The organism is Stenotrophomonas sp. Steno-Z10-BAI (assembly GCF_056393115.1).
In genome coordinates this window covers 227,398-269,049 of the sequence record NZ_JBWJOZ010000006.1, presented here as the reverse complement: position 1 = coordinate 269,049, position 41,652 = coordinate 227,398, and the positions used below count along the sequence as shown (strand labels likewise).

Here is a 41,652-nt window from a genome sequence, read left to right as displayed (position 1 = left end):
TTGCACAGTCAGTACTCAGTGTATGCTCTCGGTGTTTGAGTTGCTTGTCTGCTTGTCTGAACCGCCCGAGCCGCGGTAGGCAGGCGCTGTCCGTCTGAGTGCCCGATTTTGGCTGAAGGCCGATATCGGCGGTCAGTGGCTCTGATTGCCAAGCGCCGCGGGATAATGGACAGCCCTCCCAGAAAGGGGGCGTTGAGCCGGGGCCACAGGATGCGGCCTCAGATGGCCGCGCGGCGTGGATCGCGCAGGGCAATATCAATCGAGTAGCACATTCTTCCAAGCGTTTTAAAACAGGTGCCCTGCTCATGTCTACGCACGCTGACTCCTGGGATTTGGCAACTGCATTACGAGATATGTCCGCCGATCTTGCGAAACACGTACACGCTTCAACTCTCCCGGCGTCCAAGGAGCTGGACAGCTGGCTGGACTACATCAACAAGGCGGCCCGCGTGTATTGGGCGCTTGAGAGCGCCTGCGAAGATCTGATTGAAGACGGCGCTACGGAGGCTAGAGTTCAGGCGCTCAAAGAGGCCTTGACCCGCGCTCAGGGGCAAAGTGAGTATTGGCCTAGAAAGGATCGATGGTAGATCGCGCTGGGCTGTGGATGTCTCTAGACAGCATCTGAGAGTTGATCAGGTAGCGGGTGCTCGGAGTTTTTCCAGCTGCCGCGGCAGCGGAAAGCGCACTGCATGGCTCCTCCGTCTGCCGCACTCCGTTTAGTAGCAGGCCCTCATACACAAATGGACCTGCACCGGCATAGTGTCAGCGTTGTAATTGGAACTAGGCCAATCGTTGCCGGCCAGTGGGTGGTCTACGAGTCGAGCAAGCACGGGGGGTGCCCGGTCACCAATTTTTCGAACCGCGCTAGCGAAGGTTCGAAGCATTGTCGTAACCCTGGGACCTGGTCAATTCGATCGCTTTCGGTGTACATGACCACATGCATAGCCTCCACCAGCCGGGCGATCCGAGCGAGCGGGTCGACAACCTTGCAGCTATTCTTCCCAAAATCTTCCAAATCCACCCTTGCTGCCAACAGACCCTTCTGGTGATTCAAGGTCAGCGCTAACACATCACTGGGAAGGTAGCAGGTGGTACAGACGATATCGTAGGCCGGCGACATTTTCACGGTGTCCTGTGCAGGATTCTCGTAGGTCACGCCGAAGTTCTTCAGGTGCGCATCACCGTTACCGACCAATACTGACAGTGCGACTTGGTCGAATAGCTGCGCCAACGCCGCCCGCCGATGCTCCACCGAGCAGTAGGCATTGAGTATCTGGGCAACCTGCTCATAGCTGAGGCTGTACTTCCAGCTTGCGTTGAGTCCCGCAAGGACCGCAATGTCCTCAAAGCCTATTGGTGCCCCTGCCTGCGTGCGATCAAATCGCCGCATGACAAATCGTTTATTGTCTGCTGAAAGGAAAAAATCCGGTACCGGAATACCAGCTTCCTTGGCGATGGACATGCATAGGTATTCGTTGATGGCCAAACCGGGGAAGTGGGCGCCTTCGGTCTTGACGATGAGTTCTCGTGTGGGCAGAAGTGCCTTTCCGAATACTGCCCCTGATTGCTCTGGGACCAGAAGCTTCGGCTGCATGCCAGAGACGCCTGACCGCATCAGGTAGGCGTCGGTCAGTTCTTGGAACAAATCGCCTGTTCCTTGGTCTGCCAGCAACTGAGAAAGTTCAATGCCCATCGCCGCACCGGGGGTGAACTCAGGGCTTGTGACAAAGACACGGCCAATGCCAGCTTCACCACCCGCCATCGCCAAAAGGAGCATGGGATCAAGCGTGGATGTCTTCCCAAACCGACGCTGAAGCATCTCCAGCATATGGCCCTCCGGAAGGTTCATTTGGAAGATGGACATGAGTTCGTTGTCTTCATACGGCTCCATGCGTACGGGCATACCCAACGAGACAGCGGAGGGGGGTAGGGCACTTGGCGCGTAGTTGAAGGCGTAGTAGCCCACGTAGTCCAACTGCCCCGATAGACCCTGGGGCGTGGACACCGTCATGCTTGTGCGCTTGACCATCATTTGCTCCCTATCGGCTGGCCCGGCTCGGTCTTGCCACTAGCGGTCACGCGCCGCCGACGGGGACCTTGCACGGCACTGTCTGCGGCCACCTTCTTCCCAGGCGCGTGATGTCCGTACATGGCATGAGGTGGCGCCAGCCCGAGCAGCGACCGCAGTTCTACCGTGGTGGGCTTGGAGGCAGGCACTACGCTTAGTTCGCCGCCCATGCTTTCCAACACCGCCACCACGGTACCGAGCGCGATCCCGGCTGCACCCTTCTCCAGCTCGATGATCGTTTTTCGGTTCACGCTGGCGGCGGCAGCTAAGGCCGATTGGCTTAGGCCACGCTGGACGCGCATGCTCCGGATCTGGTGAGCAAGGCGGAGGAGGATGACATCTTTCATGTCCGTTATTATACACATGATTGACCAGGTGTCCGTAAAAACGGTCAGGTCAAGGTCCGTAATACGTCACAACGAATACGAAATGTCCAATATAATGGACATTTCGTATCTTTGTGTGACAAGACGGGCTCAATGATGCCACGGCGGCAAGGTTCACCTCGCGCGATCTGAGCTCCCTGGAGCTCTAGCCCCAATTTGGCGCCGCGGGACGCCTCCTGCGTGTGCCTCTTCGGATCCAGTCAGCGATCCAGGGCGAGCTCCTCCAGTGTTCTGACATGAGTCTAGTTACATTCAACGCGCGGACGTGCGGAGTCTGTTCCGGTAGCGACTGGCAGTCGAGGCACCAGCCCAACCTGCCGGACTATCGCGCGGGTGGTTGAGCGTTCAACAGCTCTGAGCGGCTCATACGCTTTGTATAGGTGGCTCCTAATGATTGGAGCAATTTTGTTGCGTTTGAAGCCGCGGTGGGGCCGCCAAGGGATGATTCGTGACAAAAGGGTATAGCCAGTTGTGGTGTTTATTTATCTAAGCCAATGATTTCAAAGGGGTAAATGGTGTCTTTCCGGAGCATTGGTGGATAGACCCCTTTTGATTTCTGATTTTTACGGGTGTAAATAGAACCCCAGCAAGCCACTGTGCTTGCTGGGGTTTTTCTTTTCTGCACGGGACGTTCTGGTTCCTGCTGGTCTGGCGCCGGTCTTCGATCTCTGGTCGTGGCACGATGGGTCACAACTCAAGGGAGGAGTGACGGCATGCGACTGACGGACCAGGAACTCAAGCACGTGCTCAATGTCGACTGGGGAATGCGGTTCTGGCGCTGGTTCCGCTGGGTGCTGCTGGTCATCCTGGCAGTGGCCGCGACCGGTGGTTACACCGGCCTGATGAAGCAGGCACCCAATGCGTGGCTGATCGCCGGCGCTGTCTATCTGCTGGTCGCCTGGCCGGGGCTCTGCCGCGCGTATGTCTATCGCTCGCTGCGGCGCATGATCGAGGCCGATCCGGAGGCCCGCGAGCAGTTGCGCCAGGCAATGCATCGCCGGGGATGAGCGCATGCTTGCTGGGCGGCGGCGCTGTCCTGCCGCAGCCCGGTGAACGCGACTACGTGGCACGCCGCCCTCCCATCGCACGAACGCGGCGAGAGGCATCACGCGCGTTGTGCCCCGCAGCATGCGTTTTCGTGCACCGCGTCTTGCAAAAAAATCAGTTCCTCCTCTATGGTGCAATCGATTGCATTGCAGCGGATCGTCAGCGTTTGATACCGGTTGGGAGGCCGGAAGACGGATGTCCATCCATTCGATCAGACCGGCGCCGGTATCGGGGCCGGGGCTCACGCGGCGCGATGCACTGCGCCTGGCGGCCGCCGCGAGCCTTGGTTTGGGTGCTGCGGGCGTGCTGCCGGCGTTTGCCGCGGCCGCGCCGCTCAGGGGCAACCTGAAGCACTCCGTCGCCCGCTGGACCTTTCCGCAGCAGTCGGTCGCGCAACTGTGCAGGACGGTGAAGGACATCGGGTTCGCTGCCATCGATCTGGTCGGCCCGGAGGACTGGCCCACGCTGAAGGCCCATGGCGTGGACAGCTCGATGTGCAACGGTGCGGAGCTGGGCCTGACCAAGGGCTTTGCCGGCCGCGAGTTCCACGACCAACTGGTGGAGCGCTACACGCGGCACATCGATCTGGTCGCCGATGCCGGCTACCGCAACCTCATCTGCTTCTCCGGCAATCGCAACGGCATGGACCCCGAGGAAGGCATGGCCCATGCCGAAGCGGGGCTCAAGCGCATCCTCCGGCACGCCGAGAAACGCAACGTCGTGCTGGTGATGGAGCTGCTGAACTCCAGGGTCGATCATCCCGACTACCTGTGCGACACCTCCGCATGGGGCGTGGCGCTGTGCCAGCGGCTCGGCTCGGACCATTTCGGCCTGCTCTACGACATCTATCACATGCAGATCATGGAAGGCGACATCATCGCCACCATCGGCAGGGATCACGCCTGTTTCAAGCATTACCACACGGCGGGCGTGCCGGGCCGGCACGAGATCGGGGACCAGCAGGAACTCAATTACCCCGCCATCTGTCGCGCGATCCGCGACACCGGTTTCGACGGATATCTGGCGCAGGAATTCATGCCTGCGGCACCGGATCCCGTCGGCTCGCTGCGCGAGGCGATCCGCCTCTGCGACGTCTGAAACGATATCCACCAGGTGAGAGATCCATGGCAGACAATCATTACGACGCGATCGTCGTTGGCTCGGGAATCAGTGGCGGTTGGGCGGCCAAGGAACTGACCGAGAAGGGCCTCAAGGTCCTGATGCTGGAACGCGGGCGCAACATCGAACACGTGAAGGACTACGTCAATGCGATGAAGGAACCGTGGGACTTCCCGCACCGCAACCGACCAACCCAGGCGATGAAGGCCGCCTTCCCGGTGCTGATGCGCGACTACGCGCTGGCCGAGAATCTCCAGGGCATGTGGGCCGACGAACAGGAATCGCCCTACATCGAGACCAAGCGCTTCGACTGGTTCCGCGGCTACCACGTCGGCGGGCGTTCGCTGATGTGGGGCCGGCAGAGCTATCGCTTCTCCGACCTGGATTTTGAGGCGAACCTCAAGGACGGCATCGCCACCGACTGGCCGATCCGGTACGCCGACATCGCACCCTGGTACGACCATGTGGAGAAGTTCGCCGGCATCGCCGGCACCCGCGAAGGTCTGGATGTGCTGCCGGACGGCCAGTTCCTGCCGCCGATTCCGCTCAATATCGTCGAGAAGGACGTGGCCGCGCGGATCAGGAAGGCCTTCGGCGGAACCCGGCACATGATCCACTCGCGCACCGCCAACATCACCCAGCCATTGCCCGAGCAGGGTCGGGTCAACTGCCAGTACCGCAACAAGTGCATTCTTGGCTGTCCCTTCGGTGCGTACTTTTCGACACAGGCGGCGACGCTGCCGGCGGCCATGAAGACGGGCAACCTGACGTTGCGGCCGTTCTCGATCGTCAAGGAAGTGCTCTACGACAAGGACCGCAAGCGTGCGCGCGGGGTGGAGGTCATCGATGCCGAGACGGGGCAGACCTATGAGTACACGGCCAAGGTCATCTTCCTCAATGCGTCCTCCTTCAACTCCACCTGGCTGCTGATGAACTCCGCCACCGATGTGTGGGATGGCGGGCTGGGCGCATCGTCGGGCGAGCTGGGCCACAACGTGATGGACCATCATTTCGGTGCGGGCGCCTCGGGCCGGGTCGAGGGCTATGAGGACAAGTACTACTTCGGCCGTCGTCCCTGCGGCTTCTACATTCCCCGCTTCCGCAACGTGGCTGCGGACAAGCGCCGCTACCTGCGTGGCTTCGGCTACCAGGGCGGTGCCAGCCGCACGGGATGGTCGCGCGAGATCGCCGAGCTGAACATCGGTGCCGACCTGAAGGAGGCGCTGACCGTGCCCGGTGACTGGCGCATCGGCATGACCGGCTTCGGCGAAATGCTGCCGCACCACGACAACACGATCCGCCTGGACGGCGACCGCAAGGACAAGTGGGGACTGCCGGTGCTGGCGATGGATGTCTCCATGCGCGCCAACGAACTGGCCATGCGCAAGGACATGGCCGCCGATGCTGCCGAGATGCTCGAGGCCGCGGGGGTCAAAGAGGTGGAGATGCATGACAATGACTACGCGCCAGGCAAGGGCATCCACGAAATGGGGACCGCGCGCATGGGCCGTGACCGCAGGACGTCCGTGCTGAACCAGCACAACCAGGTCTGGGATGCGCCCAACGTCTATGTGACCGACGGTGCCTGCATGACGTCCAGCGCGTGCGTGAATCCTTCGCTGACCTACATGGCGCTGACGGCGCGGGCCGCCGACCATGCCGCACGCGAACTGAAAGCGGGGAATCTCTGATGGATCGTCGCGAACTGCTGAAGATGATCGTCGCCGCCACCGGTGCGGCCATGATCGGTCTGCCCGCGCTCGGTCAGGCACAGCCCCCGGCCGCGACGGCGAAAGCCCTGTTCTCCGATGCCGATGTCGGCACGCTGGACGAGATCGCCGAGACCATCCTGCCGCGGACGACAACGCCGGGGGCGAAAGACGCAGGCGCCGGTGCGTTCATGGCGACGTTCGTCAGCGACTGCTACACCGCCCGGCAGCAGGCGACGTTCCGCGCCGGCCTGGCCGATATCGACAAACGCGCGGGCGGCCGCTTCGTTTCACTTGCGCCGCAGGCCCGCACCGAACTGCTGCGCGCGCTGGATGCTGAGGCCAGGAAACACGCGGTCGAGGTCACCGCGACCGGTACCGCCGAGGAAGGAGAGCCGATGCCGCATTACTTCACGATGTTCAAGCAGCTGACCATCTTCGGTTTCTTCACCTCCAAGGTCGGCGCAACTGAAGTGCTGCGCTACGTCGCGGTGCCGGGGCGCTACGACGGCGACCTCGCCTATATCCCCGGTACGCCGGCGTGGGGGACCAGCTGATGGAGCGCAACAGAATGATCACGCCTGTGCTGATCGCCGCCGCCGTGCTGGTTGCCGCACCCGCGCTCGCGCAGGCCGGTGCCGATCCCGCGCACGATCCGGCGAAGACCGAGGTATGGACGCCCGTGCCTGCAACGGTGACCACCCCGCCGGGAAAGGCGCCGTCCGACGCCATCGTGCTGTTCGATGGCAAGGACGTCTCGGCCTGGGAGTCGGAGCAGGGCGGACGCGTGCCCTGGCGCGTCGCCGATGGCGCGCTCACGGTGGTTCCGGGCAGCAAGGGCATCCGTACCCGGCAGCGCTTCTGCGACGTCCAGCTGCATGTCGAGTGGCGCACGCCCGTCGAAACCACGGGTTTCGATGGCCAGAACCGGGGCAACAGCGGCATCTTCCTGCAGGAACTGTATGAGCTGCAGGTGCTCGACAGCTACAACAACCCGACCTATGCCAATGGCCAGGCCGGCGCCATCTACAAGCAGGCCATGCCCTTGGTGAACGCCTCGCGCGCGCCGGGCGAGTGGCAGGCCTACGACATCCTCTGGAAGGCACCGCGCTTCTCAGTGGGCGGTGGGCTTGTATCGCCTGCGCGCATCACCGTCCTGCACAACGGCGTGCTGGTGCAGGACGACACCGTGCTGGCGGGCAAGACCGAGTACATCGGCGCGCCCTCGTATTCGCCCCATGCGTGCGCGCCGCTCTCCCTGCAGGAACATGATTCGAAGGTCAGCTACCGCAATATCTGGGTGCGCGAGCTGTAGTGGCACACGGCCGGCGTGGTCGCCGGCCGCTTATTTCGCCAGGTAACTGGCGAGATTGTCGATTTCCTGCTGCGACAGCTGGGAGAAGGGCGGCATCAAGCCGCCGCCCTTGCTGATCTTTTCCTTGATCTGCGCCGGCTGCAACCGCTTGGCGACATCGGTGAGTGCGGGGAACGTCGGCGGAATGCCGGCCCGATTCGCGCCGTGGCAGGCCGTGCAGTGCACGGCATAGAGTTGTGCGCCAGCGGCCGGGTCATCGTTGGACCACGCTGTGGGGGCCAGCACCGTGCCGAACAGCGTCAGGGCCAGCGTCAGGATCTTGTTCAAGTGCGGCTCCTTGGCGGGCTAGCGCGGTGCGCTGGCGGGCAACGTAGCGGTGAGGTGCTGGCGCAGGTAGTCCGCGCCCGTCTTGATGACCTTGGCCGGATCACGAGGTTGGTCGTGCTCGACGATGTACCACTGCACGCCCGCTGCCGCGGCGGCAGGCAGGATCGCGTTCCAGTCCAGCACGCCCTGGCCAACAGCGGCGAAGCCGCCCTCGTCTTCGGCCTGGCCTCTGGGTGCGTTGTCCTTGGCGTGTACCGCGAACACGTGGCCACGGAATTTGCCCAGCATCACCACCGGGTCATGGCCCGCACGGGCTACCCAGGCCAGGTCCAGCTCGGTCTGCAGGTCGGGGCCGGCCGCAGCGAACAGCAGTTCCAGGCCGGTTCTGCCGTTGAAGTCGACCAGCTCGAAGTCATGGTTGTGGTAAGCCAATCGCATCCCCTGGATGTTTGCCTCAGCCGCGATCCGGCCCAGTTCCTGGCCCAGTGCGGTCCAGCCAGCGGCATCGGTCGGCCGATCCTTCTCGTCCAGGTACGGCACCACCAGAGTGGTGTTTCCGATCGAGCGGTTGAAGGCCACCACCCCGGCCAGGTCGCTGCGCAGATCGGCCAGTTGCACGTGGGAGGAAATGGCCTTGATCGAATAGCGGTCCAGCAGGTGCTTGAGTTCGGCGGCGCTGACATTCTGGGTACCGACTGTCTCCACCGCGCCGACGCCCGCGTCATGCACGATCTTCAACTGCTGGTCGAGCGTGCCGGCGTCGCGCAGCGTGTACATCTGCACTGCGATGGGCTGCTGTGGACCGGCCGGGGCGCCTGCGAAGGCGGGCAGGGCAACGAGCAGCAGTGCGAGGGTGGTGGTCCTGCGTGTAGCGATGTTCATCAACACATCCTCCCGGGATTCAACCGATGGTGGTCCAGGCACGGGACCTGGCCGATGCAATCACGCGGTCGACGATCAACGCCGAACGCAGGCCGTCCTCGAAGGTGGGCAGGCCCTGTGGCCGCTCGCCGTCGATGGCGTGGTAGGTGTCGGCGACGAACGCCTCGAAGCAGTGGCCGTAGCCCTGCGCATGGCCGGGCGGCAACACCGACAGCCGGCGTTGTTCGGCACTGCCGGCACCTGGCCCACGCACGAAGGTTTCCTCGCGCTGGTCGGGTCGGCCGATCCACAGCCGTTCGGCGTCCTCCTGGTTGAACGCCACGCTGGCCCGGGCGCCGTCGATCTCGAACCAGAGGCGATTGTGGCGTCCGGCCGAGACCTGGCTGACCGTCAATGACGCCAGCGTGCCTGCGCCGGTCTTGAACATCGCCGCGGCCACATCTTCGCTGGATACGGCCTGCATCGCGCCGCCCGCCGCCGGCGGGGTGAAGCTCTGGCCGGTGAGGGCGCCGCGCTCGGCGAGCACGGTGGCGAATGCCGCACTGACGTCGACGAAGCGCTCGCCACTGGCCCATTCCACCAGGTCGCACCAGTGCGAGCCGATGTCGGCGAACACGCGCGACGCGCCGCCCAGCGCCGGGTCCACGCGCCAGTTGTTGCTGGCCGGGTCCAGCAGCCAGTCCTGCAGGTAGCTGCCGTGGATCAGGTGCAGCGGGCCCAGCTCGCCCTGCGCGATGCGTGCGCGCGCCTCGCGCACCACCGGGTGGTAGCGGTAGACGAACGGCACCGTGGCGACCAGCCCGGTCGAGGCGGCCAATGCGGCCAGCGCCTGGGCATCCTCCAGTGTGGTGGCCAGCGGTTTCTCGCAGATCACGTGCTTGCCCGCTTTCAGCGCCGTCTGCGCCATGGCGCGGTGCAGATGGTTTGGCGTGCAGACGTGCACCACGTGGACCTGCGGATCGGTGACCACCTCTTCGATGTCACGATAGGCGCGCGGGACATTCCATGCCTGCGCCACGTCGCGTGCGCGCTGCGGTGACGAGGCGGCCACGCCCCGGATTTCCGCTCCCGCCAGCAGCGCCGCGCGACGATGCACCGCGCCGATCATGCCGGTGCCGATGATGGCGATTCCAAGCGTTGGCATCGGGTGCGGTCCTCAGGGTGTGGAAGGGGCGGCCGCGACCGCCGGCCGGTCGCGGAACAGCAGCAGGAAGGCGATCAGCACGACCAGCGCGACGCCCGCCGGGAAGAGCCAGATCTGCTGCCAGTCCGGGCCAGCTGCCGTGGTGTAGTGCTCCACCACCGCGCCGGACAGGAACGTGCCGATCAACATGCCCACGCCGTACGTGGCCAGGGTGATGAACCCCTGCGCGCTGCTGCGCGCGGCGGGGCCGGCATGCGCATCGGTGTAGATCTGGCCGGTGACGAAGAAGAAGTCGTAGCAGATGCCGTGCAGCACGATGCCGATCACCAGCAGGGAGAAGCCGCTGCCTGCATCGCCGAAGGCGAACATCGCATAGCGCACTACCCACGCCGCCATGCCCAGCGCCAGCATCGTCTTCACTCCCAGCCGCACGAACAGGAACGGCATGGCCAGCATCAGCAGCACTTCGGAGACCTGGCCCAGCGATTGCAGGCCGGCCGCGCCGCGCACGCCCAGATCGTTGAGGTACGGGTTGGTGAAGTTGTAGTAGAACGCCAGCGGGATGCAGATGGCGATGGAGGCCAGGAAGAACACCAGGTAGGAGCGCGACTTCAGAAGCCGCAGCGAATCCAGCCCCAGGATCTGTCCCAGCCCGGCGTCGCGCTGTTGCGCCAGCGGCGGTGTGTGCGGCAGCGTGAACGCATACAGGCCGAGCGCCAGCGACGCCATCGCCGCCATCCGGAACGTCAGCTCGAGCCGATGCGCCTGTTCCCAGCCCAGCCAGCCGATCAGCACGCCCGCCACGATCCAGCCGACGCTGCCGGCCACCCGCACGAGCGGAAACTGCTTTTCCGGCGACTGCATGTGCCGCATCGCCACACTGTTGGCCAGCGCCAGCGTTGGCATGAACAGCAGCATGTACCCCATGACATAGACGGAGAAGGTGCTGAAGTCCGTCGCCGTGGATGCCAGCCACATCAGCGCCGCGCCAGCGAGGTGGAGTACCGCGAGGATGCGCTGCGCCGCGAAGTAGCGATCCGCGATCAGGCAGACCAGGAAGGGCGCGACGATGGCGCCGATCGATTGGCTGAGGAACGCCGTCGCGACCTGGCTCGCGCTGGCCTGCAACGGCCCCTGCACTAGGTAGGTCCCCAGGGTGACGAACCATGCCCCCCAGATGAAGAACTGCAGAAACATCATCGCGCCCAAGCGCGACATGGTGTGCGTCATGGCTTGCCCTCCCAGGCAGTGATGGCTCAGATCCCCAGCATGCGACGCAGTGATCCAGGATCGGTGCCGCTGTCGGCAAAGTCGTCGAAGGCGCGCCCGGTCACGCGGATGATGTGGTTGCGGATGAAGGCGGCCCCTTCGCGCGCGCCGTCTTCCGGGTGCTTCAGGCAGCACTCCCACTCCAGCACAGCCCAGCCGGGAAAGTCGTACTGCGCGAATTTCGAGAAGATCGCCTTGAAGTCGATCTGGCCGTCCCCGAGCGAGCGGAACCGCCCAGGACGATCGATCCAGTCCTGGTAACCGCCATACACGCCACTGCGCGCGCTGGCGTGATACTCCGCGTCCTTGACGTGGAAGATGCCGATGCGATCGTGGTAGCGGTCGATGAAACCCAGGTAGTCCATCTGCTGCAGCAGCAGGTGACTGGGGTCGTACAGGATCTTCGCGCGGGGATGGTGGTCCACCACCTTGAGAAAGCGCTCGAACGTTGCGCCGTCATGCAGGTCCTCGCCCGGGTGGATCTCGAAACACAGATCCACGCCGCAGGTGTCGAACGCATCCAGGATCGGACGCCAGCGGCGGCCGAGTTCGGCGAACGCTTCATCCACCAACCCGGGTGGGCGTTGCGGCCAGGGATAGAAGTAGGGCCAGGCCAGCGCGCCGGAGAACGTGGCGTGCGCGGTCAGCCCCAGGCGCTGGCTGGCCTTGGCGGCCAGCAGCAGCTGCTCCACCGCCCAGGCTTGGCGGGCCGCGGGATCACCGCGTTTGTCCGGTGGTGCGAATCCGTCGAACAGGCTGTCATAGGCCGGATGGACGGCAACCAGCTGCCCCTGCAGGTGGGTGGACAGTTCGGTGATCTGCAGGCCGTGTGCACCCAGCATGCCGGTCACATCGTCGCAATACGTCTGGCTGCGCGCAGCTTCGGCCAGATCGAACAGCGCCGGAGCGCTGGTAGGCACTTGTACGCCAGAATAGCCCAGCCCCGCGGCCCATCCGGCCAGCGTGTCCAGCCGATCGAACGGAGGTGTGTCGCCAATGAACTGCGCCAGGAACAGTGCTGGACCCTTGAGCGTTTTCAAGCGGATTCGCCCTCGATGCAATCGATTGCATTATCCTAGCAGGGGCATTCGAAAGAGCTGTTGTGCACTGCACAGCGGAAGGAAGAGGTAACGCCATGGCCACCATCTACGACATCGCAAAGCACGTCGGTGTTTCCGCCGGCACGGTGTCGCGGGCGCTGTCCCGGCCGGAAAAAGTCCTGCCGGCCACGCGCGCGCGCATCGAACAGGCGGCGTCGGCGCTGGGCTATGTCCCCAACACGGTTGCCCGGACACTCAAGACCCAGCGCAGCGGCAAGATCCTGGTCACCGTGCCGGACATCGCCAATCCGTTCTTCGCCCAGATCCTGCAGGGCGCGGAGGACGCGGCGCAGGCCGTTGGCTACGCTGTCCTGCTCGGCGATACCCAGAACCGGCCCGAGCGCGAGGAGCGCTACGCACAGATGCTCCGGCGCAACGAGGCCGATGGCCTGATCGTGCTGGGCCATCGCCTGCCGCCGACGGCGCGCGAGATCGTCCAGCAGCGCGGCGCCGCCGCGCCGGTGGTCAACGGATGCGAATTCGATCCCGCGCTGGGCATCCCCAGCGTCCACATCGACAACGCGGCCGCCGCGCGCGCCGTGATGGAACACCTGTACGGGCTGGGGCACGAGCGGATCGCCGTGGTCGGTGGGCCGCGCGACAATCCTCTGCACCAGCAACGACTGGAAGGCGTCCGGACCGCTGCCAAGGCGCGTGGCCGCCTGCGCCAGTTGAGCGTCGTGCCGGGCGACTTCACCATCGAATCCGGGCACGCGGCCGGGATGTCGCTGTTGACGCGCGCGCCCGTGCCGACGGCGGTGTTCTGTTTCAGCGACCAGATGGCACTGGGCGTCCTGGCGGCCTGCCGGGATCTGGGCATCCGGGTGCCGGGTGATCTGTCCGTCGTCGGCTTCGACGACCTGGCATCGTCGCGTTACCTCACGCCTCCGCTGACGACCATCAGGCAACCGATGCGGGAGATCGGTGCCCGCGCGGTCAACCTGCTGCTCGCGATCATCGAACGTGTCGATGTGCCGCTTCAGCAGACGCTGGATTTCAGTTTGATGCTGCGGGGCTCGACTGCCTCGCCCGGGCGGAGGTGAGGGCAGTCCGGTGCCTGGCACCCCGACGCGCCGGTTGGTCGAAGCGGCGGGGCAACGTGTCCATCCCCGGTGCCGGTGGCACCGCAGCCTCAGCAGCCATGCACCCAATCGATTCCATTACGCAGGTGCGTCTGCAACGGGCTCCTTGCAGACGAAGTACGCGTAGTAGGCAATGACGCATGCCACCGCTGAGATTATCACGACCGAAGCATAGCTCCAGCGGATGGAAACATGGGCGCCGGCTCCGCCGACCAGGCCATACATGACGAGTATGAGAGCGCTGGAGACCGCGTTGGCCGCAGTCTGTACACGCCCCTGCATCCCCTTCTCGGTAAGCCGCTGCGCGGCGGTCGTCACCACAGGCCAGGCGGCCAGACAGGTGCCGATCACAAAGTAGAGGAAGAATGCCTTCCAGAACGAACTGGTCAGGGCAAAGATCGCAAAAGAGAGGGCCATTACAAGCGTCGCGGCCACCAGCGCAGGACCATAACCCCACCGCGTGGCGGCAGCCGGGAGGACGAACGCCCCTATCACGGCACCTGCCGACAGCGACGCTTCGATTGCACCAAACTGGCCTGAACTGAGATCCAGCACCACCTTGGCGAACGGCGCAAGCAGGATGCTTGTCGTCATCAGAGTGACGTAAACAAGCATCTGTATGCTGTATAGCAGTACCAGCCTATGCTCTCCCAGCAGGTAGCGGACGCCGTCACGGGTGTCCTGCCAGTAGCTGCCCTTGCTAATTGGATCGCAGCGGAACTCCAGGTGTTCCTTGCGCACGAACAGCATGCAGAGAAATGCCGCTGCGAAAAGGCCCGCGGTTATCAGCAGCACCGTCGCCGGTGAAGCGACCATCATGAGTGCTCCGCTGATAGGCATGCCGACGATGAAACCAACCTCGAATGCGATGTCAACCGTGGAATTGGCATGCAGCAGCCTGCTGTCGTCGACCAGCTCACGGACCATGGCCAGCAGGGCTGGTGTGTACAGGGCAGCACAGGAACCCATCACGAACGCCAGAGCCATCAGCGCAGCAACGCCCGGGTGCCTGATGTAGAGTGCAGCGGCAGCAACAAGGGCAACCACGCGCAGGATCTTCGTCGCCATGACGATGTGACGTCTGTCCACCCGGTCGACCAGCAGGCCGATTGCGGGGGCAAGAAGCAGGGAGGGCAGCCAGAAACAGACCATCAGTCCCGCCAGTGCGGATACGGATGCGTGTTGGTTTACGACCGTCCACGACATGGTAAGCAGCACCATGCCAGCGCCGATGTTCGCCAACAGGCAGCTGACTATGACCCAGCGCACGGCGGGGATACCCAGAAGCGCCATCCGCGCGGTCAAGTGGTTCATTCGTTGCTCCTGCATGGCGTTCAAGAAGGGGTGTGGGCAACATCCAGGACGAAGCCGTCGAGGATCCGTTGCATGCGCTCCTGGACCTCGGCAGACGTCCGTCCTTCGACCTGCACGTAGCCGGCGCAGAATCCGGACGATCGCTTCGGTTGAATGCAATCGCCGATCGCAACGTTCATCTGGCAGCTGAGCACGCCGGGATAGGCCATGAGTTCCCGTGCTGTCGACAACCGGGTCACAACGCCAGCAACCGCCGGCAGCAGAAGATCGCCAACAGCGCTGTCACGCGTGTAAACCAGTTCGGGGTGCCGCCCTACATAGGTATCCATGATCGCGTGCAGAAGATCAAAGCCATACGCGTGGCCATGATTGAGTGGCACTTCGCAGCCCCTCAACCGTGCGGCGATCTCGCTCATGAAGAACCGGCCGTCGTCAGTCATGAAGAGATCAGATGGCCGCGATGGCGGCGGCGATTACAGCGAAGGTGGGATCTTCAGGCGTGCCATCGGCTTGATTGAGCGCTGGATGGCGTTCTGCCGTTGTGCCAAATGTGGTCTCGTTGCGAGACGGTCAATCGGATGGTGCGAAGTGTGCATGGTCGACATCGTGGTGATTCCATCAGTCATCGATACAGCTCCTTGCTTGCTTCTCGAAACACTAACATGGTGACCTGCGCCGGGGCCAAGATGGTGGTCTCATTTCTGATCGCTGAATCGTATTGAATGACGTACTCCAGCGCCTTGAAGAGATAGCACACAGCATCATCTGCACCGTTGAATGTGGGCGAGGCGCCGGGGATTCTGCAGCCGAAGTGGCCTGCTTAATGTGCTCGATGCAGACAGCCATCGAGCTCGGGCCGACGCTGCGCGATGGCGGCGAGCTGAACCCGTTCGCGTGGGCCTGCGCAGTTTCTTGATGGCGCTGGGCAGTACCATGGGCCACCCGTCAGGATGCGCCCGCATGTCCATAGTGATCCCCGCGTTGCCCAAGCCGCCCACCGCCCGCATCGCGGCCTGGTTGCTGATGCTGCTGGGCATGTGGCTGACCTTGAAACTCGGGCTGGTGGTGACCCTGCTGTCGGGCCTGCTGGTGTTCCACCTGACCCATCTGCTGGCCTCCACCGTCGAGGGCAAGTTGCCGCCCGGGCGCGCACGGGCCTATTCGGTGATCGTGCTGTCAGCGTTGATCATCGGCGCGCTGACCCTGGCGGCGATCGGCATCGCCTCGTTCTTCCGCAACGAGACCGGTGGGCCGGATGCGCTGTTGATGCGTCTGATGGACATCCTCAACACCTCCCGCCACCAGGTGCCGGACCTGCTGCAGCCCTATATCCCGGAAGACCTGCAGGCGCTGCGCACGGCGATGAACGACTGGGCGGCGACCCACCGCCAGCAGCTCGGTATCGCCGGCACGTCGGCCGTGCAGATCAGCGTGCGGATCCTGATCGGCATGGTGCTGGGTGCGATGATCGCGCTCTACGACGAGCTGCCGCTGCCGAAGATGGGGCCATTGGCGCAGGAGCTGATCGGCCGCACCAGCCGCATGGCCACGGCGTTCCGGCAGGTGGTGTTTGCCCAGGTGAAGATCTCCCTGCTCAATACGCTGTTCACCGCCATCTTCCTGCTCGGGGTGCTGCCGCTGTTCGGTGTGCATCTGCCGCTGTCCAAGACGCTGGTGCTGATCACCTTCCTCGCCGGCCTGCTGCCGGTGGTGGGCAACATCATCTCCAACACGGTCATCACCATCGTCGCGCTGTCGGTGTCGTTCTACGTGGCCGTGGTCGCGCTGCTGTACCTGGTGGTCATCCACAAGCTGGAGTATTTCCTCAACGCGCGCATCGTCGGAGGGGAGATCCAGGCACGTGCGTGGGAACTGCTGCTCGCCATGCTGGTGATGGAAGCCGCGTTCGGGCTGCCAGGGCTGGTCGCGGCGCCCGTGTTCTACGCCTACATCAAGCGCGAACTGCTGGATCAGCGCTGGATCTGAGGGGCGGGCTGCCCTACAGCTTCAGGTTCAACGACACGTAGGCCGCGCGCCCCGGTGCGGGTGAGAACATCGGCTGGTCATCGCCGCCCCAGAAGAAGTTGTCGTACCACGCATACGCGTACTCGCGGCCGGTCAGGTTCTTCACCTGCACATCCACGCTCAGCCGCTCGGACAGCTGATACGACGCGCTGGCATCGAGCACCGCGAAGGCGCCGAACGTGCCCTGCGTGTTGCGCTCTTCAATGTAATAGTCACCCTGCATCCGGCCCTGCAGGCCGAAGGTCCAACGATCGTTGGCGCGGTAGTCCACGCCGATGTTGCTGATGTAGCGCGGCGTGGCGATGACTTCGTTGCCGGCCAGAGCGGTACCGTCGGTGGTGAAGGCGCTGACCACCTTGGCCTGCTGGATGGCGTGCGAGCCCCACAGCGTCCACTGCTCGCCCAGGCGCGTGGTGACCTGCAGGTCGACGCCTTCGCGACGGGTCTGGCCCAGGCCGACCGAGGTGCCGGTGGCGGGCATGTTGGCGACCTCGTCGGTGGCATCCTGGCGCCACACCGCGATGCGCGCGTCGGTGCCGACAGCCGGGGTGAACTTGATGCCCACCTCCTTGCCGGTATTGATCGAGGGCCGGAAGGTCGCCTGGCCGGCGGTGAGGTAGGCCGGTGCGGTGGAGCCGGTCAGTACCTGGAACGTCCTGCCCCAGTTGGCATAGACGTTCAGGGCCGGAGTGATCGCATAGACCACGCTCAGCTTGGGCTGCTCGATCGTGCCGTAGTGCTGCAGCGGGGCGGTGATGCCACCGGGCAGGCGGGTGCTGCCGGAGAAGCGGTCGACGCGGTAGGCCGGCACGATCTTCAGGGCAGGGGTGGGCTGATACACGGCCTGCACGTAAGCACCGAGGTTGTCCAGGGAATAGCGGTCATCGTTCTGGATCCGCGCCGGGGTCGAGAAGTCGGTCGGGACGGCGTGGTTGTAGCGCAGGCGGCGATAGGTGTTGTCCTGATGCTCGGCGTTGAGACCGGCCTCGACGGTGAGCGCAGGCGTGGCCGCCCAGGTCAGCGTGCTAAGCAGGCCGGTCTGTTTCTCGTCCCACTGGCGGCGCTGGCGCGGCGCGTTGCCGGGCACGTAGCCGGTGAAGGTCACCTGCCGATCGTCCTCGTAGCGGTTGTAGTACAGCTTGTTGCTGACATGCACGGTGTCACTCAGCTGCAGGTCCAGATGGGTGCTGAGATGGCGCATGTCGCGGTCGTCGAGATCGTTGGCATTCTTGAGCGCGGATCCGCGGCGGTCAGTGGCCAACTCTTCAGCCGTCATGAAGCCGGGCTCGTCCGCCTCGTGGTGGTACACCCGTGCGATCAGGCCGATGGTGAACAGGTCCTCGCCGCCGCTGTAGAACCACTTGCCGCCGAGCGAGTACTTCTTCGAGCGGTCATGGTCGCGGTAGCCATCGGAGGCCTGTGAGGCCAGGAAGTAGTTCTGGGCGACACCGTCCGCTTCGCGACCGATCGCGACCTGCGCTTCGCGGGTGTTGTAGCTGCCGTAGGTGAGTCGCGCATCGGTGTAGTTGCCGCCCTGGCGGGTGCCGAGGTTGATGTTGCCGCCGATGTTGTGCAGGCCGTAGCGCGGGTCGTTGGTGCCGCGCACGACTTCGATGTAGTCGATGTCCAGCGGGAACACCATGTCGATGAAGCGCTGGTTGCCGCTGTTGACGTTGCTGGGGATGCCGTCGATCAGGATCTTGATGCCGTTGAGGTAGCCCTCGCCATTGAACGCGCGGAAGGTGGCCTTGCCGGATTCCGCGCCCTGGCGGGTTTCGGTCAGCTGCATGCCCGGCATCTGGCCAAGCAGTTCCCAGCTGTTGGAGACGTTCTTCTCATGCACCTGGTCGCCGCCCAGCACATCCACCGAGGTCAGCACGCGGTTCGCGACGAGGGGACGGCGGGAGCCTTCCCGCACGTGCACGCTGCCCAGCGTGATTGCCGCATCGCTGGACTGCGCGCGCGCTTCGCCGGCGCACAGGGTCGCCAGCACGGCGGACACCATTGCCTTGGTTCTCATCTCTTTGTGCCTTTCAGTAGCCGTGAGGACAGGGGTAGCGCAAGCCGACAGAAGTCGCTCGCTGAGGGGACCAGGGTGCTAGAAAAGCAATAATATAACATTGCATTGATGTTCGCTTCCCCTGAGTTCTGCACCCGTCGCGCCATCGATCTGCACGAGGGCGAAACGATCCACGCGACCGCATCAAGGCATTGATCCGCGCCGCGATCGCGCGCAACCGGGCAGCGAAGCCCCTTGCCGCTGCAGCGCGTGCGAAGGCAAGCCAGCGCTCTGCCTGAATCATCACGACCTCCTGCACTGGAACACGCCGCGCGATTCGGCAACGATAAAGGGCTGGGCGAGGCGGCAGCGATGCGGCAGGCCCATTCCCCCACGTTTCCAGGATGTGCCTGTGCTGAGTGTGATCGGCTGTTTGCTCGCGTTGTATCTGGTGTGGCGCGTGATCTGGCCGCTGCGGCTGTCGCGTCCGGTGCGGATCGTACTGGGCCTGCTCGTGGTCGCACTGGCGCTGCACCACCGGATCGTGGCCCAGTTCGCCGGGACCATGGCCTCGCCCGAGATTCCCACGGCGATGATCGCGGTGCTCGCGACCGGCTTCACCACGCTGCTGATCAGTGCGGTGTTCGTGCTGGTGCTGGATGCGCTGCTGCTCATCGCGCGCCTGGTCCGGGCGCAGCGCGTGCTGCCGATGCTGCGCGCGGCGTGGCTGCGCCCTGCAGCGGGCACGTTGGCGCTGCTGCTGTCCGCCTACGGCATCTGGCAGGGCATGGCGGTTCCCAAGCCGCGGCAGATCGAGGTCGCCATCGACGGGCTGCCGGCCGCGTTCGACGGCTACCGCGTGCTGCAGCTCACCGACATCCACGCCAGCCGCCTGCTCACCGGTGCCTGGGTGGAGAAAGTGGTCACCCAGAGCAATGCCCTGCATCCGGATCTGGTGGTGATCACCGGGGATCTGATCGACGGCAGCGTCAGCGCCCGCGCCAACGATTTCGCGCCTCTGGCCAGTCTGCACGCGCCCGATGGCGTCATCGCGATCACCGGCAATCATGAGTATTACGCGCAGTACGCCGAGTGGATGCAGGCCTTTCGCGGGCAGGGCATGCAGGTGCTGGAGAACACCCACACGCAGGTCCAGCGTGACGGTGCGACGCTGACCATCGCCGGTGTCACCGATCCGGTGGCCGCGCGCTACGGCCTGCCAATGCCGGACCTGACCGCCACACTGGCCGGCGCGGACCCGCAGGCGCCGGTGATCCTGCTCGACCATCGTCCGGTGGAGGCACGCGCGAATGCCGCGAAGGGCGTCGCGCTGCAGCTCTCCGGCCACACCCACGGCGGCCACATCCTCGGCATGGACCAGCTGGTCAAGCGCGCCAATGGCGGCTTTGTGTCCGGGCGCTATGAGGTGAATGGCATGACCTTGTATGTCAGCAACGGTGCCGGGTTGTGGCCGGGCTTCGCGGCGCGTATCGGCGTGCCGTCCGAGATCACCCTGATCACGCTGCGATCGCGCTGATGGTGTGCGGATGCGTGCCCGATGAGGATCACCTCATGTGAAATTTCCGCCAGTGGCTGTGCATGCCTCGGTCACCGGGCAGCGCGGAGGCTGGGCGCACGAGCCCTGACCTGCGGAGATTCCATGACCACTCTGACCCTGCCCGAACTGGCCAAGAAGATGGCCGGCATCGATTTCGCGATGCTGCAGACCCACACCGCCAGCGGCGAGATCGCCGGCCGGCCGATGAGCAACAACGGTGACGTGGACTACGACGGCGACAGTTATTTCTTCGCCTTCGACAGTGCCGACATGGTGGCCGAGATCGAACGCGACCCGAAAGTGGCGCTGTCCTTCACCGGCAGCAAATCGCTGCTGGGCAAGCCGCCGTTGTTCGTGGCCGTGGAAGGCCATGCCACGCTCAGCCGCGACCGCGCGATCCTTCAGGCGCATTGGGTCCCGGACCTGGAACGCTGGTTCAAGCAGGGCGTGGATACGCCCGGCATCGTGCTGATCCAGGTCAAGGCGACCCGCATCCACTACTGGTCGGGCGAGGACGACGGCGAGATCCGCCTGTAAGCGATGCCTGCCTCGTCGATCAAGATCGGATGCGCAGGCTGGTCGATTCCCAGCCGTTACGCCGCATTGACCGGCGCGGGCGAGAGCATGCTCGCGCGCTACGCAACGCGGTTCCCGGTGGTTGAGATCAACTCCTCTTTCTATCGGCCGCACCAGCAGCGCACGTATGAACGCTGGGCGGCGAGCGTGCCGGCCACGTTCCGGTTCTCGGTGAAGCTGCCCAAGGCCATCTCGCATGAGGCAGCGCTGCGCGGTTGCGGCCCGGCGCTGGAGCGCTTCCTTGAGGAGACGGCCGGCCTGGGTCGCACGCTGGGCGGGCTGCTGCTGCAGCTGCCGCCGAGCCATGCCTTCGATGCGCGGGTGGCGGCCGGCTTCTTCGGCATGCTGCGGCGTCGCACCGATGTGCGCGTGGTCTGCGAGCCACGCCACACCACCTGGTTCACACCGCAGGCCGACGCGATGCTGCAGCGGCATGCGATCGGGCGTGTCGGCGCGGACCCTGCGCGAGTTCCCGAGGCCGCCCAGCCGGGCGGTGACGCCGGATGGCGCTACTGGCGATGGCATGGCGCGCCACGCATGTACTACAGCGACTATGACGACGCAGCACTGCGGGAGTTGGCCAGGACGGTTGCTGCGCGGACAGCAGGTGCGCGCTGGGTGATCTTCGACAACACCGCCCATGGGTTCGCCATCGCCAATGCGTCCCGGCTGCAGGACATCCTGAGCGGCGCTACCCTCCAGGAGCCCGGACATGCCTGAAGGTCCCTCCATCGTCATCCTGCGTGAGGCCGCCGCCAAGTTCCGCGGCAAGACCGTGCGCCTGGCCACCGGCAACAGTTCGTTGGACCTGACCCGCATGGAAGGGCGGCGGGTGGTGGCGCTGCGCAGCTGGGGCAAGCACTTCCTGATCGAGTTCCGCGGCTTCAGCCTGCGCGTGCACATGCTGATGTTCGGCAGCTACCGCATCGATGAGCGCAAGCCGTCGCCACCGCGGGTGTCGCTGCAGTTCGACAACGGCGAGCTCAACATCTATGCCTCGTCGGTGAAGTACATCGAAGGCGCGCTGGAGGACACCTACGACTGGCGCGGGGATGTGATGAACCTGGCCTGGGATCCCGGGCTGGCGCGCAGGAAGCTCAAGCAGCAGCCGGAAACGTTGATCTGCGACGCGCTGCTGGACCAGGACCTCTTTGCCGGCGTCGGCAACATCATCAAGAACGAGGTGCTGTTCCGCACGCGTGTGCATCCCGAATCCACGGTCGGCGCGCTGCCACCGCGCAAGCTGGGCGAGATCATCAAACAGGCGCGACAGTACAGCTTCGATTTCCTGGACTGGAAGCAGCAGTTCGTCCTGCGCCAGCACTGGCTGGTCCACACCAAACGGACCTGCCCCCACTGCGGCGGCCCCCTCAGCAAGACCTACCCGGGCACGACCCGGCGGCGGACGTTTTTCTGCCCGGTGTGCCAGGTGCGCCATGGCGCCGCGCCTGCCGGGTGCAAGGCCGCGCCGAACGCACGCAAGGCGTCCCCGAGGCGTTCAGCCAGGTCCTCGCCCATGGCGTAGGATGGGTCCACACGCACGTACGCGCGTCCTGCGCGATCGACACCTGATCGCCTTCGCTCCTTTCTCAGAGTCCTTCATGCCGCCAGCGGAATGAAGGCTCCCGTGTCCCACGGAGCGCTCATGCCGGGCTATACCACCCGCATTCTCACCATCCCGGTCGGCGGTCACGACTTCCGTATCCGCGCGCTCAGCGATCTGCAGCAGTTTTCCGATCCCACCGGACGCGCCCAGCGGGCCGGCATCCACTCCTCGCTGTGGAGCCTGTTCGGTCAGATCTGGCCGGCCGGCCGCGCGCTGGCCGATACCATGAGCCACTTCGATGTGACCGGTAAGCGGATCCTGGAGCTGGGCTGCGGGCTGGGCCTGTCCAGCCTGGTGCTGGCCCATCGCGGCGCGGATGTCGTGGCGACCGACCACCATCCACTGGCCGAATCCTTCCTGGCCTACAACGCCGGCCTCAACGACCTGCCCGCGGTGACCTACCGTGACCTGCCCTGGGAGGTCCCTGACGGTTCGCTGGGGCGCTTCGATCTGATCATCGGCAGCGACATCCTCTACGAACGGGGGCATGCCCATCAGATCGCGGCGATGATGCTGCGGCACGCCAAGCCCGATGCCGAGCTGCTGATCACCGATCCCGGCCGCGGCAACGTGGGGTCGTTCTCGCGTGGCATGGCCCTGCAGGGCTTCGATGTGACCGAGGAACTGGGGCTGTTCGAGGATGAAGGCAATGCGCCGGGCAACGGCCGCCTGCTGAGCTATCGGCGGGGTGCGGTGCGGCCGGCGGCCGTGGCCTGAGCGCAGGCAGGGCGTGTTGCGACACGACCGCTCTGCTGTGACGCGGCGTGCAGATCGACTGGCGTAGGCTGTCGCCGTCCAGATGCGGCCCAGGCGGCCGGGAGTCCCTCGATGCGATCTCGTCCACTGCCGCGCCGCGAAGGCCTGCGTGTTTTCAGGATGCAGGCTTGAGCACGGCCGCCACCGCGCCCACTGCGCGCCCGCAGACGCGCTCGATGATCATCGCCGGTCTCTCCACGGTGGTGGAGTGGTACGACTTCACCCTTTACCTGTATCTGGCCACGGTGCTGTCGCGCGTGTTCTTCGGCGGCGGCGAGAACGCGCTGCTGGCTACCCTGGCCGGGTTTGCGGTGTCGTATCTGATGCGGCCCCTGGGGGCGCTGGTGTTCGGCCATCTCGGCGACCGTTTCGGGCGGCGCTACATGCTGCTGGCCTCGATGTTGCTGATGACCGTGGCGATGCTCGCCACCGCGCTGCTGCCCACCTTCGAGAGCATCGGCGCCGCTGCCGGTGTGCTGCTGTTGCTGCTGCGCTGCCTGATGGCCTTTTCGGTGGGCGGCGAGTACACGGGCGTGGTCGCCTATCTGCTGGAAACCGCACCCGTGCGCAGGCGCGGGCTGGTGACCTCATTGGCGTCGGCCGCGAGCGAAGTGGGGGCCCTGCTGGCGGTGGCGTTGTCAGCGCTGACCGTCGCGCTGCTGAGCACGGCGCAGCTGGATGGCTGGGGCTGGCGGATTCCGTTTTTCGTCGGTGCGGCGCTGGCCGGTGCGATCCTGCTGGCGCGCTCGACCATGCACGAGTCGCCCGAGTTCGAGCGGCAGCAAGCCGAGGGTACCGTGCCGGCGTCGCCGATCCGCGATACCTGGCGGCATCACAAGCCCGCGATTGCGCGCACCTTTGCCATCTCCGCACTGGGCTCGATCACTTATTACGTCGGCATTACCTATGTGCCCGCGTTCCTCGGTTCGGTGGGGCAGGTGAGTGAGTCGGAGGCGTTGTGGCTGTCCACGGTCGCGGCGGTGGCAGTGATCGTGGTGACACCACTGGCCGGTGCGCTGTCCGACCGGATCGGGCGTCGCCCGGTGTTGATCGCGTTGGCCGCGCTGTCGGCGCTGCTGCCGTTGACGATGTTCTCGGTGATGGCCGGCGGCAGCACCGTGGCGATCGGGCTGGCGGCGGTGGTGCTGGCGTGTCTGGCCGGTGGGGTGAGTGCGGTGGCGGCCCCTGCCACGGCCGAGCAGTTCCCCGGCGAAGGGCGCCTCAGCGGGCTGGCACTGGGCGTCACCATGGCCACGGCGTTCTTCGGTGGCGCGACGCCGTTGCTGGCCGAACTGCTGGTGCGGCATACCGGCTGGTCGTCGGCCCCCGGGGCGATGATCGCCGTGGTGGCGGTACTGGTGCTGCCGGTGATGTGGACGCTGCGCGAGACGCGACCCAGGTAGTGCCGGCCGCTGGCCGGCTCCACGCAATGCCGGGTCTTCGAGGAGCCGGCCAGCGGCCGGCACTACCGGTATACGGTGGGTTGCACAAAACAGAACAGGCCGCCCGAAGGCGACCCGTTCGTTCAACACAGCGATGTCGTCAGGCCTCAGTACTTCCAGCGCAGGCTCAATGCGACAAAGCGCGGCTCGCCGTAGTTGTTGTAATCCAGGTTGGCCCAATAGGTCTTGTCCAGCGCATTGCGCACGCTCAACGTCGCCGTCCAGCTGTCGCTGATGCGGTAGTTGGCGTTGAACTGCACCAGCGCATACGCAGGCTGGTTCACCGTCACCGTGCCGCCGAGCGGATAGGGGACGTTGTAGCCCTGCACCTTGCTCTGCCACTGCACGCCGGCACCCACGCTCAGGCGCTCCAGTGCACCGCGCAGCCGCACCTGGGTGTTGAGCTGCAGCAGATCTTCGGCCGGGTTGGCGTACAGCAGATCGGTGGCGGCACGGGTCACCTTGACGTGGGTGAAGCCGGCATTGACGGTCCAGCCCGGCAGGATCTCGCCGTTGACGTCCACTTCCCAGCCGCGTGACTTGGTCCCGTTGATGCCGATATAGGCAGAACTGCCGTCGCTGAGCGAGCGCTCCGGCACGCTCGTGTCGAGCACCGCGTAGTTGTCCTGCTTGGCCTCGAACACCGCGGCATTGGCGGTCAGGCGGCCATCGAGCCACTGCGACTTGATGCCCGCTTCCAGATTCGAACCTTCCACCGGCGCCAGCAGGTTTTCGTTGCGGTCCTTGAAGTTCTGCGGGTTGAAGATTTCGGTGTAGCTGGCATATGCCGCCACCTGCGGGGTGATGTCGTATACCAGTCCCACATAGGGCGTGACTTCATCCGTCACTTTGTAGGCGCCGCTGGTGCCGGTGTATGCGCCGGCCGCGTTGTAGGAACGGGACAGCGTTTCCCAGCGGCTCAGGCGCGCGCCGGCAATCAAGGCCAGCGGATCGGCCAGGCGCAGGCGGGTGGCCACGTAGACGCCGCTCTGGGTGGTCTTGGCGACGCGGCGTGCGCCGGTGCGCGCGTAGGTCACCTCGGAGATGTCGCCATCCCACGTGCGGATATCCGGGATGTAATAGCAGCGCTCGGTCCCGCAACGTGCCCAGTCGGTGGGATAGCGCAGCGCGATGGTGTTGGTGGTGCCTTCCAGATCCGCCCACTGCCCCCCCACGGTCAGGTCGTGCTCGCGGCCGAACAGGGAGAACGTGCCGCTCAGGTAGGCATCCACGTTGCGGCGGGTGTCTTCGGAATCGCCGGCGGCGGTGCGCAGGAAGATGCCCGCACCGGTGGCCGGATCCGGGTAGCCACTGCCGTACACGCGCACGTTCTGCACGTTACCCTGGGTGTAGGCGGTGTTGATCTTCAGCAGCCAGTTCTCACCGAAGCGCTGCTCCAGGTTGGCGAAGGCGGTGCTGGTCTCGCGCTGCCAGTAGCTCCACTTCGGCGCGACGTTGGTCGAGCGCGGCAGATGGGCGAAGTCGCCCTGGCTGTTGAAGAACGGCACGGTGCCCCAGGTCGAGCCGACCGGATTGTTGTCCTGGGTCTGGTAGCCCACGGTCAGCGTGGTGCTGTCGGTCAGGTCACCTTCCAGCACGGCCATGCCGGCCATCTTGTTCTCGTGGTAGCGGTCGTAATACAGATCGCGGTCGGTGTAGGCGGCAACCACGCGGCTGCGGAAACGGCCGTCAGCGGTCAACGGCGCGGTCACGTCGGCTTCCATGCGCTGGTAGTCCCAGCTGCCGGCGCTGACCGAGAAGGAGGCATCGAACTCCTTGCCCGGGCGCTTGCGCAGCAGGTTGACCGTCGCCGATGGCACACCGGCGCCGCTGAGCAGGCCGTTGGCGCCGCGGATCACTTCGACGCGATCGTAGAAGGCGGTGTCGTATTCCTGGTTGGTCGAGCCGCTGTAGGTGGGGATGCCGTCCACCTGGAAATCGGTGATGGCGAAGCCGCGTGCGTAGTACAACGGACGCTGGGTGTCGTAGAAGGAGACGCTGACGCCGGTGACGTTGCGCATGACATCGTTGATGCTGAACAGCGATTCGTCCTGCAGGCGCTGCAGGCCGATCGAGGTAGCCGACTGCGGGGTTTCCTGCAGGCTGATCGGCAGCCGCGTGGTGCTCGACGGCGCGGCCCGTGCACCCACCACGCTGACCTTGTCCAGCGTCTTGGCATCGGCATTGCTGCCGGCGTCTGCCGGCGCATCGGCGAAGGCCTGCGGGGCGGTCAGCACCAGCACGGAAAGCAGGGCCAGGCCCAGCGGGGCACGGCGGGGAAGGCGAAGCGAAGCAGCGCAGGCGTACATGCGGGTCTCGTGATGATCTGGGGGCGTGGCCGGGCCCCAAGCCCGGCGGGGTGCAAATGTAAAGCGTTCTCATTCGCTTTACAAATACTGAACATTCAGATTGTCCAGGCCCCCAGAACGCAACCGGCCACCGCAAGGGTGGCCGGAGGGAAACCGTGGCGGAGGCGCGAAGGCCCCGCCGGTGCAGGCTTACAGCGCCTGCAGTTCTTCGTTGGCGTTGCGCTTGGCCTCGGCCGGCTTGGCGGCCGGCGGCGGGGTCAGCATCACCGCCGGGCTGGTCTCGACCGGCACCTCCAGGTACGGCAGCTTCAGGGTCTCGCTGGTCAGGCGGCGGATCTCATTGGTCAGCGCCGGGCTGTCGTTGAGCTTGCGGCCGTACGACGGGACGATCTGCTTCAGGCGCGCTTCCCAGCCGGCCGCCATCTGCTCGGGGAAGGCTTTCTTGAGCAGGTCCAGCATGATCGGCGGCGAGGTCGAGGCACCCGGCGAGGCGCCGAGCAGGGCGGCCAGGGTGTGGTCCTGGTCGGTCACGATCTCGGTACCGAACTGCAGGATCGCGCCCTTTTCCGGGTCCTTCTTGATGATCTGCACGCGCTGGCCGGCGGTGACCAGCTTCCAGTCCTCGCGCTTGGCGTGGGGGAAGTACTTGACCAGTTCGGCCTGGCGGTCGTCATCGTTCAGACGTGCCTGGCCCATCAGGTACTTCACCAGGTCCAGATTCTCCAGGCCCACGTCCATCATGCCGGCTACGTTGTTGTGGTTGACCGAGGAATACAGGTCGAACCACGAGCCGTGCTTGAGGAACTTGGTGCTGTACAGCGCGAACGGCCCGAACAGCACCACCGGCTTGCCATCCAGCTTGCGCGCATCCAGATGCGGCACCGACATCGGCGGCGAGCCGGTTTCGGCCATGCCGTAGGCTTTGACCGAATGCCGGTTGGCGATCGCCGGGTCCTGGAAGGCCAGGAACTGGCCACCGACCGGGAAGCCGGCGTAGTTCTTCGATTCCGGAATGCCCGACAGCTGCAGCAGCTTGAGCGCGGCACCACCGGCACCGATGAACACGAAACGCGACTTGACCGTGGTCTCGTTGTCGGACTTCAGGTCCTTGACGGTCACGTTCCAGCTCTTGTCATCGTTCTGGCGCAGCGCGCGCACTTCATGGTTGAGGTGCAGTTTGAAGTTCGGGCTGCGTTCCAGGCCCGCGGTCAGCTGGCGGGTGATCACGCCAAAGTTGACGTCGGTGCCCAGCGGCATCCAGGTGGCGGCGACCTTCTGCTTCGGGTCGCGGCCTTCCATCAACAGCGGCGCCCACTGCGTGATCTGCGCGGGATCCTCGGAGTACTGCATGCCGTAGAACAGCGGGTTCTTGACCAGCGCCTGCTGACGCTTGTGCAGGTAGGCGATGTTCTCATCACCCCAGACGAAGCTCATGTGCGGGGTCGGGTTGATGAAATCGCTGGGCTGGCTCAGGCGGCCTTCGCGGATCTGGTGCGACCAGAACTGGCGCGAGATCTCGAACTGCTCGGCGATGCCGACCGCACGCTTGGTCTCGATGCTGCCGTCGGGAAGTTCCGGGGTGTAGTTCAGCTCGGCGAACGCGGAATGACCGGTACCGGCATTGTTCCTGCCGTCCGAGCTTTCCAGCGCGACTCCGTCCAGGCGCTCATAGACCTGGATGTTCCAGTCTGGCTGCAGCTCCTGCAGGAACGTGGCGAGCGTGATGCTCATGATGCCGCCGCCGACCAGGACGACGTCGACCGGCTTGTCGTTGCCGGCAGCCGGGACCGAACGCTGATGCAGCGGCCAGTACAGGAACAGTGCCGCTGCCAACAGCAACACCACGAACAGGCCGAGGACGACCTTCGCTAGTTTTTTCATGGGGATCTCAGGTAGGGAGACATGGGAAGGATGCCGCCGCTGCCGGGAACGCCCGTGAAGACGGGCGTCACAGCGGTACCTTGACCGCAATTTTAGCCCTTTCCGGTACGGATTTGGTGCAACGCAGCATCCGGTGGGTGTGCCAGGCCGGGTCAGTCGCTGGCCAAGGTGAAGTATTCAAGGAGGAAATAGCTGGCTTGATAGGCCAGCGCTATCAGGGCCAGGGCCAGGTGGGCGCGGCGTTGGCGCAGGGCGATGCCCAGCCCGGCAATGGCCAGCATCACCACCGTGTGGACCCAGTAGGCATCGCCGAGCATCTGCCAGCGGCTGTGACCCTTGATGGCGGTATCGACCAGATCCAGCAGCGTGACCAGCGCCAGCATCCCGAAGAAGCCACCGCGCCGCTGCAGCAGGTAGTTTTCATAGCTGCCGAACTCGCGCACATCGTCCGGAAACAGCAGGACGCAGAGCAGGTACCAGGCGGCGCAGTAGGCGATCACGAACAGATACAACTCGAAGGTCCACTGCCGGACCTCCCCCAGGCGGAATTCCCACCACCAGAAGGTCACCACCGAGATCAGCGCCCAGACCACCCAGCACAGGTGGATCCACGACCAGCCGCGGCGCTGGGGGTGCTCGATGATCCCCGCCAGCCCGCGCAGCAGGGTGGTGATGCTCAGGCCGAGGATGATGCTGAGCACCACGCGGATATGCAGGTAGACCGGATCTGTGTCCATCGACGTGCCCGCGGCTGGAATGCGCCGATGCTGCAACGGGGCGGGTCGTCAGGTCGTGTAGGGCGGCTCTACCGGTCGGGGCTTACCGCTTCTTGCGCACCAGCGTCGCCGAGGCCGCCAGCACCGCCCGGGTCAGCAGCGCCATCGTCTGCACATCGCCCTTCCAGTGCTGCCAGTACAGCGGCACGTCTTCCCAGGCGCGCTGTTTCATGTGCACCAGCCGGCCTGCCTCCAGGTGGCGTTTGACCAGCGGCAGCGGGTTCATGGTCCAGCCCAGCCCGCCGAGGTTGGCCTGCACGAACGCGCGGGTGGAGGGAATCCACCAGGTCGGCGCGGTCAGCGGCAGGTCGTTGCCGGCCAGGCGGCGGGCGAACCGCGCCTGCATGTCGTCCTTGCGGTTGAACACCAGCACCGGCGCCTGGGCCAGCGACTGCGCGTTGACGCCCTTGGCGAAGTGCTGCTCATGGAAGGCCGGGGTGCAGGTGGCGGCGTAGCGGATGCTGCCCAGCGCATGGATCTGGCAGCCCTGCACGGGCTCATCCAGCGTGGTCACGGCGCCCAGCACGGCCCCTTGCCGGAGCAGGGCCACGGTGTGGTCCTGGTCTTCCGAGCGCAGGTCCAGCGTGGTGCCGGTCTGCCGCGCGAACTGCAGGGCAGCCTCGGGGAACCAGGTTTCCAGGCTGTCGTGGTTGACCGCCACCGGGATGCTGGCATGGGGCAGGTCCTCATCGGCGATGCCCATCCGGTGCAGGGCATCGTGCTCGAGCAGGGCGGTCTGCTCGGCCAGCTGCACCAGCACCTGGCCTTCGGTGGTGGCCACCGCCGGCGAAGAGCGTTTGACCAGCAGGCGGCCGACCCGGTCCTCCAGCGCCTTGACCCGCTGGGAGACCGCCGAGGCCGTGACATTGAGCGACTGCGCGGCACGGTCGAAGCTGCCTTCGCGGATCACCGCCGCCAAGGCGCGGAGCTGGGCATGGTCGATGCGCATGATCTTAAGTTCCGCTAAAGATGGTTAAGTAAGTTTAGCTCTACTTTTTAATGTTGCGGCGCGACAATACGCGCCATCCGGTGCTGTACGCCTTGGCGAGGCACCGCCCCCCAGCAAGACACAGGTGGTATCCCATGTTTTCCATCCTTTCCGGCGGCGCCGGGCTGAGCGCGTGGCTCAGTGGTGCCGCAACCGGCATCGGCCTGTTCGCGGTGGTCGGCGCGCAGAGCGCGTTCATCCTGCGCCAGGGCATCCTGCGCAAGCACATCATTCCGGTGGTGGCGACCTGCGCGGCCATCGATGGCATCTTCATCTTCGCCAGCGTGGCGGGCCTGCGCACGCTGACCCAGGCGCTGCCGTGGCTCACCACCGTGGTCCTGTGGGGCGGTGTCGCCTTCCTGGCCTGGTACGCGTGGCAGTCGGCGCGGCGCGCGCTGGCCGGTGGCGGTGGCATGCACGTGGACGACGGCGACAGCACCTCCCGCCGCGCGGTGCTGATCTCGGCGGTCGGGTTCTCGCTGATCAACCCGCATTTCTGGCTGGACATGATGGTCATCGGCGGCATCGCCGAGAACTTCGGCAACGCGCGCATGGCGTTCGCGGCCGGCGTGTTCACCGCCAGCTGCCTGTGGCTGACCGCCCAGGGCCTGGGCGCGCGCCTGCTGGCCCCGCTGTTCACCAAGCCCAAAACCTGGCGCATCCTCGACGGCACCATCGCGGTGATCCTGTCGATCCTGGCGCTCAGCCTCGCGTTCCGCGGCATGCATTGAACTCTCTCCTCGATGCAGGTCCTGGAAATGGCACCGTTCGCGGTGCCATTTTTTTTGCCTAGAATCGCCGTTCCGGACATGAGGTCCGATGCAGCAGGGAAAAGGATGAGGCACGTTCAGGGGTTGGGGTTGCTGGTGTTGCTGGCCATCACGGGCCAGGCCGGCGCGGTGGATCTGGAGCGCTACCTGCGCCGGGATGCCTTCACCGATATCAAGATTTCGCCGAACGGCGACTACTACGCGGCGACCGTGCCGATGGAAGATCGCACCGCCCTGGCGATTCTGCGCAGAAATGGGGGTGAGGTGGTGGGCTCGTTCGTGCCACCCAGGAACAATCACGCCAACCATTTCGACTGGGTCAGTGGAGAGCGCGTGCTGATCGGCCTGGCCGAAAAGCATGGTTCTCTGGACCAGCCGCGGATGACCGGTGAGCTGTATGCCATGAACGCCAACGGCGGGCGCGGCGAACTGCTGGTCGGCTACCGCGTGCAGGGAAACGGCCCGGGTACCCGCATCCAGCAGAAAAAAGTGGAGGCCGTGGCGGCGTTCCTCGCTGATGACCTGCCTGCGGACGACCGCAACGTGCTGGTCACGATCTGGCCGTTCAACGATGACCCGTTCACCCGTGCCGATCGGCTCGATGTCACCACCGGCCGCCGTCAGACCGTGGCGCGCTCGCCCGTGCGTCGCGCCGATTTCGTCACCGACAACCAGGGCCAGGTACGTTTCGCGCACGGCGCGGGAGCCGACAACGTCAACAAGCTGTATTACCGCGAAGGGTCGGGCACGACCTGGAAGCTCGTCAACGATGAAGCACTGAACGGGCGTATCGAAACGGCGATTGGTTTTTCCGAAGATGGTCGGCTGGCGTACTTCAATACCGAGATGCCGCAGGGGCCCGATGCCATCGTGTCCTGGGACCCGGTGACCGACGAGCGCAAGCTCGTGCTCCGCGATCCCGTGGTGGATGTGCACAAGTACATCTACCGGCCGGGCACATCCATCCCGGTGGGGGCGCTGTACCTGGGTGACACGCCGCGCACCCGCTTCTTCGACGAAAAGGGCCCCGATGCCCGTCTGTATCGCAGCCTGGAGGCCGCATTTGGTGGTGATGCGGTGTTCATCACTTCCAGCACCCGTGATGGCAGGCAGCTGATGGTCGAGGCGTGGTCGGGGCGCAACCCGGGCGACTTCTACATCTTCGACAATGAGGCAAAGAAGGCCGACCACGTCATCAGCCGCAGCAGCTGGATCGACCCGGCCGCGACTGCCGTGGTGCGTCCGGTGGCTCTCAAAGCGCGTGATGGGCTTGCCCTGCACGGCTACCTGACGGTGCCGGGTAACGGCAATGCCAACAGGCAGCCGATGGTGGTGATCCCGCACGGGGGGCCTTACGGTCCGTTCGATACCGGCGGCTACGACCCGGTCAGCCAGATGCTCGCTGACGCGGGTTATGCAGTGCTGCAGATCAACTTCCGTGGATCGGGCAATTACGGGCGCGCGCATCGGTCTGCTGGCGCCCGCGAGTGGGGCGGCACCATGCAGGACGATCTCACCGATGCAACCCGCTGGGCCATCAGCGAGGGAATTGCCGATGCCTCGCGGATCTGCATCTATGGCGCCAGTTATGGCGGCTACGCGGCGATGATGGGCGCTGCGAAGGAGCCCGGTCTGTACCGTTGTGCGGCCGGGTATGTCGGTGTCTATGACCTGCCGATCATGTTCACCACCGGCGACATCCAGCGGCGTGGTTCTGGTGAAAACTATCTCAAGGAATGGATCGGTGACCGGCAGCAACTGGCTGCCGTATCGCCGGTGAATCTGGCCGACCGCATCAAGGTGCCGGTATTCCTCGCTGCCGGTGGCGAAGACGAACGCGCCCCGATCCAGCACACCAGGCGGATGGAAGCGGCGTTGAGGAAAGCCGGCGTGCCGGTGGAGGCGCTGTACTACCCTACCGAAGGCCACGGCTTCTACACCGATCCGCATCGCCGTGAGTACTACACCAAGCTGCTGGCGTTCCTGTCGCGCCACATCGGAGGGCAGGCGGCCAACGCCGTGCAGCCCTGACCGCATCGTTGGGCTTAAGAAGACAACGGCACCGTGAGGTGCCGTTGTTGTGTGTGGGGAGGGCTGAACGCGGCAGATTGCAAGTTGTTGCATGGTGCCCGGGCGCGACCCTGCGGGATGCTGGGCAGCTCTCCCTTCGGGTCTTTCCAGCATGCGGCGCTACCTCTCCTCAACGTCCCACCTGCGGCCTTTTTCGTGCTGGTCAGCGCGTTTGCTGCTTGTTCTGTTTTGCAATCCCTCCCGTGCGACCGATATCGATGACGGTCTGCAGTTGACGGTGGATCAGGCGCTCATGATCGCAGTGCTCTCCGGCGAGGTGGACGAGAGGGCGATCCGGTTGCACGGGTTGATGCGGGGCAGCGAGCCCGTGGGGCCATTGAGCGAGCCCGACGCCGCGGTACTTCATCACACCGTCCAGTTACTGACAATGGGCAAGCTGATGACCGAAAATGTTGTCGCATTTGCGTACGGCAACCGGCTTGAGGGCACAGCGGCAGGTCGTCTACTGGCGGCATCGCCAGCATGGGGATTCGCCGGCGATGGCGCTCGTTGCCTGGCACAGGACGTCCGGCGCGAGCCTGTTGATGGCGCACCTGCCGCCGCCGCATCCACCGATAGGGTGGGCTATCGCGTCCAGTACGTTTGCATCGCACCACATATGCACAAGAGTCGTGCGCTTGCACAGCTGATGACGGCTGTCGTGCAGGGACAGGCCGTACCATCGGTAGATGCACTGGAGCGGTCGATGTTGGCCGGCGAGCGCCGCGACGCGACCCGGCCTTGGTCTATCAGCGGCAGTCTCTCCTTGTCCAGCGATGCACACGGACGTAACTGGACGAGCAGTGGTGCCGTCGTGGGCGAACAACTGCTGGCGGAAATGGAGGTGCCGCCGACTGTGTGGATGCCGATGCCGGTGTCGCAGGCCGAATCGGTGCGCATGGCGGTGCGGGAACTGATGCAGCGCATGCAGGTTGCCGGAGAAGCGTCGGCAGACCTGCAGGATGCGATCGCCGCGCACCTCCTGCTGAGCTTTCCGGAAGTGTTGTGGGGTGCCGTGCGCGAGGACGTCACCGGGTTCGCGCGCGCAGTTGCCCGCCGCGCGGCCACGGCCGAATGTCGGGTGCAGGAGGTGCAGCAGGGGGAGGACCGGTATGAAGCGCACACCGTTCGCCTGGCGCAGGCAGCCTTGACATGCACGTTGCCCGCGCTGGAGTGGACGCTTGCACCTCTCGATGCCCACGGTAGTGATGCGACCGCCTTGGCGACACGCTATCGCCAGTTCCTTCAGCGCGCGGCGGAAACGATTGCCACGTCACCTGCCCATGTGGCCGCAACTGCAGTGGACCTTCAGCAGGTGCCCGGACCGAATGGCGACGCATGGCACGCCGAGCCAGGTGCTTTGCCCAAGCTGCTGCTGGAGGGCATCCTGCCCGCGCCGTTGGTGAAAGAACTCGGCGGCCTGGCCCTGAACGCAGATGCGCTCCATCCGGATATGCGTTTCGAGCATCTTGACGGGCGCAATCTGGACGAGTCTGGACGCGTGCTTGTGCGCCGTTTCCTTTATCAGCTGCGCGCGGCCAATGCGCAGAATGAGGTGACACTGCCGGAGCGCTGATTGCCGCGGTTCGGCTACTTCACCCCGTGCATCATCTTCTTCAGCAGCGGCGAGCAGATCAGCGCCACCGCCGCGCAGCCCAAGCCGATCCACATCAGCAGCCAGAACAGGTGTTCGTAGCTGGCGGCAGCGTTGGCGATATCCATGGTCTGGCCTTCCGGCACCTCGATCGCGGCGAGCTTGCCGAACAGCGCCGCCAGCGTTTCCGAGAACGCAGTGGCCAGGAACCAGGTGCCCATCATCAGGCTGACGACGCGCGGTGCGGCGAGCTGCGTGACCGCCGACAAGCCGACCGGTGACAGGCACATTTCGCCGATCTCCAGGATCAGATACGCCAGCACCAGCCACCACACGCTGGCCATCTGCCCGGTCGCGCCGACGTGCTGGGCGGCCAGGGCCAAGGGCACGAACGAGAGTGCGGCGAAGATCAGCCCGATCGACGATTTGATCGGCTTGGACGGATCCATGCGGCGACGGTCCAGCCACGCCCACAGCATCGCAAACAGCGGCGCGAGTACGACCAGGAACAGGCCGCCGAGGTAGGTCAGCGAGCCGGCGGTCTGCGGGATCACCAGGCAGTCGCGGATCAGCATCACCAGCATCGCCGCCACAATAGCGATGAACAGGTTGCGGGGCGCGGACGAACCCGGGTTTCGCTCCGACAGGCGCGCGGCCACCACGAAGCCCAGCGGCGCCAGCAGCAGCGAGGCGATCGACCAGGGCAGCGGGGTGCCGCCCTGGATCACCAGCGACGGCACCAGATCCTTGGTCAGCAGGCGATCGGTAAAGGTCACCCAGGAGCCGTAGGTCTGCTCGTACAGGGTGAAGAACACCAGAGCCATGAAGATCAGCGCCATCAGCGCGATCATCTGCTGGCGCTGCACCGGCGTGCAGCGGGTACCGGTGAACCAGGCGAACCAGACCAGCACGCCGCCGAGCACGACGATCATCAGCATCAGTGCCAGGCTGATTTCACCGCCGAGCGCGAACGCGCCGTTGGCCGCGGCCCACATCAAGGCAGCGACGGGGATTACGCCGAGCACGGCCACCGCATAGATCAGCCATTCGCGACGGATGCCGAGCACGCGCTGGCGCAGCGCCGGAAGGTCGGACGGTTCGGCGTGGCCCTGCAGATACTTCTGGCCCCACAGTAACATGCCCAGCCCGATCACCATGCCGATACCGGCCGCGCCGAAGCCGTACTTCCAGCCATAGGCTTCGCCGAGGAAGCCGCACACCAGCGAGGCGAACAGCGCGCCCAGATTGATGCCGGCGTAGAACAGCGAGAAGCCCGAATCGCGGCGGGGATCGTTCTCCGGGTAGAGCTTGCCGACGATGGTGGAGATGTTCGGCTTGAGGAAGCCCACGCCCATGATGATCAGGGCCAGCGAGAGGTAGGTGATGCCCAGGGCCGCGTCATCGCGTACCACGGCGCCGTCAATGCGGACCGCCGCTTGGCCTTCGAACGCCATGCCCAGATGCCCGAGCACCAGCAGCACGCCACCGAACACCACCGCCTTGCGCATGCCCAGCCAGCGGTCGGCGAGCAGACCGCCGAACACCGGGATGCAGTAGACCAGGCCACCGTAGGCACCGAGCAGGTCCAGCCCGGCCTTGTCGCCGAACAGGTGGTACTTGGTGAGATACAGCAGCAACAGCGCCTTCATGCCGTAGAACGAGAACCGCTCCCACATCTCGGTGAAGAAGCAGATGTAGACGCCCTTGGGATGGCCGAGGAAGTCGTCGGTAGCGGGGGAGGTTGCGGCGGCGGGCAGGGCGGCTGCGGTCATCGAGGGATCAGGCAGGGCGGACAAGGGGGCGAGTATAGGCCCGGGGTGACGGTGTATCCGTGCCGGGTCTGGCCGCTCCGCCGTCGGGGTGCCGGCCGCTCCGCTGTCGTAGTGCCGGCCGTTGGCCGGCAGCCTCAGCAGCCCGGCATCGCTCGCCTACAGATAGCGAAGCCACGCCAGATCCCGCCGCCGCGCCTTGAACCGCGCGAACGCTCTGGTCGGCCAGTACAGCGCCAAGGCCAGCAGCGCGGTGATCACCCACAGGCTCGCCACATGGTCCACGGCGAAATACGCGCCGTGGGTGTGTCCCCAGCGTGCTTCGGCCAGCACGTACAGCAGCTTCAGCACGTACAGGTGCAGCAGGTAAAAGAACATCGGTGCCGCGCCGATGTCGGCCAGCGGCGCCAGCGCCCGGGCCACGCGCGGCGGCTCGTACAGGCGCAGCAACAGCAGGCCGATACCCAGGGTCAGCAGCAGGAACAGCAGCGAAGGCGGGTACTTGGTGATGTTGAAGACGCTCATCAGCGTGCTGCCCAGCGTGGCCGAGGACTGCCACGGGCTGTCGCCGTAGAGGTTCACCGCTCGCAGGATGAGGAACGCCAGCAGCGCACCGGCGCCGGCCCTCCACAGGCGGCGCTGGCGCAGGAGCGCATCGCCACCGCGCGCGAACCACGGGCCGATCACCCAGCCCAGTGCAATGACGCCGATCCACGGCAGCACCGGGTAGGAGGTGCGCAGGCGCAGCCCGTCGGTCACGGTGATCCAGTCGCGCTGGTGCAGCACCTTCCACAGCACGGCCAGCGCCCCGTCGCCCTGCACGCGGATGCCATCGAGCAGGTTGTGCCCGGCGATCACGGCCAGCGCCAGCACCGCCAGCGCCCCGCGTGGCAGCCACAGCAGCCCGGCCAGCGCGATCATGCTGATGCCGATCGCCCAGATCACCTGCAGGTACATCACGCTGGGCGGGAACTGCAGCGTCCACGCGAAGTTGACCACCAGCAGCTCCAGCACCACCAGGAACAGGCCGCGCTTGAGCAGGAAGGCCGACGCGGCCCGGCGCCCATCCGGCTTGCCACTGGCGTACAACCAGGCCGACAGGCCGGTCAGCAGCACGAACACCGGCGCGCACAGATGCGCCAGCAGCCGGCTGACGAACAGCGCCGGCTCGACCTGGTCGACCGCCATCGGGTCGCCGACCTGCTGGTGCATGTAGAAGGTTTCTCGCACGTGGTCGAGCAGCATCAGTACGATCACGGTGCCGCGCAGCTGGTCGATGGAGGTCAGGCGGGAGGTGGGGGAATGCGTCACAGCAGCGCCGGTCGCTTGGTGCGATAGGATATAACATAACCAAATGGATGGGCCCGGCGCGCGACGTTGCCCAGTCCGGCGGGTCGCGGCGGCGGCGGCACGCGAAGGTCAACAGGGGCCTTGATCGGGTGGTGCAGGGTTGCCGGCCAGCGGCCGGCACTACTGGACTTGCCCGTACATGAACGCTAGCGTGGCAGGGATTTTTTGCCAGCAGAGGCTTCCATGAACAACGACGCTGCGCCACGCCAGCTCACTTTCCGCGCGGTGGTGCTTGCCATCGTGCTGGCGGTGATTCTGTCGGCCGCCAACGCCTACCTCGGTCTGTTCGCAGGCCTGACCATCGCCACCGCGATTCCCGCGGCCGTCATCTCCATGGGCGTGCTGCGCCTGCTCGGCGGTGGCACCATCCTTGAAAACAACATCGTCCAGACCGGTGCGTCGGCCGGTTCGTCGATCGCCGCCGGCGTGATCTTCACCATCCCCGCGCTGGTGATCATGGGCTACTGGCCGGACTTCAAGTATTGGTGGGTGCTGGGCATCGCCGGTCTGGGTGGCCTGCTGGGCGTGCTGTTCTCGGTGCCGCTGCGCCGTTCGATGATCGTCGAAGATCCGCTGCCCTTCCCGGAAGGCAAGGCGGCCGCCGAAGTGCTCAAGGCCGGTGAGAACCCGGGCCCGGGCCTGAAGATCCTGGCGGTGTCGGCGGTGATCGGCGCCTTCGTGAAGCTGGCGGCCGAAAGCGGCCTGCGCCTGATTCCGGATGCCTGGGCGACCTCGGCCTACGTGGGCAGCTCGAAGATCACCGCCTTCATCGGCACCAACCTGTCCCCGGCGCTGCTGGGTGTGGGCTACATCGTCGGCCTGAATGTCGGCATCGTGGTGGTGTCCGGCTCGATCCTGACCTGGCATATCGCCATTCCGCTGTACCAGTCGTTCTTCATGAACACCGATCCGGCGCTGGCCGCCTCGATCGCCACGGCCAGCTCCACCGAGGCGGCCTTCGCCATCTGGGGCGCGAAGATGCGTTACCTGGGCGTGGGCGCGATGCTGATCGGCGGCGTGTGGACCCTGATCTCGTTGCGCAAGTCGCTGCTCAATGGCGTCAAGAGCGGGTTCGCCGCAGCCCGCAAGAGCGGTGGCCCGGCGCTGGCGCACACCGAGCGCGATCTGCCGATGAAGTGGATGCTGGTGGCCCTGGTGGTGTTCACCCTGCCGCTGCTGGCGCTGTACCAGGCCATCGTGGGCCAGTGGCATGTCTCGATCCCGATGACGCTCATCATGATCGTGGCCGGCTTCCTGTTCGTCTCGGTCTCGGCCTACCTGGCCGGGTTGATCGGTTCGTCCAACAACCCGGTCTCGGGCATCACCATCTCCACCATCCTGTTCGCCTCGGCGGTGCTGGTGGTGTTGCTCGGCGCCGACGGCCTCAAGCCGGTTGGCGTCGGCGGTGCCCCGCTGGGTGCGGTGGCCGCGATCATGATCGGTGCGGTGGTGTGCTGTGCGGCCGCGGTCGGCGGTGACAACCTGCAGGACCTCAAGGCCGGCTACATCGTTGGCGCCACCCCGTGGAAGCAGCAGCTGATGCTGGGCATCGGCGCGTTCTCGTGCGCGCTGATCATGGCCCCGGTGCTGAACCTGCTGGCCACCGCCTACGGCATCGGCGTGAAGTCCGAGCTGCATCCCAATGCGCTGGCCGCACCGCAGGCCAACCTCATGGCCTCGGTGGCCAAGGGCCTGTTCGGCGGCGAGCTGCCGTGGACCTTCATCGGCATCGGTGCCGTGGTCGGCGCGGCAATCATCGCTTTCGACAGCTGGCTGAAGTCGCGCAATGCACGCTTCCGCGTGCCGGTGCTGGCCGCGGCGATCGGCATCTACCTGCCGCTGGAGCTGATGGTGCCGATCTTCCTGGGTGGTCTGATCGCCTACCTGGTGGAACGCTTCCACAAGATCCGTGGCGACGACGAAGAAGGCCGCGACCGCGTGCACAAGCCGGGCGTGCTGTTCGCTGCGGGCCTGATCACCGGTGAAGCCCTGATGGGTATCGCGATCGCGGTGCCGATCGTGATCAGCAGCCGCGCGGACGTGCTGGCGCTGCCGTTCCACCTGCCGGGCGCGCAGTGGATCGGTCTGGCCGTGCTGTTCCTGGTCGGCTGGTTGATCTACCGCACCGGCAAGCGCGCGGTGGGTTCAGTCTAAAAAGTCTGCATCTGCGTCATGGCAAACCCCGCTCCGGCGGGGTTTGTCGTTTCTGCCTCCCGTCGAACCACCGGCATGACCGATGGCCTTTGCATCGGTGGCCCCTGCGGCCCTACCATCGGCGTTTTGCCGTTCCGCGGAGACCCCGATGAAACTTCGTTACGCCCTGCTGCCGTTGTGCCTGCTGACCGCGATGCCCTCGCTGGCGGCCACGCGTGGCCTGGATGTGCGCGACATGATCGCGCTGGATCGGGTCTCCAGCCCGCTGCTCACCGCCGATGGCGGCAATGTGATCTTCGCCAAGCGCGTGGTCGGTACCGACAGCAAGGCCAGCACCGGCCTGTACATCCGCAACCTGCGCACCCGTGATATGGCCCCGCCCAAGCCGCTGACCCCGGCTGGCTGGAACGTGAATTCCGCTGCGCTTTCGGCCGATGGCCAGACCGTGTATTTCCTGAGCGCCAAGAACGGCAGCCAGCAGCTCTACGCGCAGCCGACCACCGGCGGCACCCCGCGCCAGCTGACCGATTTCCCGGTCGATGTGGACAGCTTCCACGTCTCCCCGCAGGGCGACCGCGTGGCCTTCAGCAGCGGCGTGTTCCAGGACTGCGGTTCGGACCTGGCCTGCACCAGCAAGAAGCTGGACGCGCACAAGGCACGCAAGAACACCGGTGAAGTCTTCGACACTCTGTTCGTGCGCCATTGGGACACCTGGGCCGATGGCCGCCGCAACACGCTGTTCGTGGCGCCGCTGCCGGTCGCCAAGGCCGCAGCGGTGAAGGGCGCCTCGGCGATCAGCGCGACGCTGGCCGGCGATGCACCGTCCAAGCCGTTCGGTGGCAATGACGACTTCACCTGGTCGCCGGATGGCAAGAGCGTGGTCGCCGCGATCCGCGTGGCCGGCAAGCAGGAGCCGTGGTCGACCAACTTCGATCTGTACCGCCTGGATGCCGAGGGCAACCAGGCCCCGGTCAACCTGACCGCGGCCAACCCGGCTTGGGATGCCGGCCCGGTGTTCAGCGCCGACGGCAAGACCCTGTACTACCGCGCCATGAAGCGCCCCGGCTTCGAAGCGGACCGCTTCGGCCTGATGGCGATGGACGTGGCCACCGGCAAGACCCGCGAGATCGCACCCAAGTGGGATCGTTCGGCCGGCGAGATCGTGCTGTCCGGTGACGGCACGCTGATCTACACCAGCGCCGACGACATGGGCGAGCACCGCCTGTTCGGCGTCGACATCGCCACCGGCACCGCCGAAGTGGTGGCC

At 65.4% G+C, this 41,652-nt stretch carries 34 protein-coding genes (1 of these 34 only partly in view); 18 read left to right on the top strand and 16 right to left on the bottom strand.

Annotated elements, in window-relative coordinates:
* Nucleotides 1–811 precede the first annotated feature (811 nt).
* Nucleotides 812–2,029, bottom strand: a complete 1,218-nt coding sequence (locus AC06E9_RS15780) for a type II toxin-antitoxin system HipA family toxin (RefSeq protein ID WP_172407554.1) — start codon at nt 2,027–2,029, stop codon at nt 812–814.
* On the bottom strand, nt 2,029–2,415 hold the full coding sequence (locus tag AC06E9_RS15775) for a helix-turn-helix domain-containing protein (RefSeq protein ID WP_172407555.1): 387 nt from the start codon (nt 2,413–2,415) through the stop codon (nt 2,029–2,031). The genes AC06E9_RS15780 and AC06E9_RS15775 overlap by 1 nt, the downstream gene beginning before the upstream one ends.
* Before the next feature lie 752 nt (nt 2,416–3,167).
* Between AC06E9_RS15775 and AC06E9_RS15770 the strand changes: the two genes are divergently transcribed.
* The 5 genes from AC06E9_RS15770 (at nt 3,168) to AC06E9_RS15750 (ending at nt 7,644) form a co-directional block, all read left to right on the top strand.
* Entirely contained in the window at nt 3,168–3,461 is a 294-nt protein-coding gene (locus AC06E9_RS15770) for a hypothetical protein (protein WP_478056384.1), read from the top strand.
* 235 nt (nt 3,462–3,696) lie between these two features.
* Nucleotides 3,697–4,599, top strand: coding sequence for a hydroxypyruvate isomerase family protein (locus AC06E9_RS15765; RefSeq protein ID WP_478056383.1), 903 nt, complete (start codon nt 3,697–3,699; stop codon nt 4,597–4,599).
* Between the two features lie 26 nt (nt 4,600–4,625).
* Nucleotides 4,626–6,311, top strand: a complete 1,686-nt coding sequence (locus AC06E9_RS15760) for a GMC oxidoreductase (protein ID WP_478056382.1) — start codon at nt 4,626–4,628, stop codon at nt 6,309–6,311.
* Nucleotides 6,311–6,886 (top strand): gluconate 2-dehydrogenase subunit 3 family protein, encoded by a 576-nt coding sequence (locus AC06E9_RS15755; RefSeq protein ID WP_478056381.1) that lies wholly within the window; start codon nt 6,311–6,313, stop codon nt 6,884–6,886. Before AC06E9_RS15760 ends, AC06E9_RS15755 begins: the two co-directional genes overlap by 1 nt.
* A gap of 14 nt (nt 6,887–6,900) precedes the next feature.
* On the top strand, nt 6,901–7,644 hold the full coding sequence (locus AC06E9_RS15750) for a 3-keto-disaccharide hydrolase (RefSeq protein WP_478056380.1): 744 nt from the start codon (nt 6,901–6,903) through the stop codon (nt 7,642–7,644).
* Nucleotides 7,645–7,674: 30 nt separating this feature from the next.
* Here AC06E9_RS15750 and AC06E9_RS15745 read toward each other — a convergent pair whose 3' ends face one another.
* The 5 genes from AC06E9_RS15745 to AC06E9_RS15725 are packed head-to-tail and all read right to left on the bottom strand — an operon-like array spanning nt 7,675 to nt 12,306.
* Complete coding sequence (locus AC06E9_RS15745; RefSeq protein ID WP_428999472.1) at nt 7,675–7,971, bottom strand: c-type cytochrome; 297 nt, start codon at nt 7,969–7,971, stop codon at nt 7,675–7,677.
* 18 nt (nt 7,972–7,989) lie between these two features.
* Complete coding sequence (locus AC06E9_RS15740; RefSeq protein ID WP_478056379.1) at nt 7,990–8,853, bottom strand: sugar phosphate isomerase/epimerase family protein; 864 nt, start codon at nt 8,851–8,853, stop codon at nt 7,990–7,992.
* A gap of 19 nt (nt 8,854–8,872) precedes the next feature.
* A complete protein-coding gene (locus tag AC06E9_RS15735) occupies nt 8,873–9,997 on the bottom strand; it encodes a Gfo/Idh/MocA family protein (RefSeq protein WP_478056378.1) in 1,125 nt (374 codons plus the stop codon).
* Nucleotides 9,998–10,009: 12 nt separating this feature from the next.
* On the bottom strand, nt 10,010–11,227 hold the full coding sequence (locus AC06E9_RS15730) for a nucleoside permease (RefSeq protein WP_478056377.1): 1,218 nt from the start codon (nt 11,225–11,227) through the stop codon (nt 10,010–10,012).
* A gap of 26 nt (nt 11,228–11,253) precedes the next feature.
* Entirely contained in the window at nt 11,254–12,306 is a 1,053-nt protein-coding gene (locus AC06E9_RS15725) for a sugar phosphate isomerase/epimerase family protein (protein ID WP_478056376.1), read from the bottom strand.
* A 95-nt stretch (nt 12,307–12,401) separates the two neighbouring features.
* On the opposite strand from AC06E9_RS15725, the gene AC06E9_RS15720 reads away from it, so the two are divergent.
* Nucleotides 12,402–13,409 (top strand): LacI family DNA-binding transcriptional regulator, encoded by a 1,008-nt coding sequence (locus AC06E9_RS15720; RefSeq protein ID WP_152153630.1) that lies wholly within the window; start codon nt 12,402–12,404, stop codon nt 13,407–13,409.
* Between the two features lie 117 nt (nt 13,410–13,526).
* Here the strand turns inward: AC06E9_RS15720 and AC06E9_RS15715 are convergent, their stop codons facing one another.
* Complete coding sequence (locus AC06E9_RS15715; protein ID WP_462091015.1) at nt 13,527–14,762, bottom strand: MFS transporter; 1,236 nt, start codon at nt 14,760–14,762, stop codon at nt 13,527–13,529.
* A 20-nt stretch (nt 14,763–14,782) separates the two neighbouring features.
* Nucleotides 14,783–15,202, bottom strand: coding sequence for a hypothetical protein (locus AC06E9_RS15710; protein WP_478050389.1), 420 nt, complete (start codon nt 15,200–15,202; stop codon nt 14,783–14,785).
* A gap of 520 nt (nt 15,203–15,722) precedes the next feature.
* Between AC06E9_RS15710 and AC06E9_RS15705 the strand changes: the two genes are divergently transcribed.
* Nucleotides 15,723–16,748 (top strand): AI-2E family transporter, encoded by a 1,026-nt coding sequence (locus AC06E9_RS15705; protein WP_121043289.1) that lies wholly within the window; start codon nt 15,723–15,725, stop codon nt 16,746–16,748.
* Between the two features lie 13 nt (nt 16,749–16,761).
* Here the strand turns inward: AC06E9_RS15705 and AC06E9_RS15700 are convergent, their stop codons facing one another.
* The gene (locus AC06E9_RS15700; RefSeq protein WP_478056375.1) at nt 16,762–18,807 is read right to left on the bottom strand and encodes a TonB-dependent receptor; all 2,046 of its coding nucleotides are present in this window, start codon (nt 18,805–18,807) and stop codon (nt 16,762–16,764) included.
* Between the two features lie 391 nt (nt 18,808–19,198).
* Here AC06E9_RS15700 and AC06E9_RS15695 point away from each other — a divergent pair, with 391 nt between their 5' ends.
* From AC06E9_RS15695 to AC06E9_RS15670, 6 genes are all read left to right on the top strand, one after another.
* A complete protein-coding gene (locus AC06E9_RS15695; protein WP_478056374.1) occupies nt 19,199–20,323 on the top strand; it encodes a metallophosphoesterase in 1,125 nt (374 codons plus the stop codon).
* Nucleotides 20,324–20,446: 123 nt separating this feature from the next.
* Complete coding sequence (locus AC06E9_RS15690) at nt 20,447–20,881, top strand: pyridoxamine 5'-phosphate oxidase family protein (protein ID WP_478056373.1); 435 nt, start codon at nt 20,447–20,449, stop codon at nt 20,879–20,881.
* A 3-nt stretch (nt 20,882–20,884) separates the two neighbouring features.
* Nucleotides 20,885–21,640, top strand: coding sequence for a DUF72 domain-containing protein (locus tag AC06E9_RS15685; RefSeq protein WP_121043302.1), 756 nt, complete (start codon nt 20,885–20,887; stop codon nt 21,638–21,640).
* Nucleotides 21,633–22,445 carry a DNA-formamidopyrimidine glycosylase family protein gene (locus AC06E9_RS15680; RefSeq protein ID WP_478056372.1) on the top strand — a complete coding sequence of 271 codons (813 nt, stop codon included), beginning with the start codon at nt 21,633–21,635 and terminating at the stop codon, nt 22,443–22,445. Before AC06E9_RS15685 ends, AC06E9_RS15680 begins: the two co-directional genes overlap by 8 nt.
* A 120-nt stretch (nt 22,446–22,565) precedes the next feature.
* The gene (locus AC06E9_RS15675) at nt 22,566–23,243 is read left to right on the top strand and encodes a class I SAM-dependent methyltransferase (RefSeq protein ID WP_121043308.1); all 678 of its coding nucleotides are present in this window, start codon (nt 22,566–22,568) and stop codon (nt 23,241–23,243) included.
* A gap of 215 nt (nt 23,244–23,458) precedes the next feature.
* Nucleotides 23,459–24,685, top strand: coding sequence for an MFS transporter (locus AC06E9_RS15670; protein WP_461770926.1), 1,227 nt, complete (start codon nt 23,459–23,461; stop codon nt 24,683–24,685).
* 146 nt (nt 24,686–24,831) lie between these two features.
* On the opposite strand, the gene AC06E9_RS15665 is transcribed toward AC06E9_RS15670, so the two are convergent.
* The 4 genes from AC06E9_RS15665 to AC06E9_RS15650 form a co-directional block, all read right to left on the bottom strand.
* Nucleotides 24,832–27,033 carry a TonB-dependent siderophore receptor gene (locus AC06E9_RS15665; RefSeq protein WP_478056371.1) on the bottom strand — a complete coding sequence of 734 codons (2,202 nt, stop codon included), beginning with the start codon at nt 27,031–27,033 and terminating at the stop codon, nt 24,832–24,834.
* Nucleotides 27,034–27,222: 189 nt separating this feature from the next.
* Nucleotides 27,223–28,914, bottom strand: a complete 1,692-nt coding sequence (gene mqo / locus AC06E9_RS15660; RefSeq protein WP_478056370.1) for a malate dehydrogenase (quinone) — start codon at nt 28,912–28,914, stop codon at nt 27,223–27,225.
* A gap of 152 nt (nt 28,915–29,066) precedes the next feature.
* Nucleotides 29,067–29,651, bottom strand: a complete 585-nt coding sequence (locus AC06E9_RS15655; protein ID WP_461770490.1) for a hypothetical protein — start codon at nt 29,649–29,651, stop codon at nt 29,067–29,069.
* A gap of 82 nt (nt 29,652–29,733) precedes the next feature.
* Nucleotides 29,734–30,639, bottom strand: a complete 906-nt coding sequence (locus AC06E9_RS15650; protein ID WP_121043332.1) for a LysR family transcriptional regulator ArgP — start codon at nt 30,637–30,639, stop codon at nt 29,734–29,736.
* Between the two features lie 134 nt (nt 30,640–30,773).
* Here AC06E9_RS15650 and AC06E9_RS15645 point away from each other — a divergent pair, with 134 nt between their 5' ends.
* The 3 genes from AC06E9_RS15645 to AC06E9_RS15635 all read left to right on the top strand — a co-directional run bounded on the left by AC06E9_RS15645 (nt 30,774) and on the right by AC06E9_RS15635 (nt 35,094).
* Nucleotides 30,774–31,409: a LysE/ArgO family amino acid transporter gene (locus AC06E9_RS15645; protein WP_121043335.1), complete on the top strand. Its 636-nt coding sequence runs from the start codon at nt 30,774–30,776 to the stop codon at nt 31,407–31,409.
* Nucleotides 31,410–31,514: 105 nt separating this feature from the next.
* On the top strand, nt 31,515–33,479 hold the full coding sequence (locus AC06E9_RS15640; RefSeq protein ID WP_478056369.1) for an alpha/beta hydrolase family protein: 1,965 nt from the start codon (nt 31,515–31,517) through the stop codon (nt 33,477–33,479).
* Between the two features lie 211 nt (nt 33,480–33,690).
* A complete protein-coding gene (locus AC06E9_RS15635) occupies nt 33,691–35,094 on the top strand; it encodes a hypothetical protein (protein WP_478056368.1) in 1,404 nt (467 codons plus the stop codon).
* Between the two features lie 14 nt (nt 35,095–35,108).
* Here the strand turns inward: AC06E9_RS15635 and AC06E9_RS15630 are convergent, their stop codons facing one another.
* Both AC06E9_RS15630 and AC06E9_RS15625 read right to left on the bottom strand, forming a co-directional pair.
* Nucleotides 35,109–36,884, bottom strand: coding sequence for a peptide MFS transporter (locus AC06E9_RS15630; protein WP_478056367.1), 1,776 nt, complete (start codon nt 36,882–36,884; stop codon nt 35,109–35,111).
* A gap of 156 nt (nt 36,885–37,040) precedes the next feature.
* Nucleotides 37,041–38,192, bottom strand: coding sequence for an acetyltransferase domain-containing protein (locus AC06E9_RS15625; RefSeq protein WP_478056366.1), 1,152 nt, complete (start codon nt 38,190–38,192; stop codon nt 37,041–37,043).
* 222 nt (nt 38,193–38,414) lie between these two features.
* Between AC06E9_RS15625 and AC06E9_RS15620 the strand changes: the two genes are divergently transcribed.
* Both AC06E9_RS15620 and AC06E9_RS15615 read left to right on the top strand, forming a co-directional pair.
* Nucleotides 38,415–40,385 carry an OPT family oligopeptide transporter gene (locus AC06E9_RS15620; protein ID WP_282264041.1) on the top strand — a complete coding sequence of 657 codons (1,971 nt, stop codon included), beginning with the start codon at nt 38,415–38,417 and terminating at the stop codon, nt 40,383–40,385.
* 148 nt (nt 40,386–40,533) lie between these two features.
* Nucleotides 40,534–41,652, top strand: partial view of a dipeptidyl-peptidase 5 gene (locus tag AC06E9_RS15615; RefSeq protein ID WP_478056365.1) — the 5' portion only. It continues 945 nt past the right edge of the window; 1,119 of the gene's 2,064 nt are visible here — the first part of the coding sequence; its start codon is at nt 40,534–40,536; the stop codon falls past the right edge of the window.

What these genes read in the sequence shown, in the direction of transcription:
- AC06E9_RS15780 (WP_172407554.1), bottom strand. Translation starts at nt 2,029, where the DNA reads ATGGTCAAGCGCACAAGCATGACGGTGTCCACGCCCCAGGGTCTATCG.
- AC06E9_RS15775 (WP_172407555.1), bottom strand. Translation starts at nt 2,415, where the DNA reads ATGAAAGATGTCATCCTCCTCCGCCTTGCTCACCAGATCCGGAGCATG.
- AC06E9_RS15770 (WP_478056384.1), top strand. Translation starts at nt 3,168, where the DNA reads ATGCGACTGACGGACCAGGAACTCAAGCACGTGCTCAATGTCGACTGG.
- AC06E9_RS15765 (WP_478056383.1), top strand. Translation starts at nt 3,697, where the DNA reads ATGTCCATCCATTCGATCAGACCGGCGCCGGTATCGGGGCCGGGGCTC.
- AC06E9_RS15760 (WP_478056382.1), top strand. Translation starts at nt 4,626, where the DNA reads ATGGCAGACAATCATTACGACGCGATCGTCGTTGGCTCGGGAATCAGT.
- AC06E9_RS15755 (WP_478056381.1), top strand. Translation starts at nt 6,311, where the DNA reads ATGGATCGTCGCGAACTGCTGAAGATGATCGTCGCCGCCACCGGTGCG.
- AC06E9_RS15750 (WP_478056380.1), top strand. Translation starts at nt 6,901, where the DNA reads ATGATCACGCCTGTGCTGATCGCCGCCGCCGTGCTGGTTGCCGCACCC.
- AC06E9_RS15740 (WP_478056379.1), bottom strand. Translation starts at nt 8,853, where the DNA reads ATGAACATCGCTACACGCAGGACCACCACCCTCGCACTGCTGCTCGTT.
- AC06E9_RS15735 (WP_478056378.1), bottom strand. Translation starts at nt 9,997, where the DNA reads ATGCCAACGCTTGGAATCGCCATCATCGGCACCGGCATGATCGGCGCG.
- AC06E9_RS15730 (WP_478056377.1), bottom strand. Translation starts at nt 11,227, where the DNA reads ATGACGCACACCATGTCGCGCTTGGGCGCGATGATGTTTCTGCAGTTC.
- AC06E9_RS15720 (WP_152153630.1), top strand. Translation starts at nt 12,402, where the DNA reads ATGGCCACCATCTACGACATCGCAAAGCACGTCGGTGTTTCCGCCGGC.
- AC06E9_RS15715 (WP_462091015.1), bottom strand. Translation starts at nt 14,762, where the DNA reads ATGAACCACTTGACCGCGCGGATGGCGCTTCTGGGTATCCCCGCCGTG.
- AC06E9_RS15710 (WP_478050389.1), bottom strand. Translation starts at nt 15,202, where the DNA reads ATGACTGACGACGGCCGGTTCTTCATGAGCGAGATCGCCGCACGGTTG.
- AC06E9_RS15705 (WP_121043289.1), top strand. Translation starts at nt 15,723, where the DNA reads ATGTCCATAGTGATCCCCGCGTTGCCCAAGCCGCCCACCGCCCGCATC.
- AC06E9_RS15700 (WP_478056375.1), bottom strand. Translation starts at nt 18,807, where the DNA reads ATGAGAACCAAGGCAATGGTGTCCGCCGTGCTGGCGACCCTGTGCGCC.
- AC06E9_RS15690 (WP_478056373.1), top strand. Translation starts at nt 20,447, where the DNA reads ATGACCACTCTGACCCTGCCCGAACTGGCCAAGAAGATGGCCGGCATC.
- AC06E9_RS15685 (WP_121043302.1), top strand. Translation starts at nt 20,885, where the DNA reads ATGCCTGCCTCGTCGATCAAGATCGGATGCGCAGGCTGGTCGATTCCC.
- AC06E9_RS15680 (WP_478056372.1), top strand. Translation starts at nt 21,633, where the DNA reads ATGCCTGAAGGTCCCTCCATCGTCATCCTGCGTGAGGCCGCCGCCAAG.
- AC06E9_RS15675 (WP_121043308.1), top strand. Translation starts at nt 22,566, where the DNA reads ATGCCGGGCTATACCACCCGCATTCTCACCATCCCGGTCGGCGGTCAC.
- AC06E9_RS15670 (WP_461770926.1), top strand. Translation starts at nt 23,459, where the DNA reads ATGATCATCGCCGGTCTCTCCACGGTGGTGGAGTGGTACGACTTCACC.
- AC06E9_RS15665 (WP_478056371.1), bottom strand. Translation starts at nt 27,033, where the DNA reads ATGTACGCCTGCGCTGCTTCGCTTCGCCTTCCCCGCCGTGCCCCGCTG.
- mqo (WP_478056370.1), bottom strand. Translation starts at nt 28,914, where the DNA reads ATGAAAAAACTAGCGAAGGTCGTCCTCGGCCTGTTCGTGGTGTTGCTG.
- AC06E9_RS15655 (WP_461770490.1), bottom strand. Translation starts at nt 29,651, where the DNA reads ATGGACACAGATCCGGTCTACCTGCATATCCGCGTGGTGCTCAGCATC.
- AC06E9_RS15650 (WP_121043332.1), bottom strand. Translation starts at nt 30,639, where the DNA reads ATGCGCATCGACCATGCCCAGCTCCGCGCCTTGGCGGCGGTGATCCGC.
- AC06E9_RS15645 (WP_121043335.1), top strand. Translation starts at nt 30,774, where the DNA reads ATGTTTTCCATCCTTTCCGGCGGCGCCGGGCTGAGCGCGTGGCTCAGT.
- AC06E9_RS15640 (WP_478056369.1), top strand. Translation starts at nt 31,515, where the DNA reads ATGAGGCACGTTCAGGGGTTGGGGTTGCTGGTGTTGCTGGCCATCACG.
- AC06E9_RS15630 (WP_478056367.1), bottom strand. Translation starts at nt 36,884, where the DNA reads ATGACCGCAGCCGCCCTGCCCGCCGCCGCAACCTCCCCCGCTACCGAC.
- AC06E9_RS15620 (WP_282264041.1), top strand. Translation starts at nt 38,415, where the DNA reads ATGAACAACGACGCTGCGCCACGCCAGCTCACTTTCCGCGCGGTGGTG.